This window comes from Aliiroseovarius marinus (assembly GCF_004360145.1).
Classification (GTDB): Bacteria; Pseudomonadota; Alphaproteobacteria; order Rhodobacterales; family Rhodobacteraceae; genus Aliiroseovarius; species Aliiroseovarius marinus.
Genome location: NZ_ML178715.1, coordinates 1 through 53,970 on the forward strand (window position 1 = coordinate 1; position 53,970 = coordinate 53,970).

65 protein-coding genes and 2 pseudogenes (1 of these 67 only partly in view) are annotated in these 53,970 nt (G+C 60.9%); 22 read left to right on the forward strand and 45 right to left on the reverse strand.

What is annotated here, in order from left to right; translation table 11 throughout:
- A pseudogene (locus EOL43_RS06045) lies at positions 1–168 on the forward strand (electron transfer flavoprotein subunit alpha/FixB family protein); the annotation flags it as partial.
- Between the two features lie 54 nt (positions 169–222).
- On the opposite strand, the gene EOL43_RS06050 reads toward EOL43_RS06045, so the two are convergent.
- Positions 223–1,050 carry a DUF6473 family protein gene (locus tag EOL43_RS06050; protein ID WP_133486582.1) on the reverse strand — a complete coding sequence of 276 codons (828 nt, stop codon included), beginning with the start codon at positions 1,048–1,050 and terminating at the stop codon, positions 223–225.
- A gap of 194 nt (positions 1,051–1,244) precedes the next feature.
- Here EOL43_RS06050 and EOL43_RS06055 point away from each other — a divergent pair.
- Together EOL43_RS06055 and EOL43_RS15415 are read left to right on the forward strand one after the other, a co-directional pair.
- Positions 1,245–2,067, forward strand: an 823-nt coding sequence (locus EOL43_RS06055; protein ID WP_205669531.1) for a 3-hydroxybutyryl-CoA dehydrogenase, incomplete at its 3' end; no start/stop codon positions are given.
- Position 2,068: 1 nt separating this feature from the next.
- Positions 2,069–2,240 (forward strand): annotated as a pseudogene (locus tag EOL43_RS15415) (3-hydroxyacyl-CoA dehydrogenase family protein); the annotation flags it as partial.
- 53 nt (positions 2,241–2,293) lie between these two features.
- Here the strand turns inward: EOL43_RS15415 and EOL43_RS06060 are convergent.
- The 7 genes from EOL43_RS06060 to EOL43_RS06085 all read right to left on the reverse strand — a co-directional run bounded on the left by EOL43_RS06060 (position 2,294) and on the right by EOL43_RS06085 (position 7,850).
- Positions 2,294–3,151 (reverse strand): lysophospholipid acyltransferase family protein, encoded by an 858-nt coding sequence (locus tag EOL43_RS06060; RefSeq protein ID WP_133486586.1) that lies wholly within the window; start codon positions 3,149–3,151, stop codon positions 2,294–2,296.
- Between the two features lie 53 nt (positions 3,152–3,204).
- Complete coding sequence (locus EOL43_RS06065; protein WP_133486588.1) at positions 3,205–3,477, reverse strand: HPr family phosphocarrier protein; 273 nt, start codon at positions 3,475–3,477, stop codon at positions 3,205–3,207.
- A gap of 6 nt (positions 3,478–3,483) precedes the next feature.
- Complete coding sequence (locus EOL43_RS06070) at positions 3,484–3,876, reverse strand: PTS sugar transporter subunit IIA (RefSeq protein WP_133486590.1); 393 nt, start codon at positions 3,874–3,876, stop codon at positions 3,484–3,486.
- A gap of 1 nt (position 3,877) precedes the next feature.
- Positions 3,878–4,786, reverse strand: a complete 909-nt coding sequence (gene rapZ / locus EOL43_RS15515) for an RNase adapter RapZ (RefSeq protein WP_240686477.1) — start codon at positions 4,784–4,786, stop codon at positions 3,878–3,880.
- An 81-nt stretch (positions 4,787–4,867) separates the two neighbouring features.
- On the reverse strand, positions 4,868–5,311 hold the full coding sequence (locus tag EOL43_RS15520) for an HPr kinase/phosphorylase (protein ID WP_240686478.1): 444 nt from the start codon (positions 5,309–5,311) through the stop codon (positions 4,868–4,870).
- Positions 5,308–7,140, reverse strand: coding sequence for a sensor N-terminal transmembrane domain-containing protein (locus EOL43_RS06080; protein ID WP_420867502.1), 1,833 nt, complete (start codon positions 7,138–7,140; stop codon positions 5,308–5,310). The genes EOL43_RS15520 and EOL43_RS06080 overlap by 4 nt, the downstream gene beginning before the upstream one ends.
- 5 nt (positions 7,141–7,145) lie before the next feature.
- On the reverse strand, positions 7,146–7,850 hold the full coding sequence (locus EOL43_RS06085; RefSeq protein WP_133486594.1) for a response regulator transcription factor: 705 nt from the start codon (positions 7,848–7,850) through the stop codon (positions 7,146–7,148).
- Positions 7,851–8,222: 372 nt separating this feature from the next.
- On the opposite strand from EOL43_RS06085, the gene EOL43_RS06090 reads away from it, so the two are divergent.
- Both EOL43_RS06090 and EOL43_RS06095 read left to right on the forward strand, forming a co-directional pair.
- Positions 8,223–9,821, forward strand: a complete 1,599-nt coding sequence (locus EOL43_RS06090) for a phosphoenolpyruvate carboxykinase (protein WP_133486596.1) — start codon at positions 8,223–8,225, stop codon at positions 9,819–9,821.
- Between the two features lie 126 nt (positions 9,822–9,947).
- Positions 9,948–10,772: an alpha/beta hydrolase family protein gene (locus tag EOL43_RS06095; protein ID WP_133486598.1), complete on the forward strand. Its 825-nt coding sequence runs from the start codon at positions 9,948–9,950 to the stop codon at positions 10,770–10,772.
- Here EOL43_RS06095 and EOL43_RS06100 read toward each other — a convergent pair.
- Positions 10,769–11,536, reverse strand: coding sequence for a sulfite exporter TauE/SafE family protein (locus tag EOL43_RS06100; protein WP_133486600.1), 768 nt, complete (start codon positions 11,534–11,536; stop codon positions 10,769–10,771). The two genes, EOL43_RS06095 and EOL43_RS06100, sit on opposite strands and share 4 nt — an antisense overlap.
- Before the next feature lie 190 nt (positions 11,537–11,726).
- Between EOL43_RS06100 and EOL43_RS06105 the strand changes: the two genes are divergently transcribed.
- Entirely contained in the window at positions 11,727–13,376 is a 1,650-nt protein-coding gene (locus tag EOL43_RS06105) for an acyl-CoA dehydrogenase family protein (protein ID WP_133486602.1), read from the forward strand.
- Here the strand turns inward: EOL43_RS06105 and EOL43_RS06110 are convergent.
- On the reverse strand, positions 13,373–13,795 hold the full coding sequence (locus tag EOL43_RS06110; protein WP_133486604.1) for a DUF3995 domain-containing protein: 423 nt from the start codon (positions 13,793–13,795) through the stop codon (positions 13,373–13,375). The two genes, EOL43_RS06105 and EOL43_RS06110, sit on opposite strands and share 4 nt — an antisense overlap.
- An 86-nt stretch (positions 13,796–13,881) precedes the next feature.
- Here EOL43_RS06110 and EOL43_RS06115 point away from each other — a divergent pair, with 86 nt between their 5' ends.
- Both EOL43_RS06115 and EOL43_RS06120 read left to right on the forward strand, forming a co-directional pair.
- Positions 13,882–14,442 (forward strand): TetR/AcrR family transcriptional regulator, encoded by a 561-nt coding sequence (locus EOL43_RS06115; RefSeq protein ID WP_133486606.1) that lies wholly within the window; start codon positions 13,882–13,884, stop codon positions 14,440–14,442.
- Positions 14,443–14,480: 38 nt separating this feature from the next.
- A complete protein-coding gene (locus EOL43_RS06120) occupies positions 14,481–14,876 on the forward strand; it encodes an META domain-containing protein (protein ID WP_133486608.1) in 396 nt (131 codons plus the stop codon).
- On the opposite strand, the gene recO is transcribed toward EOL43_RS06120, so the two are convergent.
- The 13 genes from recO to folK form a co-directional block, all read right to left on the reverse strand.
- Positions 14,857–15,597 (reverse strand): DNA repair protein RecO, encoded by a 741-nt coding sequence (gene recO / locus EOL43_RS06125; RefSeq protein ID WP_133486610.1) that lies wholly within the window; start codon positions 15,595–15,597, stop codon positions 14,857–14,859. The genes EOL43_RS06120 and recO overlap by 20 nt on opposite strands.
- A gap of 36 nt (positions 15,598–15,633) precedes the next feature.
- The gene (locus EOL43_RS06130) at positions 15,634–15,963 is read right to left on the reverse strand and encodes a DUF1491 family protein (protein ID WP_133486612.1); all 330 of its coding nucleotides are present in this window, start codon (positions 15,961–15,963) and stop codon (positions 15,634–15,636) included.
- Positions 15,963–16,880: a GTPase Era gene (era, locus tag EOL43_RS06135; protein WP_133486614.1), complete on the reverse strand. Its 918-nt coding sequence runs from the start codon at positions 16,878–16,880 to the stop codon at positions 15,963–15,965. The genes EOL43_RS06130 and era overlap by 1 nt, the downstream gene beginning before the upstream one ends.
- 3 nt (positions 16,881–16,883) lie before the next feature.
- The gene (gene rnc, locus EOL43_RS06140; protein WP_133486616.1) at positions 16,884–17,564 is read right to left on the reverse strand and encodes a ribonuclease III; all 681 of its coding nucleotides are present in this window, start codon (positions 17,562–17,564) and stop codon (positions 16,884–16,886) included.
- Positions 17,561–18,340 carry a signal peptidase I gene (gene lepB / locus EOL43_RS06145; protein WP_133486618.1) on the reverse strand — a complete coding sequence of 260 codons (780 nt, stop codon included), beginning with the start codon at positions 18,338–18,340 and terminating at the stop codon, positions 17,561–17,563. The genes rnc and lepB overlap by 4 nt, the downstream gene beginning before the upstream one ends.
- 144 nt (positions 18,341–18,484) lie before the next feature.
- Entirely contained in the window at positions 18,485–18,937 is a 453-nt protein-coding gene (locus EOL43_RS06150; protein ID WP_133486620.1) for a hypothetical protein, read from the reverse strand.
- A 110-nt stretch (positions 18,938–19,047) separates the two neighbouring features.
- Positions 19,048–19,446: a holo-ACP synthase gene (acpS, locus tag EOL43_RS06155; protein WP_133486622.1), complete on the reverse strand. Its 399-nt coding sequence runs from the start codon at positions 19,444–19,446 to the stop codon at positions 19,048–19,050.
- A complete protein-coding gene (locus EOL43_RS06160) occupies positions 19,443–19,886 on the reverse strand; it encodes an ABZJ_00895 family protein (protein WP_133486624.1) in 444 nt (147 codons plus the stop codon). The genes acpS and EOL43_RS06160 overlap by 4 nt, the downstream gene beginning before the upstream one ends.
- Entirely contained in the window at positions 19,883–20,635 is a 753-nt protein-coding gene (locus EOL43_RS06165) for a pyridoxine 5'-phosphate synthase (RefSeq protein ID WP_133486626.1), read from the reverse strand. Before EOL43_RS06165 ends, EOL43_RS06160 begins: the two co-directional genes overlap by 4 nt.
- A 36-nt stretch (positions 20,636–20,671) precedes the next feature.
- The gene (locus EOL43_RS06170) at positions 20,672–21,319 is read right to left on the reverse strand and encodes a DUF2062 domain-containing protein (RefSeq protein ID WP_133486628.1); all 648 of its coding nucleotides are present in this window, start codon (positions 21,317–21,319) and stop codon (positions 20,672–20,674) included.
- A 35-nt stretch (positions 21,320–21,354) separates the two neighbouring features.
- On the reverse strand, positions 21,355–23,463 hold the full coding sequence (locus EOL43_RS06175) for a RelA/SpoT family protein (protein WP_240686489.1): 2,109 nt from the start codon (positions 23,461–23,463) through the stop codon (positions 21,355–21,357).
- 61 nt (positions 23,464–23,524) lie between these two features.
- Positions 23,525–23,881 (reverse strand): DNA-directed RNA polymerase subunit omega, encoded by a 357-nt coding sequence (gene rpoZ, locus EOL43_RS06180; protein WP_133486630.1) that lies wholly within the window; start codon positions 23,879–23,881, stop codon positions 23,525–23,527.
- 80 nt (positions 23,882–23,961) lie between these two features.
- Complete coding sequence (folK, locus tag EOL43_RS06185; RefSeq protein WP_133486632.1) at positions 23,962–24,558, reverse strand: 2-amino-4-hydroxy-6-hydroxymethyldihydropteridine diphosphokinase; 597 nt, start codon at positions 24,556–24,558, stop codon at positions 23,962–23,964.
- Between the two features lie 102 nt (positions 24,559–24,660).
- Between folK and EOL43_RS06190 the strand changes: the two genes are divergently transcribed.
- From EOL43_RS06190 to rnhA, 4 genes are all read left to right on the forward strand, one after another.
- Positions 24,661–25,218 (forward strand): LabA-like NYN domain-containing protein, encoded by a 558-nt coding sequence (locus EOL43_RS06190; RefSeq protein ID WP_133486634.1) that lies wholly within the window; start codon positions 24,661–24,663, stop codon positions 25,216–25,218.
- Positions 25,219–25,323: 105 nt separating this feature from the next.
- Entirely contained in the window at positions 25,324–26,274 is a 951-nt protein-coding gene (ispH, locus tag EOL43_RS06195; RefSeq protein ID WP_133486636.1) for a 4-hydroxy-3-methylbut-2-enyl diphosphate reductase, read from the forward strand.
- Positions 26,275–26,280: 6 nt separating this feature from the next.
- The gene (locus EOL43_RS06200; RefSeq protein WP_133486638.1) at positions 26,281–26,868 is read left to right on the forward strand and encodes a class I SAM-dependent DNA methyltransferase; all 588 of its coding nucleotides are present in this window, start codon (positions 26,281–26,283) and stop codon (positions 26,866–26,868) included.
- An 18-nt stretch (positions 26,869–26,886) separates the two neighbouring features.
- Positions 26,887–27,339, forward strand: a complete 453-nt coding sequence (gene rnhA, locus EOL43_RS06205; RefSeq protein ID WP_133486640.1) for a ribonuclease HI — start codon at positions 26,887–26,889, stop codon at positions 27,337–27,339.
- Between the two features lie 6 nt (positions 27,340–27,345).
- On the opposite strand, the gene EOL43_RS06210 is transcribed toward rnhA, so the two are convergent.
- From EOL43_RS06210 to def (EOL43_RS06230), 5 genes are read right to left on the reverse strand one after another with little or no spacing between them, the layout of a single operon-like run.
- Positions 27,346–28,008 (reverse strand): hypothetical protein, encoded by a 663-nt coding sequence (locus EOL43_RS06210; protein ID WP_133486642.1) that lies wholly within the window; start codon positions 28,006–28,008, stop codon positions 27,346–27,348.
- A gap of 34 nt (positions 28,009–28,042) precedes the next feature.
- Positions 28,043–28,282 carry a GlsB/YeaQ/YmgE family stress response membrane protein gene (locus tag EOL43_RS06215; protein WP_133486645.1) on the reverse strand — a complete coding sequence of 80 codons (240 nt, stop codon included), beginning with the start codon at positions 28,280–28,282 and terminating at the stop codon, positions 28,043–28,045.
- A gap of 38 nt (positions 28,283–28,320) precedes the next feature.
- Positions 28,321–29,220 (reverse strand): methionyl-tRNA formyltransferase, encoded by a 900-nt coding sequence (gene fmt, locus EOL43_RS06220; protein ID WP_133486647.1) that lies wholly within the window; start codon positions 29,218–29,220, stop codon positions 28,321–28,323.
- A complete protein-coding gene (gene def, locus EOL43_RS06225; protein WP_133486649.1) occupies positions 29,217–29,714 on the reverse strand; it encodes a peptide deformylase in 498 nt (165 codons plus the stop codon). The genes fmt and def (EOL43_RS06225) overlap by 4 nt, the downstream gene beginning before the upstream one ends.
- Complete coding sequence (gene def, locus EOL43_RS06230) at positions 29,711–30,232, reverse strand: peptide deformylase (RefSeq protein WP_133486651.1); 522 nt, start codon at positions 30,230–30,232, stop codon at positions 29,711–29,713. Before def (EOL43_RS06230) ends, def (EOL43_RS06225) begins: the two co-directional genes overlap by 4 nt.
- Before the next feature lie 101 nt (positions 30,233–30,333).
- On the opposite strand from def (EOL43_RS06230), the gene EOL43_RS06235 reads away from it, so the two are divergent.
- Entirely contained in the window at positions 30,334–31,506 is a 1,173-nt protein-coding gene (locus tag EOL43_RS06235; protein ID WP_133486653.1) for a MalY/PatB family protein, read from the forward strand.
- Between the two features lie 57 nt (positions 31,507–31,563).
- Here EOL43_RS06235 and EOL43_RS06240 read toward each other — a convergent pair whose 3' ends face one another.
- From EOL43_RS06240 to EOL43_RS06285, 10 genes are all read right to left on the reverse strand, one after another.
- On the reverse strand, positions 31,564–31,911 hold the full coding sequence (locus EOL43_RS06240) for a hypothetical protein (protein ID WP_240686479.1): 348 nt from the start codon (positions 31,909–31,911) through the stop codon (positions 31,564–31,566).
- 97 nt (positions 31,912–32,008) lie between these two features.
- Complete coding sequence (locus tag EOL43_RS06245) at positions 32,009–33,442, reverse strand: cryptochrome/photolyase family protein (RefSeq protein ID WP_133486657.1); 1,434 nt, start codon at positions 33,440–33,442, stop codon at positions 32,009–32,011.
- Positions 33,443–33,507: 65 nt separating this feature from the next.
- Positions 33,508–34,299, reverse strand: a complete 792-nt coding sequence (cobM, locus tag EOL43_RS06250; protein ID WP_133486659.1) for a precorrin-4 C(11)-methyltransferase — start codon at positions 34,297–34,299, stop codon at positions 33,508–33,510.
- Positions 34,296–36,095: a precorrin-3B C(17)-methyltransferase gene (gene cobJ, locus EOL43_RS06255; protein WP_133486661.1), complete on the reverse strand. Its 1,800-nt coding sequence runs from the start codon at positions 36,093–36,095 to the stop codon at positions 34,296–34,298. Before cobJ ends, cobM begins: the two co-directional genes overlap by 4 nt.
- Positions 36,086–36,787 carry a precorrin-2 C(20)-methyltransferase gene (cobI, locus tag EOL43_RS06260; protein WP_133486663.1) on the reverse strand — a complete coding sequence of 234 codons (702 nt, stop codon included), beginning with the start codon at positions 36,785–36,787 and terminating at the stop codon, positions 36,086–36,088. Before cobI ends, cobJ begins: the two co-directional genes overlap by 10 nt.
- The gene (gene cbiE / locus EOL43_RS06265; protein WP_133486665.1) at positions 36,784–37,983 is read right to left on the reverse strand and encodes a precorrin-6y C5,15-methyltransferase (decarboxylating) subunit CbiE; all 1,200 of its coding nucleotides are present in this window, start codon (positions 37,981–37,983) and stop codon (positions 36,784–36,786) included. The genes cobI and cbiE overlap by 4 nt, the downstream gene beginning before the upstream one ends.
- A complete protein-coding gene (locus tag EOL43_RS06270) occupies positions 37,980–38,636 on the reverse strand; it encodes a precorrin-8X methylmutase (RefSeq protein ID WP_133486667.1) in 657 nt (218 codons plus the stop codon). Before EOL43_RS06270 ends, cbiE begins: the two co-directional genes overlap by 4 nt.
- Complete coding sequence (locus tag EOL43_RS06275) at positions 38,633–39,814, reverse strand: sirohydrochlorin chelatase (protein ID WP_133487054.1); 1,182 nt, start codon at positions 39,812–39,814, stop codon at positions 38,633–38,635. Before EOL43_RS06275 ends, EOL43_RS06270 begins: the two co-directional genes overlap by 4 nt.
- Positions 39,815–39,835: 21 nt before the next feature.
- On the reverse strand, positions 39,836–40,063 hold the full coding sequence (locus EOL43_RS06280; protein ID WP_133486669.1) for a DUF6732 family protein: 228 nt from the start codon (positions 40,061–40,063) through the stop codon (positions 39,836–39,838).
- 225 nt (positions 40,064–40,288) lie between these two features.
- Positions 40,289–41,116, reverse strand: coding sequence for a protein-disulfide reductase DsbD domain-containing protein (locus tag EOL43_RS06285; protein ID WP_133486671.1), 828 nt, complete (start codon positions 41,114–41,116; stop codon positions 40,289–40,291).
- Between the two features lie 103 nt (positions 41,117–41,219).
- Between EOL43_RS06285 and EOL43_RS06290 the strand changes: the two genes are divergently transcribed.
- On the forward strand, positions 41,220–41,798 hold the full coding sequence (locus EOL43_RS06290) for a YqgE/AlgH family protein (protein WP_240686480.1): 579 nt from the start codon (positions 41,220–41,222) through the stop codon (positions 41,796–41,798).
- On the opposite strand, the gene EOL43_RS06295 is transcribed toward EOL43_RS06290, so the two are convergent.
- Entirely contained in the window at positions 41,795–42,751 is a 957-nt protein-coding gene (locus EOL43_RS06295) for an L-threonylcarbamoyladenylate synthase (protein WP_133486673.1), read from the reverse strand. The genes EOL43_RS06290 and EOL43_RS06295 overlap by 4 nt on opposite strands.
- 94 nt (positions 42,752–42,845) lie before the next feature.
- On the opposite strand from EOL43_RS06295, the gene EOL43_RS06300 reads away from it, so the two are divergent.
- Together EOL43_RS06300 and EOL43_RS06305 are read left to right on the forward strand one after the other, a co-directional pair.
- The gene (locus EOL43_RS06300; RefSeq protein ID WP_133486675.1) at positions 42,846–44,567 is read left to right on the forward strand and encodes an acyl-CoA dehydrogenase family protein; all 1,722 of its coding nucleotides are present in this window, start codon (positions 42,846–42,848) and stop codon (positions 44,565–44,567) included.
- Complete coding sequence (locus EOL43_RS06305) at positions 44,564–45,607, forward strand: MBL fold metallo-hydrolase (protein ID WP_420867499.1); 1,044 nt, start codon at positions 44,564–44,566, stop codon at positions 45,605–45,607. The genes EOL43_RS06300 and EOL43_RS06305 overlap by 4 nt, the downstream gene beginning before the upstream one ends.
- Here the strand turns inward: EOL43_RS06305 and EOL43_RS06310 are convergent.
- Complete coding sequence (locus tag EOL43_RS06310; protein WP_133486677.1) at positions 45,604–46,551, reverse strand: NAD(P)-dependent oxidoreductase; 948 nt, start codon at positions 46,549–46,551, stop codon at positions 45,604–45,606. The two genes, EOL43_RS06305 and EOL43_RS06310, sit on opposite strands and share 4 nt — an antisense overlap.
- A gap of 164 nt (positions 46,552–46,715) precedes the next feature.
- Here EOL43_RS06310 and EOL43_RS06315 point away from each other — a divergent pair, with 164 nt between their 5' ends.
- From EOL43_RS06315 to EOL43_RS06325, 3 genes are all read left to right on the forward strand, one after another.
- The gene (locus EOL43_RS06315) at positions 46,716–47,162 is read left to right on the forward strand and encodes a DUF6173 family protein (protein WP_240686481.1); all 447 of its coding nucleotides are present in this window, start codon (positions 46,716–46,718) and stop codon (positions 47,160–47,162) included.
- A gap of 95 nt (positions 47,163–47,257) precedes the next feature.
- Entirely contained in the window at positions 47,258–47,392 is a 135-nt protein-coding gene (locus EOL43_RS06320) for an aa3-type cytochrome c oxidase subunit IV (protein WP_133486679.1), read from the forward strand.
- A 38-nt stretch (positions 47,393–47,430) separates the two neighbouring features.
- Positions 47,431–48,027 (forward strand): hypothetical protein, encoded by a 597-nt coding sequence (locus EOL43_RS06325; protein ID WP_133486681.1) that lies wholly within the window; start codon positions 47,431–47,433, stop codon positions 48,025–48,027.
- A gap of 6 nt (positions 48,028–48,033) precedes the next feature.
- On the opposite strand, the gene EOL43_RS06330 is transcribed toward EOL43_RS06325, so the two are convergent.
- Positions 48,034–48,366, reverse strand: coding sequence for an AzlD domain-containing protein (locus EOL43_RS06330; protein WP_133486683.1), 333 nt, complete (start codon positions 48,364–48,366; stop codon positions 48,034–48,036).
- Complete coding sequence (locus tag EOL43_RS06335) at positions 48,366–49,076, reverse strand: AzlC family ABC transporter permease (protein ID WP_133486685.1); 711 nt, start codon at positions 49,074–49,076, stop codon at positions 48,366–48,368. The genes EOL43_RS06330 and EOL43_RS06335 overlap by 1 nt, the downstream gene beginning before the upstream one ends.
- A gap of 47 nt (positions 49,077–49,123) precedes the next feature.
- Between EOL43_RS06335 and EOL43_RS06340 the strand changes: the two genes are divergently transcribed.
- Genes EOL43_RS06340 through EOL43_RS06350 form a run of 3 tightly spaced genes read left to right on the forward strand, consistent with a single transcriptional unit; the run spans position 49,124 to position 52,388 of the window.
- Positions 49,124–50,014 carry a formate dehydrogenase accessory sulfurtransferase FdhD gene (locus EOL43_RS06340; protein ID WP_133487060.1) on the forward strand — a complete coding sequence of 297 codons (891 nt, stop codon included), beginning with the start codon at positions 49,124–49,126 and terminating at the stop codon, positions 50,012–50,014.
- On the forward strand, positions 50,011–50,631 hold the full coding sequence (gene mobA / locus EOL43_RS06345) for a molybdenum cofactor guanylyltransferase MobA (protein ID WP_133486687.1): 621 nt from the start codon (positions 50,011–50,013) through the stop codon (positions 50,629–50,631). The genes EOL43_RS06340 and mobA overlap by 4 nt, the downstream gene beginning before the upstream one ends.
- A complete protein-coding gene (locus tag EOL43_RS06350) occupies positions 50,628–52,388 on the forward strand; it encodes a bifunctional molybdopterin-guanine dinucleotide biosynthesis adaptor protein MobB/molybdopterin molybdotransferase MoeA (RefSeq protein ID WP_133486689.1) in 1,761 nt (586 codons plus the stop codon). Before mobA ends, EOL43_RS06350 begins: the two co-directional genes overlap by 4 nt.
- A 136-nt stretch (positions 52,389–52,524) precedes the next feature.
- Here EOL43_RS06350 and smpB read toward each other — a convergent pair whose 3' ends face one another.
- The 3 genes in view from smpB to dapA are tightly spaced (at most 41 nt apart) and all read right to left on the reverse strand, a layout consistent with a single transcriptional unit that may run on beyond the window.
- Entirely contained in the window at positions 52,525–53,007 is a 483-nt protein-coding gene (smpB, locus tag EOL43_RS06355; RefSeq protein WP_133486691.1) for an SsrA-binding protein SmpB, read from the reverse strand.
- A gap of 41 nt (positions 53,008–53,048) precedes the next feature.
- On the reverse strand, positions 53,049–53,534 hold the full coding sequence (gene tsaA / locus EOL43_RS06360) for a tRNA (N6-threonylcarbamoyladenosine(37)-N6)-methyltransferase TrmO (RefSeq protein WP_133486693.1): 486 nt from the start codon (positions 53,532–53,534) through the stop codon (positions 53,049–53,051).
- Positions 53,534–53,970: the 3' portion of a 4-hydroxy-tetrahydrodipicolinate synthase gene (dapA, locus tag EOL43_RS06365; RefSeq protein WP_133486695.1), read on the reverse strand. It continues 439 nt past the right edge of the window; the window shows 437 of its 876 coding nt (coding positions 440–876); its start codon lies beyond the right edge, outside the window — the gene reads right to left on this strand; its stop codon occupies positions 53,534–53,536. The genes tsaA and dapA overlap by 1 nt, the downstream gene beginning before the upstream one ends.

The following is a 53,970-nucleotide window of genomic DNA, read 5'->3' on the forward strand; positions in this document are numbered from 1 at the left end:
ATCGCCGTGGGCATCTCGGGCGCCATCCAGCACTTGGCTGGTATGAAAGATTCGAAGATCATCGTTGCGATCAACAAAGACGAAGAGGCGCCGATCTTCCAGGTTGCCGACTTCGGTCTGGTTGCCGACCTGTTCGACGCCGTGCCGGCCCTGACCGACGCCGTCTGATCGGACATCGCAAAAGACACGAAAGGCCCGCCCACCCGGCGGGCCTTTTCCGTTTCAGACCCTGTGAGTCGACAAGCTGGCCAGAAGTTTGTTGGCAAGCCGTTCATGCGCCAGCGTTCCCAGCATCATCTTGGCCGCGGGGGCATCCATCTCGGAATGCACAAGCCCCTGTTGTCCGGCTACGATTTCGTCAGGCGTCGGCACGACCTTGATCAGATCGCGCGCATAGGGGCGGACATCGTCGATCATGTCCTGACTCACAAACAGCGGATCCGTGCCCAATGCGTCAGCGGCAAGGCGCCCAATATGATGATCTGCCATCCAAACCAGTGTCGCGCGCTTATCCAGCCGTGACATCAACCCTTTCAGCCGCCCAACCCAGGCCTGTTGCAGCTCTTTGCGCACCACCTCGAACCGTTGCGCACAAGCCGATTGCAGGGCCCCCAGCAAGTGCCCTGTGAAGTGGTAGTCGGTAAAGTCCAGCTCGGGATAAAGGTACTTCAACATGCTGGACGCACGCAGGAACCGGTCATTCCGGCGTGGGTGGACGGCGTAGAACCGATTGGACAGGTTCTGCGCCCCCGGTAGCTGGGTCACGATGTCCGTGGCGTTGTTGCACAGCTTCAGCAGAACCGGGTCATGCAGAAACACGTCCAACCCGGCATTCGGACAGCCGAAATTCACCACAGCGCGCCCCAGCTGCGCCTCTAACAATTCCGGATAGGGATGCGCCATGAACCGGCCATAGGTTTCCGTTCCGCCCAGAACGGCCACATACGGCCCGCTGAGGTCGCGTTTCGGCCCCCGGAACAGAATTTTCGACGTTTTGTACCGACACGGGAAATAGTCCAGCGCCCCTTTGCCAAGGATATCATAGGCCATGCCACCCACCCTTTCATTTTCACCCAAGACACAGTGTCGGCCGTAACCCTTTTCAAATTGCTAATCTTAAAATGCGCGATGTTTCTTTCAGGCCCGCTTAACCCTTGCGCCAGCAACCACGCGGCGCATAGTCTGTGCATAACCAAACGTAACGCGGGTGCTTGCCCGCGTCGCGTGACCAGAAGGAACGACATATGAGCATCGAGACAGTGGGCGTGATCGGCGCCGGGCAAATGGGCAACGGCATCGCACATGTTCTGGCCCTTGCCGGATACGAAGTGCGCCTGAACGACATTAGCCAAGACAGTCTGGATGCCGCCGTTACTCGCATCACCAAGAACATGGAGCGTCAGGTCTCGCGCGATTTGATTTCGGCGCAAGAGATGGCGGACGCAATGGGGCGGATTAGCACCACGTTGAAGCTGCCCGATCTTGGCCCGACTGATCTGGTGATCGAAGCGGCCACCGAAAACGAAGCGCTTAAAAAGCAGATCTTCGATACGCTTTTGCCGCATCTGGGCGCGGATACGATTCTGACCTCGAACACATCGTCGATCTCGATCACCCGTTTGGCCAGCGGGACCGACCGCCCCGAGCGCTTCATGGGCTTCCACTTCATGAACCCGGTGCCCCTGATGAAACTTGTCGAGCTGATCCGTGGCATCGCGACCGACGAACCCACCTATCAGGCGTGTCTGGCCGTGGTGGAAAAGCTGGGCAAGACCGCCGCCAGCGCCGAGGACTATCCCGCTTTCATCGTAAACCGCATCCTGATCCCGATGATCAACGAAGCCTGCTATGCGCTGTACGAGGGCGTCGGATCGGTCGCGTCAATTGATGCGTCGATGAAGCTGGGCGCGAACCACCCGATGGGCCCGCTGGAGCTGGGCGATTTCATCGGTCTGGACACCTGTCTGGCCATCATGAACGTGCTGCATGACGGGCTGGCTGACACCAAATATCGTCCCTGCCCGTTGTTGGTGAAATATGTGGAAGCAGGCTGGGTCGGGCGCAAAGNCGGTCTGGACACCTGTCTGGCCATCATGAACGTGCTGCATGACGGGCTGGCTGACACCAAATATCGTCCCTGCCCGTTGTTGGTGAAATATGTGGAAGCAGGCTGGGTCGGGCGCAAAGCCGGACGCGGTTTCTATGACTATCGCGGAGAGGTTCCGGTTCCCACGCGCTAAGCCGCAAGCCAGCCCCCAGAAGCACAAAAGGCCCCGCTGGGGCCTTTTTCAATTCACTTGCCAGACAGCGCCAGCGTGTGCGACCGCAGCCACGCCATAAACCCACGCGGGTCCGAGTGCAGCTTCTCCATCTCTTCATCGGTCAGAACCTCGCCAACAACGGGCGCGATCGGCCGGTTGCAGCTTTTGACGATCTCGTGCAGCAAAAGCCCCTGGCGCATCGTGGCCGACAGGCGGTTAGCAATCTGATACCAGCGGGTGTTCGCACCGGGGAAGAAGATTGGCACAACACGTGCGCCCGATCGACGGATCATTTGCGCAGTGAACACGTTCCACTCGCGCTCGATGGCTGGGCCCATCAGCGTATCGGACGAGGCCACGACGCCCGACGGAAACAGCGTGATCAGCCCGCCTTGCTTTAGAAATGCCATCGCTTCAGCGCGCATCTCGACCATCTTTTTCTGCGCCTCGGGGTCGTGCGGAAATGGTACCGGGATCATGTAGGACGAGGCGACCTCGTCCAACCCATCCAGAATCGAGCGTGACAGGATGCGATAGTCTTGACGGCGGCGCCCGATCAGCTCGGCCAGCACCATCCCGTCGGTCAGCCCGTGCGGATGGTTGGCGACGACCACGACGGGCCCCTCGGCGGGAATATTGGCAAGCTGGTCGTCCGGGGTCTGCACTTGCACACCCATCACATCCAGACAGGCACCCCAGAACGCCTGCCCCTTGGGCGCGCCACGGCGCTCTAGTTTACGCACCATGCGCAGGATGGGCAGCTTGCCAGTCATCCACTCCATGGTACGGATAATCAACGCCTGCCCGGGATTGTTGAACGAGTTGGCATAGGTCAGGGTGCGCCGGTCGTACTGCTGCTGGACCGGAGCCGTCGAGTTGGCCTCTGCCATAGGAGTTTCCGCGTCATGCGTCACGTTCGTTCACCTTTGCCCTTTGTCAGAGCTTACATGCCTTCGCCGAACTTGTCGGCGACCAGCGCTTCCAGCGCGTCCATCAGCTCGGCCGCTTGCGGTCCCGAGGTTTCGACCTGAATGCTTGTTCCTTGCGAGGCTGCCAGCATCAACAGTCCCATGATCGAGTCGCCATCCGCGTCCAGTCCATCCTTGGACACACGCGCACAGGCATCATGATTTTCGACCGTATCGACAAACTTTGCCGAGGCCCGCGCATGCAGGCCCTTCACATTGATGATCTCAAGCTCTCGGTTCGTACTCATGGCGTGTCAATCCTCGCTCACGTCAATGCAGTCAATATACTTTCGACCCGCGGCCAACGCTTTCTGCGTCGAGGCCTCGACCGACAGATGGCGGGTTTTTGCCAGTTTCAGCAACATGGGAAGGTTTGCGCCGTACAGGATTTTGCGGTCGGATTTGCAGCAGGCGGGCAGCGACAAATTGGCCGGAGACCCGCCAAACATGTCCACAACAATCACCACACCATCGCCCTGATCCACGGCGTCGGCAGCCACCGCGATCTCGGCCCGTTTGTCGTCGCGATCACATTCGGCGGCTGTCGAAATAGCACGCATACCCGGCTGCTTGCCGACCACGTGTTCGACCGCTGCCAGATATTCGTTTGCAAGCCCGCCATGCGCGACGATCACGATACCGATCACGCTAAATCCTCGATGTTGATGCCGCTGCTGTCCCGGCGCGGCGTTCCATTTCCCGATGTCTAATTGACACCTGCCATCCCTTGGTTGCAAGCGACTTTGCCAAGTTTTCCGCCAAGGCAACCGAACGATGTTGGCCACCGGTGCAACCAAACCCAATCGAAAGGTGCGCTTTGCCCTCTTCCCCGAAGGCCGGGATCAAGAATTTGACAAGGTTTTGCACCTGCTGAAAGAACTGCGCAAAGCGTGGATCTTGGGCGACATAGTCCGCCACTTCGCTGCTGCGCCCATCCAGCGCGCGCAGGGCGGGCTCCCAATGCGGATTGCGCAAAAAGCGGGCGTCGAACACCATGTCCAACCCCTGAGGCACCCCGCGTTTATAGGAAAACGAGTGCACCGACACGGCGAGCTCTTCCGCGCCCGACACCGACAACCAGCGCATGATTTCATCTTTCAGATCGTGGGGCGACAGGTCAGAGGTATCGATCAACACATCCGCACGCCGCCGGATCGGGATCAGAAGTTCGATCTCGCGGGTGATGCCCAGTTCGGGCGTTTCATCGGGGGCCAGCGGGTGGCGACGACGGGTTTCCGAGTAGCGCCGCAGCAGCACCTCCTGCGAGCAATCCATATACAGGACCTCGACCTCGAATCCGTCATCCTCGCGCAGGTCTTCGATCACCTGCAGCAGCATCTCGGTCGAGAAATCACGGTTGCGTACATCCACGCCCAGCGCCAAGGGCTGGGTCAGCGCGGGGCCAGACAAGACGCGGTCGATCAGGGACATCGGAAGGTTGTCGATCACCTCGTACCCGATGTCTTCCAGAACGCGGATCGCGGTGGTGCGCCCAGCCCCGGACGGGCCAGTCACCAGCACAATCTTCTGCCCAGATTTCGTTTTACTATCCGTCATTGCCATTCCCTTAGAACCGGCGTCCCGCAGCGCGTGCGAGGCATATAACGCAATTCAGAAGCGGACCAAAGTCCAGCCACCTTATTCTGCAAAAGCGTGGCGTCCGTGACGCAACATGTTGAAGACTGCTATTGCGAAATAAGGTGCGTCGACGCGAAACAGGCATTCAATCGCGCAACCGTTAACTTCTGTGAACGCGGGTGAAGCCGGCAGGCGCGCCATTTCGATCTGCCCCATATCGACCACCAACTTCAGCTGCGCTTTCGGGCAATACGGCACGTTGATCAGGCCAACGCCGCGCGCTTCAATGACGCCGGGCATTTCGGGTGGGGCAATCACGAAGGGGGTATCGCCTTCCATCACAATCTGGCTAAGGTCGTCGGCTACCAGTTGCGCGCCCAACCCGATCAATTCCAACGCCAAGGCGGATTTTCCCGATCCGGACGGGCCGGTTATCATCACCGCCGCATCCCCAACCGCCACTGTCGTGGCGTGATAGCGGGCGGTGACGTCTGTGTCGCTCATACGGGCAGCCCGACCACGAACCGTGCGCCCAGCGGCTCGGACGTCAGATCCGCATCGGTGGGCCGGATATTCTCGGCCCAGATGACCCCGCCATGCGCCTCGACGATCTGCTTCGAGATCGCCAGACCAAGGCCCGAGTTGTTGCCAAACTGGTTCTGCGGACGTTCGGAGTAGAAACGATCAAAGATCTTGCCCAGCGCCTGATCGGGAATGCCGGGGCCTGTATCCTCGACCACCACCAGCACACGGTTTTCGCGGCGTCGGGTCCAGACGCGGATTGCATCCCCGCTTTCGCAGAAGCTCAGCGCGTTGGTGATGAGGTTCACGAATACCTGCGCCAGACGCGCCTCTAACCCGCTGATCATGATCGGGTTCTTGGGCAGATCGGTGATGAAATCGACGCCCTTGTTCTGCGCCTCGCCCCCCAGATAATCCGACAGGCTGCGCAACATCCGCAGCAGATCGAACTCTTCTTCGTCCTCGCGCACCAGTTCGCTGTCCAGACGCGAGGCGTTCGAGATGTCGCTGACCAGACGATCCAAGCGGCGCGTGTCGTGTTCAATCACATCCAACAGCCGCTCGCGCTGCTCGTCCTTGTTGGCCAGACGCAGTGTACCCACGGCAGACCGCAGACTGGCCAGCGGGTTCTTAATTTCGTGCGCCACATCGGCAGCGAACTGTTCGTTCGCATCAATACGGTCATAGAGCGCGGTGACCATGCCACGCAGCGCCCCAGACAGACGCCCGATTTCATCCGGGCGGCCGGTCATATCAGGAATGCGCACCCGGCGGGTTTTGACATTGCGCGGATCGTTTTCGCCGCTCAATTCTGCCGCGGTCGCAAGATCCGACAACGGGTTCGCGATGGTCGACGCGAGCACAAGGCTTAGGCCGATAGAGACCAGAATGGCGATGACGAACATTTGTAGCAGTTGTTCACGTTCGGCACGGACCAGCAGATCCAACTCGCCCGCCGCGCTGGTGATCGCAACGACCCCTTTCGGCATGCCATCCACCAAGATCGGCGTCGCCACGGAAAAGACCGTGCCGCTGTTCTTATCAACCCCGTTTGCCACCTGCGTGGCCCCCAGCATCGCGCGGAAATACAGGCTGCGCGCCATGCTTTCCGTGTCCAGCGGCTGCTCAAGCCCACGCCCAGTGTCAGCAAAGCCCGAGGTCGCCTCCCAAATCGAGTTCAGGATGTCCGTGATCACCGTCGAGCCGATATCGCGTTGCAACCCATCAACCGGCGTTTTCTCTCCGCGATCTTGCCCTACGGTGGTCGCCACAAGGTTTTCGGCATCGTCAAAAACGAACACTTCCAAACCGACTGGCAAGTGCAGGTTCGACAGGGTCATGGCGAAATCGGACGGCGCGGTCTCGGCCAGATCGGTTTCCAACGTGTCGATCGTTTCCTGCTCGACCTCGACGTCTCCGGTGACGCTGTCCGTGGCTTCCGACAGGGTTTCTTCGACAATGCGCGCGGCTTCCTCGCCCTGCGAAAGCTGCGCCTCAAACACATCCGCGATCAGCTCGGCTTCGACCACCAGACCACGTTCGCGTTGAAACAGAAGGCTGTCACGAAACGGGTTCAGGTACAGAACACCTGCCACAAGGATCACCAGACCCAGCAAGTTGAACGTGATGATCTTGCGTGCCAGCGGCGAGCGGTTGATCGAAATCAGCCGGCGCTCAGTCTTGGCATCTGGAAACAGGTCATCATAGTTGTCCTGAGACGACATCCAGTCTTCGCTCAGGTCTACGTCACCTTCAGGTGGGGTGCTTTGGGCCTTCTCGCGCTTTTGCTTCCGGCTTGATGCAAACAGCATGCGCGTCATTCTTCGTTGTAGCGGTATCCGATGCCGTAAAGCGTTTCGATGGCCGAGAAATCTGCATCCGCCGAGCGCATCTTCTTACGTAGCCGTTTGATATGACTGTCGATGGTCCGGTCATCCACATAGACCTGATCATCATAGGCCACGTCCATCAACTGATCGCGGCTTTTCACGAAGCCGGGGCGTTGGGCCAAGGCTTGCAGCAACAAAAACTCGGTAACGGTCAGGGACACGTCCTGACCTTTCCACGTCACGGCGTGGCGCAGCGGATCCATGCGCAGCTCACCCCGTTCCATCACGCGCCCGTCTTCGACTTCTCCGGCGTCGTCGCTTGCGATCACCTCTTGTCGGCGCAGCAGCGCGCGGATGCGTTCGACCAGAAGGCGCTGACTGAACGGCTTGGTTACATAGTCGTCGGCACCCATGCGCAGGCCAAGTACCTCGTCAATTTCGTCGTCTTTCGAGGTCAGGAAAATCACCGGCAGGGTCGAGGTCTTCTGCCGCACACGTTGCAGCAGATCCATCCCGTCCATCCGCGGCATCTTGATGTCGAAGACCGCAAGGTCCGGCAGGCGTTTCGCAAAAGCGTCAAGCGCGCTTTGACCGTCATTATAGGTCTCTACTTCGAACCCTTCGGCCTCAAGCGTAATAGACACTGAAGTCAGGATGTTTCTGTCGTCGTCGACCAAGGCAATTCTGGACATTGGGCTTCCTCGCACTGCTCGAGCCACGTTCATTCATGAACTCTTCTTAACATATTCTCGCGTTCTCAGTGGCGAATCAACTGAGAATTGCGATTCGGAACTGAGGCGCGCAGCTTTCTTACGTCGCCGCCCGGAATTCAACACGAATGTATCTGCCGTTTATTTCGCATACGAAACTTATTGGTTGCGCAAACACAGTGTTGCTTGCGCTAACGCGACAATGCGCGCTGTTCCATCAGAAAGCAGTCGTGCTATAGGCCGGTCACCGGCCCTCGTTCACATGAGGGTTGGCGTGCGGGTGTTTTGCCTGCGCTCTCATGTGAAACAGATACGCCGGGGAGTTACAGACGGACCGGCGACAGGAGCAAATAAATGACCACTGGACGGGTAAACCCAGCACGCCGCTTGGAAGATCAAGGCATCACCGGGCTGGGCAATGTCTATTACAACCTGATGGAGCCAGCTCTGATCGAAGCCGCACTGGGCCGCGGCGAGGGCAAGCTTGGACAAGGCGGGACCTTCCTGGTCGAGACCGGCAAGCACACGGGCCGTTCTCCCAAGGATAAATTCGTCGTCAAAACCCCCAGCGTCGAGCCGCACATCTGGTGGGAAAACAACCCGCCGATGGATCCGGCCAAGTTCGATGTCCTGTACGAGGACATGCTGGAGCACATGAAAGGTAACGACTACTACGTTCAGGATCTGTATGGCGGCGCCGACCCGGCCCACCGTCTGGATGTGCGCGTGGTTTCGGAACTCGCCTGGCACAACCTGTTCATCCGTCATCTGCTGCGCCGCCCCGACCGCGACGAGCTGGACGAGTTCGAACCCGAATTCACCATCATCAACTGCCCGACCTTCAACGCAGACGCCGAGCGTCACGGCTGTCGTTCGGAAACGGTGATCGCCCTGAACTTCGACCGCAAGCTGATCCTGATCGGCGGCACTGAATACGCTGGTGAGAACAAGAAATCGGTCTTCACCCTGCTGAACTACATGCTGCCCGAAAAAGGCATCATGCCGATGCACTGCTCGGCCAACCACGCCACCGGCAACCCGGTCGACACCGCCGTCTTCTTCGGCCTGTCGGGCACCGGCAAAACCACCCTGTCGGCAGATCCCGAGCGCACGCTGATCGGTGATGACGAGCACGGCTGGTCGGACACCGGCACCTTCAACTTCGAAGGTGGCTGCTACGCCAAGACCATCAACCTGTCGGCCGAAGCCGAGCCGGAAATCTACGCCACGACCCAGAAGTTCGCGACCGTGATCGAGAACATGGTCTATGACGAAGAGACCAAGGAACTGGACTTCGAAGATGACAGCCTGACGGCCAACATGCGTTGCGCCTATCCGCTGCACTATATCTCGAACGCGTCGAAAACCGCGATTGGCGGTCACCCGAAGAACATCATCATGCTGACCTGTGATGCGTTTGGTGTTCTGCCTCCGATCGCGCGTCTGACGCCGGCGCAGGCCATGTATCACTTCCTGTCGGGCTTCACCTCGAAGGTTGCAGGTACCGAAAAAGGTGTGACCGAGCCCGAGCCGACCTTCTCGACCTGCTTTGGTGCGCCCTTCATGCCGCGCCGCCCGGCCGAGTATGGTGCGCTGCTGCGTGACAAGATCGCCAAGCACGGTGCAACTTGCTGGCTGGTGAACACCGGTTGGACCGGTGGTGCTTATGGCACTGGCTCGCGTATGCCGATCCGCGCCACCCGCGCGCTGCTGACCGCTGCTCTGGACGGGTCGCTGGCCGATGCCAAGTTCCGCAAGGACGAAAACTTCGGCTTCGAAGTTCCGGTCAAGGTGGAAGGCGTTGCCGACCTGCTGCTAGATCCGCGCCGCACCTGGCAGGATGCTGCAGCCTATGACGCGCAAGCTGCCAAGCTGGTCAAAATGTTCGCTGACAACTTTGTTCAGTACGAAGGCGACATTGACGACGACGTGAAAGCCGTCGCCATCGGTTAAGCCGCAAAACAGACTAAGACAAACGCCCCGGTTCATCGCCGGGGCGTTTTCTTTTGGGCTGACGCCCCGTGACTTTACGCGCAGTCACGCTTTACGCGAACGTAAGCTTTGCGCTTGCATGCGCCTATGACCCAGACTGTCACCATAGATGGCCCCGCCCCGCTGACCGGCACATTCTTCGAAGCCGCCACCCCGCGCGCCGTCGCGGTGCTGAACGGCGCGACCGGGGTGCCTCACCGCTTCTATCGCCATTTCGCCGCGTGGCTGGCCGAGACGCAGGACGTTTCGTGCCTGATCTATGACTACCGCGATTTCGGAGCCTCGGCCCGCGGGCCGGTTCGCGATGTGACGGCCTCGATGCTGGATTGGGGTTTAAGTGACACTCAGGTCGCAAGAGACTGGCTCGAGGCCCGCGCAAACGGACTGCCCGTTTGGCTTATGGGGCATTCCCTTGGCGGTCTCATGCTGGCACGCCACCAGCGCACCAAGGACGTCGCGCGCGTGATTACCGTGTGCACTGGTCCCGTTCACACCACGGACCATCCGTGGCCATTCCAAGCCACGGTGCGCGCCCTGTGGTTTGTGGTCGGCCCGCTTTCGACGGCAAGTTTTGGCTATGTGCCGAAACAGGTCTCGGGCCTTGGCAGTGACATTCCCGGCCCCGTCTTCAAGCAGTGGAAACGCTGGTGCACGACGCGCGGGTACCCGGCCAAGGACCCATGTATCCCCGCCGCGCCGATTGCAGCCTTTTCATGCCCTGTACGCACCGTATCGCTATCAGATGACACATCCGTTCCGCCAAGCGCCGTGGCCCGCATGACCGAGCTTTATCCCGGAACTGAGACCGAACACCTCGCGCTGACCCCACAAGAGTTTGGCTTGAAGAAAGTCGGACATATCGACGCTTTCCGCCCGGAAAACGCCAAGCTCTGGCCCGCGTTGATCGCTTAACCCATTAGCCCGCGCCGGATCAGGTTCAGCCCCGCCACCGTCAACACGATCAGCGTTGCCCGCTTGAAGGTCTTCTGCGGCATCCGATCATGCAGGCGATAGCCCAGCCCCATCCCCAAAAAGGCTGGGAGCAACATGGCCGCAGATAAGGGCGCCGTATGCTCATTAAAGACACCCGACTGCATATGCGCGCCCACAAGCACCATCGCACCGAACCCATAAACAACGCCCTGCGCCAACATCTGCTCGGTCTTTGATGTATTCGTCGCGGTCAGATAGGCCACGAAGGGCGGCCCCCACACGCCCGAAATCCCTCCGACCAGTCCAGAGATGGCCGAGATGATGCTTTCATCCCGCACACGGTTTTCCGGGCGAAGCGCCGGCACCCAGCCCCTCAGCTGCATCAGACAGAACAGCACAATCGGAACACCAATCAGAATGAAGAACACGCGCGGCGGCAAAAACAGCACCATCTGTGCGCTGATGATCAAGGTCACGAACAGCCCAATCAGGAAGACGCGAAACTTCTTTATAACCTCCCACGCAGCACCGGCCCCTTGGCGCAGCGCCTGCCGGATATTGGTGGTGGCAGTGGGGATAATAAGCGCGGCCAAGGCGACCTCGGCAGGCATAACCGTGGCCAGCCCGGAAATCATGATCAGCGGCAACCCAAAGCCCACCGCGCCTTTCACAAAGCCCGCGAAAAGCGTGATCGCGACGGCAAACGCCAGCGTCGACATACCTAGATCAGCCAGAATTCCCATGCATACCCTCCGCGTCTAGCCCCTTGTAGCGGAATAAATTCTCCGCGGCACGCAAAACGCCGCTGCGTTATATATGTTCGCATTTACGGTTTCTGGCGTATTTTTATTGCGCTGCACCTGCAAAAGGATTATCTCTCTGCAGACGCAAAATGAGCAGCCGAATCCCGGCCGCATGTGACAGGAGTTTCTTATGACCAGCGCCCTGATCGACAACCTTCTTGACCTGACCGGCGCGGCCCTTGCCCCGGTTGAAGCAACCTTTGACGCCGCCAAGGAAAATGTCCGCGCGCTGGTGTCCGAAGGCGACCGCGTGTCGGGCGCGAAATTGGAAGAGCATCAAGCCGCCGCCCACGCCCTGTCGTGGCTGGCCACCTATGCCGAAAGCCTGCGCCAGATGAACGCGTGGGCCGGTCGCCTGTCCGAAAACGGCCAGCTGGGCGAGATGGAGAAGCTGATCTTGCAGATCGCCTTTGGCGAATACCTCGCTCAGATGAAGGGCGGCATGATGATGAGCCAGAACGAAATGGCACGTCTGGCTGACATGGGCGTCGATGGCGCCGCTTTGGACACTGATGCGATCAACACTCTGATCGCCACTGGCAACAGCCAAGCCGCCCGCACCCGTCTGGTCGAGCTGATGCAAGACAATGCAGGCCACGCCACGTTCGGCGCCACCGGTCTGGACGAAGAGCTGGAAATGATCCGCGAGCAGTTCCGCCGCTATGCGGATGAACGCGTGACCCCGAACGCCCATGAATGGCACCTGAAGGATGACTACATCCCGCTGGAAATTCTGGAAGAGCTGGCGGAAATGGGCGTCTTCGGCCTGACCATCCCCGAGGAATACGGCGGGCTGGGCCTGTCGAAAGCGTCGATGGTTGTGGTCTCGGAAGAACTGTCGCGCGGCTATATCGGTGTTGGCTCGTTGGGCACCCGCTCGGAAATCGCAGCCGAACTGGTCGAGGCCGGCGGCACCGAGGAACAAAAGCAACACTGGCTGCCCAAGCTGGCCAGCGCAGAGATCCTGCCGACAGCAGTATTCACCGAACCCAACACCGGCTCGGACCTTGGCTCGCTGCGCACCCGCGCCGTGAAGAATGCCGAAGGCGACTATGAAGTGACCGGCAACAAGACCTGGATCACCCACGCTGCGCGGACCCACGTGATGACGCTGCTGGCACGCACCGACCCGAACAGCACAGACCACCGCGGCCTGTCGATGTTCCTGGCCGAGAAAACCCCCGGCGACGACGAAAACCCGTTCCCGACCGAAGGCATGACCGGCGGCGAGATCGAGGTGCTGGGCTATCGCGGTATGAAGGAATTCGAGCTGGGCTTTGACGGCTTCAAAGTGAAGGGCGAGAACCTGCTGGGTGGCGTAGAAGGTCAGGGCTTTAAACAGCTGATGAAAACCTTCGAGGCAGCCCGCATTCAAACCGCTGCCCGCGCCATCGGTGTGGCGCAGAACGCGCTGGAAATCGGCATGCAATATGCCGAGGACCGCAAACAGTTCGGCAAGTCGCTGATCAACTTCCCCCGCGTGGCCAACAAGCTTGCCATGATGGCGGTCGAGATCATGATCGCGCGACAGTTGACCTATTTCTCGGCTTGGGAAAAGGACCACGGCCATCGCTGTGACCTCGAGGCTGGCATGGCCAAGCTGCTGGGTGCACGAATCGCTTGGGCCTGTGCCGACAATGCGCTGCAGATCCACGGCGGCAACGGCTTCGCGCTGGAATACCAGATCAGCCGCGTGCTGTGCGACGCCCGCATCCTGAACATCTTCGAAGGTGCTGCCGAAATTCAGGCGCAGGTCATCGCGCGCCGCCTGCTGGGCTAAAGCGCCGACCAGAACCCCGCTGCCAAGATCAGGCAGAGCGGGCCATAGAACATCAGGTTGAGCCGTGCGAACGGCTCTTCCATCCTCACGCTGAACAGCGGCAGAACATAGCTGGCAACCCCGCGCAGACCAAACACTGCGACCAAGACCCAGCCTGCCCAGACCAGCAAACGGTCGGGAATGACAGCGATGCCCTGCGTAAGTCCAAACAGCACGATCCCCGAACTGCCCAACGCCGCGGCCACCAGCGCCGAGGCCCAGCCGGGCGGCATCTTGGTGATTCCAGGCGCGCCGACCACTGTGCGCGCCAAGCGTCGTTCGTCCCAAATGGGCCACCAGACACCCAATGCCCACAACACGTGTGCCAATGCTGCCCCCACCAAGATCAGATACGTAAGTCCCAAAATCACTACCTGCATAGCGCCCTCCGTCGCATCAATACGCTTGCGTATGGTTCACGCGGCGGGTAGCTTGTCAATACGCTAGCGTATGGAGCGCTGAAACTATGGCTGAAACCAAAGAGAGACTGAGCACGGAAAGCTGGCTAATGGCAGGGTTTCGCGCCCTTGCACGGTCTGGCCCGCAAGCGCTGAAAGCTGAACCTTTGGCGCGCGAGCTTGGTACGACCAAGGGATCATTCTACTGGCATTTCAAAGACGTAGCGAGCTTCCAGTCCCAGATGCTAGAGCTATGGGAAACCCGCGCCGTCGACGACATCACCCGCTTTCTGGACGAGGAAGCGGATCCCGTGCGCAAGCTGTATATGCTTGGTGACATCTCGACCTCAGCAGACCCGGAACACGGGGGCGATGCCGTGGAACCTGCGATCCGGGCGTGGGCGCAAAGCAACCATACTGCTGCGTATGTTGTCGAACGTGTAGATCAAAAGCGCTTGGACTATCTTCAGGGCATTCTGGCCGAACTTGACCTCAGCAACCCCGATTTCGCCCGCCTGATTTACGGCGCCTATATCGGCATGGGAACGCTGTCGGCCAAGGACGGAACCGATAACAAAGACGCCATGAGCACGCTTTTAGCCGCCCTTCTGGCCCTGCGCGACGCGTAAGGCTGGCAATCCCAGCCCCGCATCCCCATCTTTCTGCTATGAAAGCTTTGTTCCTGATCCCCGCCGCCACCCTTCTTTTGTCCGCCTGCAAGGACGAAACAATCTCGGGCTATGCGGATGCAGGTGCGGTTTGGTCCTTGGTCGAGCTTGATGGCACCGCCTTTCCGGCCAGTGCGACACTCAGTTTTCCCGAAAAGGGCCGGATCGCGGGCCAAGCGCCGTGCAACACCTATTCGGGCACCCAAACCGCGCCTTACCCGTGGTTCGAAACGGGCCCCATCCTGTCGACCAAACGCGCGTGTCCGGACCTGAACGCTGAAACCGCGTTCTTTGCGGCCCTTTCTGAGATGAGCATCGCCGAGGTATCCGGCAGAACCCTGATCCTGTCCAACGAAGCGGGGCGCGAGATGGTGTTTACAAGCGCGCCGCGTTGACCGCATCACGCCGCAGCCGATCCAAAAGCCGCGCCCGCGCTTCTGGCAGGGGCTTGTCGCCAAGCGCATGGGCAATGCCGTGGGTTAGGAAATGCCCGGTGGTCACCAGCCCATCCAGTACATTGGACAAGGATCCATCCCCCACGCCTAGAAGTTCAGGCGGCAGAGGTAACAAACGATCCGCCCATTCCCCCGCCCCTTCAGCAGACACCGCCCGCCCGGTTTTGGGCGAGACATAGGCCAAATCATCCCGCGCGCCTGTCACCGCGCATTCGGTCAGGTCGAGGCCAAAGCCCAGCTCCTCCAACAGCGCCAATTCCCATTTCAGATAGGCGGTCGGCCACGCTTCGTTGACGCCCAGAAGGTCAAGCATGGATTGGGTGCGGTCATAAAGCACCGGATGGGGTTCGCGTTCTGGCAGCGCATAGGCCAGCAGCGCGGTGATCGCGTTCAGCCCCGCCAGCGCAGTGCGATCCGACAGAACCAGCGCGCGACTGCGCAAAGGTTCGACGATGTAACTGCCAATATGCTCTTCCAGCCGTGCGCGCCATGTGACGTCCAGTTGCGCGCCGGGTTGCAGGGTCGGGGCTATCTTGCGGCTGACACCCCCGCGCACGACGCCTGCATGGCGACCATGTTCGGACGTAAAAACATCAATAATGACAGAGGTTTCGCCATGCTTGCGCACGGACAGCAACGCCCCCTGATCTCGCCAATCCATCGCGACCCTCCTGAACGCAGCCTAGCGGGGTCTGTGTCAGTCGGAAAGCCCCGGTTCGTCCAGAAGATGGCGGCCCTGCTTGTCCTCGACTTCGATGATCCAAAGGTCCGGGTCAAAGCCCTTCTGACGGGTCAGGGCGGCGTCTACGTCGGCCTCAACGCCCTCGGACAACACCATCCAGCACCGCTCACCCGTCATCAGATCGAAGCTGCGTTGATAAGCGACGGCTTGCCCGTCCAGCGTGTTCATCTTGACCAGAACAGCCCCTGCGGTCGCATCACCCTTTTGGGTCACGAAGGCCGGAATGTCAGACAGGCGCAGCCGCGTCAGATAGGCCGAGACCCAGACATCCGCCGTCAGGCGCATCACTTGTTCCCGTCGCGGAAATCGAGCCCCATTTCCGAGTAGCGCTCTTTTTCCTCAAGCCAATTCGGGCGGACTTTCACCTGCAAGAACAGGTGAACCTTGCGGCCCATGAACTCTTCCAGCTCGGCGCGGGCGGATTGGCTGACGGCTTTGATCGTCTCGCCGCGTTTGCCCAGAATGATTCCCTTGTGACCATCGCGGGCGACATAGATGATCTGGTCCACGCGGGCAGAGCCATCCTTGCGCTCTTCCCAGTTTTCCGTTTCGACCGTCAGCTGATAGGGCAGTTCCTGATGCAGGCGCAGGGTCAGCTTTTCGCGGGTGATCTCGGCGGCGATCATGCGCATGGGCAGATCGGCGATCTGATCCTCGGGGTACAACCACGGACCTTCCGGCAGACGCTCGGCCAGCCACTTGCGAAGGTCTTTCACACCGTGACCTTTCTCGGCCGAGATCATGAAGGTTTCGGCGAAGTTGTAGCGGTCGTTCAGGTCTTTGGTCAGGGCCAGAAGCACGGGTGCTTCCACCTTGTCGATCTTGTTGATCGCCAGCGCCACGGTGCGGCCCTGCCCGATCTCTTCCAGACCTTCCAGAATGCGTTCGACGCCTTCAGTGACACCGCGATGTGCCTCGACCAGCAGAACGATCACATCCGCGTCCGAGGCGCCGCCCCAAGCCGCGGCAACCATCGCGCGGTCCAGTCGGCGGCGGGGTTGGAACAGGCCGGGCGTGTCCACGAAAACGATCTGTGCGTCGCCTTCGATTGCCACGCCACGAATACGCGCGCGGGTGGTCTGAACCTTATGCGTCACGATCGAGACCTTGGCCCCCACCATACGGTTCGTCAGCGTCGACTTGCCCGCATTGGGTTCGCCAATAAGGGCGACAAAGCCCGCGCGTGTGTTCGCATCCGACATCTTTTATCCTTCAACCTGCGCCAGAAGCGCTTTGGCCGCAGCTTGTTCGGCGGCCCGTTTAGAGTTGGCTTTCGCCTGTGCCGTCCGGCCATCGGGCAATTGCGCCTCAATGGTGAAGACCGGAGCATGATCCGGGCCTTCGCGGCTTGTTTCGACATATTTCGGCACGGCCATCTTACGCGCCTGCGCCCATTCTTGCAGGGCTGTTTTCGCGTCGCGGGCGTCGGCCTCGACCTTGTGGATACGGTCGCCCCACAGACGCAGAATCATGTCCCGCGCCGGGTCCAACCCGCCATCCAGATAGACGGCAGCAATGACGGCTTCCATCGCGTCGCCCAGCAGCGCCAGCTTGCGGCGCCCGCCGGTCTTCATCTCGGACCGCCCCAGTTTCAGGACGGCGCCCACATCAATCTGCTTGGCGACATCTGCGCAAGTTTCCTTGCGCACCAACGCGTTATAGCGCGGGGCCAGCGTGCCTTCGGGCGCGTTGGGATCGTCGGCCAGAAGCTTTTCGGACATGACCAACCCAAGCACCCGGTCGCCCAGAAACTCAAGCCGTTGGTTGTCAGGGCGTGTCGTCGACGAGATCGACCCATGCGTCAGCGCGCGGATCAGCAGGTCGGGTTTCGAAAACTCGTACCCGATGCGCGCCGTGAAGGCTTGGAGGTCGGCGGACAGCTTCACTCGATTTCCTTGAAGAAGCGATCCGACCGCCAGGTCCAGAAATAGAACAGACGCTTGCCCGCCGCCGAGAACATGATGCGGTCGGCGCGACCCAACAGGTATTCGGCGGGCACGAAGCCCACGCCGCCTGCGTTCGGGCTGACACGGCTATCGATCGAGTTGTCACGGTTGTCACCCATGAAGAAGTAATGACCTTCAGGCACGGTAAACACGTTGGTGTTGTCCACGCTACGGTTCGCGAAGTTCAGGATCGAGTGCGACACGCCACCCGGCAGCGTTTCGATGAACTTTTCTTTCAGGCACTCGCCGCCTTCACCAACCGGACGGTTGATACATTGCGGGATGGTGCGGAAACGGCCCTGCGGCAGTTTGGTTTCCGAGAACATGCCAGCAGGCACCTGCTTGGCCTCTTCCCCGTTGATCCACAACACGCTGTTCTTCACTTGGATCTTGTCCCCCGGCAGACCGACCAGACGTTTCACATAGTCGGTGCCAAGGGTCGGGTGGCGGAAGACGACGACGTCACCGCGTTCAGGTTCCGAGCCAAGGATACGGCCCGAAATCGGGCAGCTTGAGAACGGGCAGGAATGACGCGAATAGCCATAGGCCATCTTGTTCACGAACAGGAAATCCCCGATCAGGAGCGTGTCTTTCATCGACCCTGTGGGGATCCAGAAGGGCTGAAAGAACAGGGTGCGGAAGATCCCGGCGATGATCAGCGCCCAGAAGATCGTTTTGATGTTCTCCCACAGGCCATCTTTCTGCTTCTCGGTCATGTAACTGCCTTTTATCTGTCAGGCCGTGACGGCCGAAATCTGTTGTGGGCGATATGGGCGGATGGGGGGGCAGAGTCAAGTTTTGCGCCGGGTTTCGGCGGGTTTGACCGGGGATTTAGACGGGGCGCGCCTTATTCACCGCAGTTACTCCCAGAAAAGAGCCGTGATCTCGCCCGTAGCCTGATTCAGCGTGATCGAAAGAACGTGCCAAATGCTGCCGCCCGTGTCTGGATCGTACTTCCCTGCTGGCAGTGTGAACAGCAGCCCGCGCGCGGGATCATAGCTGGCCTCGATCTTCGACAGATCAATCCCCGAGAACCCTATCGTGTCATTCTTCGAGACAATGCGACACTGGCGATCCCCGATTTCGGAATAGGGCGGTGACAGGATCAGAAGGTGGAAGGCACCGGCGGCAGGTTCGATGGTGTCGATGACGGCAAGACGCACCTTTCCATTGCTGTACGTACGCGTGTTTTCATCCCAAGGCTCGGCAAGATTAGCGGCCGAAACCCGCCAGTCGCATTCCGAGATAGACTGTGCAAACGCAGGCGCGGCAATAAAAAGGGCAGTAAAAAAATACGTGATCAGACGTTTCATGTTTGGGCTTTCTTCATCGGGCAATGCATCATGGCAATACCATCAGGCATACCACGGAAAATTGTTTCATCGACCAGCAATGGCCAATTTGCAGCCCACCCTACCGGTGGCTAGACGGCGCGCGCCTCGATCACCACAAACGCCTGCGCCCAAGGGTGATCATCGGTCAGCGTGACGTGGATCACGGCCTGATGTCCGGCGGGCGTCATTTCGTCCAAACGGTCCTTGGCCCAGCCCGTGACCTCCATCACCGGCTGGCCGGTGCGCAGGTTCGACACGGCCATATCGCGCCAGCTGATGCCCATGGTCAGCCCTGTGCCCAGCGCCTTGGAACATGCCTCTTTCGCAGCCCAGCGTTTGGCCAGCGTCCCGGCCTCATCCTTGCGCCGCGCAGCTTTGGCCAGCTCGCGTTCCGTGAAGACGCGGTTTCGGAAGCGGTCGCCAAACCGATCCAACGTGCCCTGAATACGTTCGATATTCGCAAGGTCCGTGCCGATGCCAAGGATCATTTAGCGGCCTTCTTGTCCAAGGCTTTGCGCTGGTTCTTGTATCCTAGTGTCAGGAAGAACCGATTGACCATAAGCGTAACCCCCATGATCGCGGCAAACACCAACACCAAGGTCATCATCGAGATCGACGAGAACATCTCGCGCATTTGAGGCATCAGGATCAGCAGTCCGGCCAGCACGGCCACGGTGATAACCCCGACGACCATTGTGGCCGACGAAGCGGCAGACCACGCCTCGACGTTTTCAAACTGTGCCAATCCGGCATCGGCGCGTTTCTGACCCTCGATCATCGCGGCCATCATCGGAGGCAGCACAGTGGACAGTCCCGACGGCAGCGAAAAGCCAAACAACCGTTGCAGCAGCAAACCCACGATCATCAGGCCGATCATGCTTAGAATATAAACGCCTGCATAGCGCTTCCAGTTCAGTGTTCCGTTCATCCTCGGGCCTCATCCATTAGGCGACGCATCTCGGCGATGGCGTCGGGCAGACCACGGAAGATCGATTCACCGATCAGGAAGTGGCCAATGTTCAACTCGACCACCTCTGGCATAGCGGCGATGGGGGCGACGGTGTCATAGGTCAGACCATGACCCGCGTGCACCTCAAGCCCCAGCGAATGGGCAAACGCCGCACCCTCGCGCAGGCGTTCCAGTTCAGCATCGCGCTTGTCGAATTCGCCTTCCGCGTGGAAATCGCAATAGGCGCCGGTATGCAGCTCCACCACCGCAGCGCCAATCCGGGCCGAAGCTTTGATCTGCTCGGCATCTGCATCGATGAACATCGACACGCGGCAGCCGGTATCGCGCAAGGGCAGGATGTAATCGCCCAAACGGTTGTCATTACGCGCCACATCCAAGCCACCCTCGGTCGTCAGTTCCTCGCGCTTTTCGGGCACCAAACAGACCGCATGGGGTTTATGGCGCAGGGCAATCGCCTGCATTTCCTCGGTCGCGGCGCATTCGAAGTTCAGGGGCGCGCTCAAAACGGCCATCAGCCCGTCAATGTCCTCATCCCGGATATGGCGGCGATCTTCCCGCAAATGCGCGGTGATGCCATCCGCCCCGGCCTCTTCCGCCAGCTTCGCGGCGCGCACCGGATCAGGATAGGCTGACCCGCGCGCGTTGCGCACGGTCGCCACGTGGTCAATGTTCACGCCAAGCCGAAGCTTGCCTGCGGTCTGGGTCATGTTTGTGCTCCTGCACCGGTTCCGTTTGGGGAAGTGTTACTTGTTTTTGTCAGGGCTGCCACCCTCGGAAAACCGTTCAGCCATCCGTTTTTCATAGCGTGACTTCAGCTTGTTGATCCGGCGGCGCTGATAAGCGTGGATCACCGGGTTCGCCAGCACATAGGCCGTGATGCCCGCAATGATGCCGGGGATCAGACAGCCAACCAGATAGGGCAGGAACACGCGGTCATAGAACCGGTTGATCTTCGACCAATCCGCCACGTCATCGGTGAAGATAGACTTCATATTCGCCCAGATGTCGTTGGTTGCGGCGGCAAAACTGGCAACGATTTCAGGCAGGTGCACCGTCACCTCGTGCCCCAGCATCGCGTGTCCCAGATTGACCGACAGCTCGGCAATCAGGGGGAAGGTCAGCGGGTTTCCCACAAAGGTCGCCAGAAGCGAGGCCAGAACGTTGCCGCGTATCAGCCAGGACAAAATGGCGGCGGTCAGGAAATGCAGACCATAGAATGGCGTGAAGGACGCAAATACGCCCACTGCAATCCCGCGCGAGATCCGATGCGCTGGATCCGGCAGGCGTCGCAAACGATGCCCCACGTATTGCGCCGCACGGTACCAACCGCCGCGCGGATAAAAGAACTCCGCTACGATTCGCAGATACGATCGCGGATTTCGTTTAAACACCTGTACGTCCTTCCGCCTGCCCGGCCGGTGGTGGGTTATGGTTTGCGGCTCAGATCCCGATGCCGATGTACTGCGGCCACGTCGCTGTCGGCTTCAAGCGCCAGCATAATGGTGTGCAGATGTTCGACATCCCGTAGCTGAACATCAACAATCAATCGGTAAAAATCCGGTTTCCGATCCACGAATTTCAGATCCGAGATATTGGCCTTCTGCTCCCCAATCAAGGTGCAGATGCGACCTAATACGCCCGCGTCATTCGCAATCGTCAGTTCAATGCTGACCACGTGGATGGCCGGATGCTTGCCCGAATGCCAGTGCAGATCCACCCAGCGCGAGCTGTCATCGTCCAGTTCTGCCAAGGCGTCACAGTCGATTGTGTGCACCATCACGCCCTTGCCGCGATAGGAAATACCCACGATCCGTTCGCCGGGCACCGGCTGACAACACTGGGCAGGCGCGAAGTCCTGCCCGGCTTCCAGACCAATCACCGAGGCATCAAGATCGACCTCGTCCCCCGCCTGCTCAGCCTCGGGATAGAGGATGCCCACCACGTCACGCGCCTGAAGCTCGGCCGATCCCAGACGCGCCAAAAGCTCGTCCGTGTCCTTCAGCCGCAATTGCTTGGCGGCGGTCGCCAGCGCCTTATCCGTGACCTTGCGCCCGACATGTTCAAAGGCAAGACGGGCCAGTTCACGGCCCAAACGGACATAGCGTTCGCGGTCATCGTTGCGCAGCTTCTTGCGAATGGCGGCCTTGGCGCGACCGGTCACAACGATGTCAATCCAGGTGGCTTGCGGGCTTTGGCCCTCGGCGGTCATGATCTCGACCGACTGGCCATTCTTCACGCGTGTCCACAATGGCACACGGATGCCGTCGACCTTGGCGCCCACGCAGCTGTCGCCGATCCGCGTGTGGATGGCATAGGCGAAATCCAAGGGCGTCGCGCCGCGCGGCAGTTTGACGACCTCGCCCTTCGGGGTGAAGCAGAACACTTGGTCCTGATACATCTCAAGCTTCACATGCTCGAGGAATTCGTCGTGGTCATCAGCCGTTTCGAACCGTTCCGTCAGCGAAGCAATCCACTTGGCAGGGTCCACCGCAAACGGGTTCTCCACTCGAATCCCGTCACGATACGACCAGTGCGCGGCCACGCCGGTTTCTGCCACCTCGTGCATCTCGCGCGAGCGGATCTGAACCTCGACCCGTTTGCCATCGCGGCCCGACACAGTGGTGTGGATCGAGCGATAGCCGTTTGATTTGGGTTGGCTGATGTAATCTTTGAAACGTCCAGGCACAGCACGCCAGCGCCGGTGAATTGCGCCCAGAACGCGATAGCAATCTGTATCGTTCTCGGTGATTACCCGGAAGCCATAGGTGTCAGACAGTCGCGAGAAGCTTTGTTCCTTCTCTTCCATCTTACGCCAGATGGAATAGGGCTTTTTCGCGCGGCCCAGCACGACGGCCTCGATACCCGCTTTATCCAACTCCAACCGGATGTCGCCGGTGATCTTTTCGATCACATCGCCGCTTTCCTTCTGAAGCCGCAGGAACCGCCGCATGATCGAGCTTCGCCCCTCGGGGTTCAGCACGTGGAAAGCCAGATCCTCCAGCTCTTCCCGCATCCACTGCATCCCCATGCGGCCTGCAAGCGGTGCGTAGATATCCATCGTCTCGCGCGATTTCTGGATCTGCTTATCGGGGCGCATCGCCTTGATCGTGCGCATGTTGTGCAGACGGTCGGCGAGCTTCACCAGAATGACGCGCATGTCCTTGGACATGGCCATAAAGAGCTTACGGAAGTTTTCCGCCTGCTTCGTCTCGGACGAAGACAGCTGCAGGTTGGTCAGCTTGGTGACGCCGTCCACCAGCTCGGCAATCTCTTTGCCGAACTTCTCGGACACCTCGCCATAGGTCGACCCGGTGTCTTCGATCGTGTCATGCAGAAACGCGGTGACGATGGTGGCATCGTCCAGCTGCATATCCGCCAGGATCTCGGCCACGGCGAAAGGATGCATGTAATAAGGGTCGCCCGAATGGCGATACTGCCCGAAATGCATTTGGCCGCCATATTCATAGGCGGCCATAAGCAGGTCCGAGTTGGACTTGGGATTGTACGTCGAAATGCGTTCGATCAGACCGTCGATATCGAGATCAACAAGCTCGTCTTTCCAGCTCGTCACTCGTGACGCCTCCGTTCGCTTCCGATCAGCCTTGGCCTTGCGCTTCCATCAGCGCGCGCAGCAGCTTTTCTTCCGACATATCGTCGTCAGCAGGCTTGTCTGCAGCTTCAGCACCCATGAGCAGCGCCATGCTGTCTTCTTCGGGCTCGTCCACCTCGATCTGAGTCTGGTGGTTCTCGATCATGCGCTCGCGCAGTTCGTCCGCCGTCTGGGTTTCGTCCGCAATCTCGCGCAGAGCCACAACGGGGTTCTTGTCGTTGTCGCGATCTACAGTGATCTCGGCGCCTGCCGAAATTTCACGCGCGCGATGCGATGCCAGCATTACCAGATCAAACCGGTTCGGCACTTTATCTACGCAATCTTCAACCGTCACACGGGCCATATCAGTCCATTCCTTGCAAGGGGATGTGAAACGCCTGTCTATGCCTCTGAACGGGCAATGACAAGCTAAAACGCCCTTTATCAGCCCATTTCAAAGGGCGAAACCTCGTTTTTTGCCTCTTCTGGCAAAGCGTCCGCCATCTCTTTGATGGTTTTGCCTAAAATGGGATGGCGCCAGTCCGGTGCGACATCCGCCAGAGGAATCAACGCAAACCCGCGATCCTGTACCCGCGGATGGGGCAAAATAAGTTGATCTGGCGCCTGCTTCATCTGGTCTTCCAGCGGCAGGCTCATCCAGTGCTCGAACGTCTCGCGATCCGGCGCGACGCAATCCCCATAGGCGATCAGGTCAATATCCAGCGTGCGTTGCGCCCAGCGCGAGGGCCGCTCGCGGCCAAATTCGTCTTCCACATCATGCAGTTTCTGCAACAGGATCTCGGCTGGCTCATCCACCTCCAACGCTGCGGCAACATTGATAAAATCCGGTCCAGCACCCGCCGGAAAGCAAGCTGTGCTATAATAGCGACTTAAGGAGGTGATTCTAACTCCACGCTCAGAAAGACATTTTAGCGCATCGCGCACCAGCTTCGCCGAATCTTCGAGCGCAAAAGTAATGTTACTTCCTAACAGTACTAATGCTTTAGTATAGGCATTTTGATGATTTTTAGCTTGCGGCACCGCGTGTGTTCCCTAGATTACGACACATGTTTCTTCGTTAAGTGATTTTGATCCTACCACTCACGGAATTGCTCGGCGAAGTTAATTAGAAAGGAATAATTAATGTTCTATCGCGACGAGCGACTCGCGCTCTTCATTGATGGCTCGAACCTTTACGCAGCGGCTAAGTCGCTGGGGTTTGACATCGATTACAAGCTGCTCAGACAAGAATTCATGCGCCGTGGCAAGCTGCTGCGCGCGTTCTACTACACTGCCCTTCTGGAAAACGACGAATATTCCCCAATTCGTCCGCTGGTGGACTGGCTGCATTATAACGGCTTCTCGATGGTGACGAAGCCGGCCAAGGAATACACCGACTCCATGGGCCGCCGGAAAGTCAAAGGCAACATGGACATCGAACTGACCGTCGATGCGCTTGAGCTGTCCGACCATATCGACCACGCGGTTCTGTTCTCGGGCGACGGCGATTTCCGCCCGCTGGTGGCCGCACTTCAGCGCAAAGGTGTGCGTGTTTCGGTCGTGTCGACCATCCGCAGCCAACCGCCGATGATTGCCGATGAACTGCGCCGTCAGGCCGACAACTTCATCGAGCTGGAAGAACTGAAAGACGTGATCGGCCGCCCGCCACGCGAATTTGACGGTCCCGAAGACCGCGACTGATTGAAACAAACAGGCCGGGGCAGACGCTCCGGCCTGTTTCCTTTTGGGGCGGCTCTGGACGACCCGCGCGAAAACCCTTACCTCTGACCCAGATCGGAGGACGCCATGACCAAACCCGCCCTGACCTTGTATCTTGCAGCCCCCAACGGCTTTTGCGCTGGCGTGGATCGCGCCATCAAAATCGTCGAAATGGCGATCGAGAAATGGGGGGCGCCGATCTATGTCCGCCATGAAATCGTGCATAACAAATTCGTTGTGGACGGGCTGCGGGCCAAGGGTGCCGTGTTTGTCGAGGAACTGGACGAATGCCCCGATGACCGCCCGGTGATCTTTTCGGCGCACGGTGTTGCGAAATCCGTCCCGGCCGAAGCCTCGCGCCGCGAGATGGTCTATGTCGACGCCACCTGCCCGCTGGTATCCAAGGTCCATATCGAGGCCGAACGTCACCACGAAAACGGTCTTCAGATGGTGATGATCGGCCACGAAGGTCACCCGGAAACCGTCGGTACGATGGGCCAACTGCCCGAGGGCGAAGTGCTGCTGGTTGAAACCGCCGAGGATGTCGCCACGCTAACCCCGCGCGACCCCGAACAACTGGCCTATATCACCCAGACCACCCTGTCCGTGGACGACACCGCCGGGATCGTCGCCGCTCTGCGCGAGCGTTTCCCCGCCATCGTCGGCCCGCACAAGGAAGACATCTGCTATGCCACCACCAACCGCCAACACGCGGTCAAAGCGGTGGCGCCGCAATCGGATGCACTTCTGGTGATCGGCGCGCCCAACAGCTCGAATTCGCGCCGCCTGGTCGAGGTCGCCCGCGCCAATGGCTGCGACTATTCCATGCTGGTGCAGCGCGCGTCCGAGATCGACTGGCGGTCGCTTGAAGGGATCCGCACCGTCGGCCTGACCGCAGGCGCATCCGCTCCGCAAGTGCTGGTGGACGAGGTGATCGACGCCTTCCGCGACCGCTACGACGTGACCGTCGAACTGGTCGAAACCGCGCAGGAGAACATCGAATTCAAAGTGCCGCGCGTGCTGCGCGTACCTGCCTGACCCTACATGTCCGAAGATCGCCAGACCCTTGACGTCTATGACGCCCAAGCCGCCGAGTACGAGGCGCGGGTGGCGGTCAAGGATACGCCGGGGCTGGACGATTTCATCGCGGAACTACCTCAGAAAGCGCACGTTCTCGACCTTGGCTGCGGCCCCGGCCTGACCGCCAAGCAGATGATGGATCACGGCCTAACGGTGGATGCGACGGATGGCTCTGACGCGATGGTGAAACGCGCCCGCGATCATGGTGTGCCTGCGCGACAGGCCCTGTTTCACCAGATCGACGGACAGGCGCTCTATGACGGGGTTTTTGCAAATTTCAGCCTGCTCCACCTGCCCCGCGCCCAGATGCCCGAAATGCTGCTCCGACTGCACAAAGCGCTGAAACCGGGGGGTGTTTTGCATATCGGCGTCAAGCTCGGCACGGGCGACGCGCGCGACGATCTGGGGCGGTACTACACCTATTACCAACAGGATGAGCTGGAAGAGCTGTTGACCTCGGCGGGCTTTACACTCATCACCCGCATTCTGGGCAGCGGCACCGGGTTGGATGGCCGTTCGTCCGATTGGATTGTCCTGCACGCGCGCAGCTAAGGCGAAAGGAACACACTCATGGCTGAATTCTTCGCCTATACCGATGGCGCCTGTTCCGGCAATCCCGGCCCTGGCGGCTGGGGCACGCTTTTGCAGGCCAAGGACGGCGATACCGTCGTCAAGGAACGCGAGCTGAAGGGCGGCGAGGCGCTGACCACCAACAACCAGATGGAGCTTATGGCCGCCATTATGGCGCTTGAGACCTTGGGCAAACCCTGTGCGATCACCGTCGTGACCGACAGCACCTATGTGAAGAACGGCGTGACCGGCTGGATCCACGGCTGGAAGCGCAACGGGTGGAAAACCTCGGCCAAGAAACCGGTGAAAAACGCCGAGTTGTGGCAGCGACTGGACGAAGCCCAAGCGCGCCATCACGTGACATGGGAATGGGTGAAGGGCCACGCCGGCCATCCGGAGAACGAACGCGCGGACGAACTGGCGCGGGCAGGCATGGCGCCGTTCAAGGGCTAAGCGCCCTTAGAACTGAAGCCACAGCCCCAGACCGAACTCGCTATCCTCTGCATCAAGAAATCCTTTGGTGAACTGCGCGGTCAGGTGCCGCCCCTCGCGCAGTTGCCACGCGACGGACGGGATCGCCTTCACAAAGGTCTGGTCCGGCGTCATCATCACATCCACGCCCAGCATGGTCATCAGCCGATCATGAGGTTTCAGGCCAATCACGCCGTAGCCACCATATTCAGTCTCGCGGCCTTCCGTGGATAGGCTCGCATAGAGCGCTAGATCTGCCCAACCAGATCCCAAAGGCGTGCTGAAACCACGTCCAAGATGTACCGCAGGCTCGATCCGGGGATCATCAAGCGGGCCAGCCAATGTCAGGCTTAGCGCCTTTCGAAGCGGCTGGTCGTTCTCGGGAAAATGCCAGCGCGCGGTCAGCTCGTATTCCGTCGCCTGCTGTGTCGAGAAATCATAGGTGACCGCGCCGGACACGGTGATGTTGTGGCGCAGCCCATATTCGAAATAGACCCCGGCAAGCGGATCATCCTGTGCACCATTGATGTCCTGCGTCGCAGAGACAGACAGGAAGGCCTCACCCTCTGCACGCGGCCATGATCCGGCAGCGGCCGGGACCGTCGCCCCGATCAGGACCAAACAGCACAGGATGAGCGCACGAACCAACATGGGTTCACTGTGACGTAGGATGGTTAACCGTGTGTTAACTGCGGCCCGAGTATCTCTGCCACAGCCAGATCAGCAGGATGGCCCCCAGCACGGCCCCGATGGCGCCGAAAGCAACGCTGCCGATGGCCAAAAGAGCACGCATCAGAAGTCCGCTGATCAAAGCGCCTCCGACACCGATGGCAATTGTGGTGGGCACGTCGGTGCGCACATCCATGATCCGCGTGGCCAGAAAGCCCGCGGCAGCTCCGATAATGATCAACAGAATAAACGGCATAGGGTCAATATGGGGTCAGCGCGCGTGAATTGAAAGGTTCACGCGACGTGATCAGGCATGTCAAAACCGCGCAGGAAGTCTTCGGCCTCCATCGCGCGTTTACCGGGACGCTGGGCGCGCAGGATCTGCACGGCGCCCTCTCCGCAAGCGATGGTCAGCCCGTCCAGAACCTGTCCGGGTGCGCCGTTTCCATCCGCCAGACGCGAGGCCAGAAGCTTCACCTGCTCGCCAGCCATATCGCATTTCGCGCCGGGGAACGGCGACAGGCCACGGATCAGGCGATCCACTTCGGCGGCCGGTTTGGTCCAATCCACCCGCGCCTCGGCCTTGTCGATCTTGGCGGCATAGGTCACACCGTCCTCGGCCTGCACCTCGGGGGTCAGATCATCCAACCGTGCCAGAGCGTCAACGATCATCCGCGATCCCATGGCAGCCAGACGGTCATGCAGAAGCGCGGTGATTTCCTCGGCCCCGATCGGCGTGGCTTCGCGCAGCAAGACGGGGCCTGTATCCAGACCGGCCTCCATCTGCATGATGCAAATGCCCGTTTCCGCGTCGCCCGCCATGATCGCACGGTGAATGGGCGCAGCTCCGCGCCAACGCGGCAGAAGCGAGGCGTGGATGTTCAGGCAGCCATGCGTCGGCGCATCCAGAATGGCTTGCGGCAGAATCAGACCATAGGCGACAACGACGGCAGCATCTGCGTTCAGATCCGCAAAATCCGCCTGCTCTTCGGCCCCTTTCAAGGACACCGGATGGCGCACCTCCAGCCCCAGCTCCAACGCCCGCGCATGGACTGGACCAGGGCGGTCTTTCTTGCCGCGACCCGCTGGACGGGGCGGCTGGCAGTAAACGGCGGCGATGTCATGCCCTGCCTCGACCAGCGCCTCAAGCACCGGAACCGAGAAGTCAGGCGAGCCCGTGAAGACCAGTCTCATCGCGCCAGTTTCCTTGCCTTCTTCACCAGCATGTCGCGCTTCACCTTCGACAGGTGATCCACGTACATTTTGCCGTTCAGGTGGTCGATCTGGTGCTGCACGGACGTGGCCCAGATGTTCACGAAATCCCGTTCCTCGACCTCGCCTGCCTCGTTCAGGAACCGCACGGTCACGGCGCGCGGGCGGCTGATCACGGCAGAGACGCCGGGCAGGTTCGGGCTGGCCTCTTCATGCTCGCGCGATTGGGTCGAGGTGTGCAGGATTTCCGGGTTCGCCATGCGCACGGCTTGCCCGCGTTCGTCGGATGCATCCACAACCGCCAAGCGCAGCATGATCCCCAGCTGAGGGGCCGCGAGCCCCACACCGGGCATCGAATCCATCGCAAAGATCATCTCGTCCCAGATGGCGCGGATCTCGTCCGTTACGGCCTCGACCGGCTCGGCTGCCGTGCGCAGGCATTTATGCGGGTATTTCACATAGGGGCGGTGGGTCACGACCGGGCCAGCTCGCGCTTCAATTTCTGCATCTTGCGGGTGATCATCTGGCGCTTCAGCGGCTTCAGATAATCAATGAATAGCTTGCCGTTCAGGTGGTCGATCTCGTGCTGCACGCAGGTCGCCCAGAGACCATCAAAGTCGCGCTCTTGCGGGTTGCCATCGCGGTCCAGCCACTGCACGCGAACCTCTTTCGGGCGGGTGACTTCTGCGAACTGATCCGGGATCGACAGGCAGCCCTCTTCATACACGTTCAGCTCGTCCGAGGACTGTATGATCTCGGGGTTGAACATGATCAGTGGGTTGTGCGGTTCGTCTTCGTCCCGCACGCAATCCAGCACGATCAGGCGCTTCAAAACGCCGATCTGCGGGGCGGCGAGCCCAATGCCCGGCGCGTCATACATGGTTTCCAACATGTCATCGGCCAACGTCCGCAAGTCATCGGACAAGTCCGGCACGGCATCGGCCACCTTTTTCAGGCGCGGGTCGGGGTGAATGAGGATCGGTTTGATGGTCATATGCTGCATGTAGGACATGCGCCCCTTTCGTGCAATGGCTGGCTTGCACCCGCCGCCAAAGGCGCTAACGTGCCCCCAAACGCCATGCCGAAGGAGACACCATGAATTTCGACAAGATGACCGAGCGCCGGGGCACGCACTCCTCGAAATGGGACAAGATGGAGCAGCTGTTTGGCGTGTCGCCGGAAGACGGGCTGGCGATGTGGACGGCCGACAGCGACTATGAAACCGCGCCTTGCGTGATCGAAGCGGCCCGTAAAGCAGTTGAACATGGAGTCTTTGGTTATTCCTGGGAATATGACGCCTATAAAGAGGCCGTCGCCTGGTGGATGCGTACCCGTCACAATTGGGACGTGAACCCGGATTGGGTATTGTCCAGCCAAGGGCTTGGCAACGCGATTGCCCTGTGTCTGCAAACGTTTACGCAGCCCGGCGACGGCATCATCATATTCACCCCGGTCTATCACGAGTTCGCCCTGAAAATCGGCAAGAACGGGCGCAAAGTGGTCGAATGCCCGCTGAAGCGCGTTGGTGACCGCTATGAGTTGGATCTGGAAGACGCGCAGTCGCGTCTGACCGGCAGTGAAAAGATGATCCTGTGGTGTTCACCGCAGAACCCCTCGGGTCGGGTCTGGACCGAAGCCGAGTTAAAAGCCGTCGCTGCGTTCGCCGAAAAGAATGACCTGCTGCTGGTGTCGGACGAGATCCATCAGGATCTGGTCTATCCGGGCCATAAATTCGTACCGACCGCCGTCGCGGCACCCGAGGCACTTCCGCGCCTGATCACGCTGACTGCGGCCTCGAAGACCTTCAACATCGCGGGCCAGCGCACGGGCAACATGATCATCCCTGACGATGATCTGCGTAACGATATGCGCGGGAAACTCTATCAGATGGACTATGCGCCCGGCATGTTGGCCGTATCGATGATCACGGCTGCCTATTCACCCGAGGGAGCGGAATGGGTGGACGCCCAGATCGCGCATTTGGACCGCAACCGCAAGATGTTCGACGACGCGATCAATGCCATCCCCGGCGTGCGCTCCATGCCGCTTGAAGCGACCTATCTGGCGTGGGTTGATTTCTCGGGCACGGGCATGACCCATGACGAAGTGATTGCCCGCATTCGCGATGACGCCAAGATCGCAGTCAGCCCCGGCCCGTCTTTTGGTGCCGGAGGCGAGGGGTTCCAGCGCTTCAATCTGGCCACCCAAGGCGCACGGGTCGAGGACGCCATCGAGCGCATGCAACGCGCCTTCGCAGACCTGCAGTAACAAACACAAAGGCCCGCGCAGAACCGATCCGCGCGGGCCTTTTGTTTTCTTTCGCCGTTACTGCCCTTCGATCAGGGCAACCGGCGCATTGTCTTCGCGGGCATAATCCCGCGGCACGGCGTCATGCGCTTCGGCCTTGCGCTTGAATTCGTATTTCATCTGACCCTCTTCCTCTTCCGAGGCGATGATCAGGCATTGGTAAAGATGCCGTGACCCGTCATACAGGTCGACCAGCCCGCGCAAATGCGGGGCGCGTTCGGCGTCCAAGGCAAACCCGGTCTCCCAGAACTTGAGCACCGGGAACACCTCTTCATTCACGCGAATGCGCAAACGGCTCTTTTTCTTGAGGTCTTTCTTGCGCGCGGCCTCCAGTCCCTCACGCACCTCTTTCGGAAGATATTCCACGGTTCGTCCCCTCTGATCGCAGATGACTATCATGGCACAAGATATGTCTCGGTCAAGTAAACGGAGTGTTAATCTTGAGTGACATTCGCACCCCAGACTAGAGCCCGCCGAACGCATCAAGCGCCGCCGTGCGGGCGCTGGCATGGTCCACGATCGGGTGGGGATAGGTCGTCCCCAAGCGTACGCCCGCCCCAAGCAGCACAGCCTCGGGCGCCTGCCACGGGGCACCAAGATAACGGTCTGGAAGGGCTGACAGCTCTGGCACCCACTTGCGGATATACGCGCCGGTCGGGTCAAATTTCGTGGCCTGTGTGATGGGATTGAAGATGCGGAAATAGGGCGCGGCATCTGCCCCGCAACCCGCCACCCACTGCCAACTGGCTGCGTTTGACGCCACATCCGCGTCCAGCAACGTGTCATGGAACCACGACTGCCCCGCGCGCCAGTCAATGCGCAGATGCTTGGTCAGGAACGACGCCACGATCATCCGCACCCGGTTGTGCATCGTTCCGGTCTGCCACAGCTCGCGCATGCCGGCATCCACGATCGGATATCCGGTCTGCCCACGTTGCCACGCGGCCAGATCATCCGGCGCATCCCGCCACGGGAAGGGCACGAATTTCGGCTGAAACTCGACCTCGGGCAGGCTGGGCGTGTGATAGAGCAGATAGGCCGCGAATTCGCGCCAGCCGACCTCGGCCAAAAACTTGGTCGCGTCCCGGTCGCCGACATCTCCGGTCACCTCGGCGCGGTGCAGGCTGGCCAAAATCTGGCGCGGGGTAATTTCACCCATTTGCAGATGCGGGGACAGGTTCGAGACGTGCGCCACGGCCGGGAAGTCCCGCCCCTCGGCATAGCCTTGCGCCCGCGCAGACAGGAATTGGTCCAACCGCGCAAACGCCCCGGCCTCGCCGGGAGTCCAATGGGGGCCAAACCCCGCCGCCCAGTTGGGACGCGTTGGCAGCAATCCCCAATCGGGCAAGTCATCACTCGGCAGGTGGCGATAGAATGTCAGGCCCAAAGGGATCGGCAAGGCAGGCGAGACCTGATCCAATTGCGCCAGACACGCCCGCCAAAACGGGGTGAAGACACGGTAGGGGGTGCCAGATTTGGTGGCGACCTGCCACGGCTCGAACAAATACCGCCCGGCGTGGCTTTCAGCCCGGATGCCATCCGACTTCAGCTGCGTTTTCAGAACAGTGTCGGCGGCAACCGCATTAGGGGTGTAGCGACGCGACCAGTGCACCTCGTCCGCGCCTGTCTCTGCGATTACCTGCGATAGCACCGTCTGCGTCGGACCCGAGCGCAGCACCAATTGCCCGCCCAGCAACTCGATCTGCGCCGACAAGGCGGTTAAGGAATGGTGCAACCACCACTGCTGCGCCGCGCCCATGGGATCGGCGGCGAGGGGATCATTCACATAGAGGCAGATCACGGGGCGACCATCCGCACAGGCGGCGGTCAGGGCTGCATGATCTGACAGGCGAAGATCATTGCGAAACAGAAGGATGGCGGGGCGGGACGTGCTCATGAAAGCCTCATGTGTGGGACATAGAGTATACGTCCCGCCACCATATTTAGATCAACGCATTTAGATCAGGTATTATGATCCTCGACCAGATCGACGCCCACCACAGGGCGCAGAACGTGGGGCTTTTCGGGATCATAGAGCGCGGAATCCTTGAAGTCCCGACCACGATCCAGCGCAGGACCGACCAGAATCAACGCGGTGCGGGTGATCTTTTCGGCGCGGACCTTTTTGCGGATGTCGGCGATGGTGCCACGGATGAACATCTCGTCCGGCCAGCCGACACGATAGGCGACGACCACCGGGCAATCCTCGCCATAATACGGGGTCAGCACACGCTCGATTTCACGCATATTGCGCACGGCCAAGTGGATGGCCAGCGTCGCGCCGGTCTTGGCGAAGTTCTCCAACGTTTCGCCTTCCGGCATCGAGGTCGACTGCATCGACATCCGCGTCAGGACGATGGATTGCGCAATCTCGGGGATGGTCAGCTCCTGCCCTAGAGCAGCCGCAGCAGCGGCATAAGCGGGTACGCCGGGGATGACCTGATAGTCGATACCATCCGCGTTCAGGCGGCGGATCTGTTCCGCGATTGCGCCGTACAGCGACGGGTCGCCGGAATGTACGCGGGCCACGTCTTCACCACGCTCGTGGGCGGCTTTGATCTCGGCATGCGTATCGTCCAGCGTCATGGGCGCGGTGTCCATGACCTTGGCTTCTTCGGGTGCACAGGCAACGACCTGCGGCGGGACCAGAGAGCCTGCGTACAGACACACCGGGCATTCGCCGATGATGCGCTGCGCTTTCAGGGTCAGAAGTTCGGGATCGCCGGGGCCGGCACCAATGAAATAGACGGTCATGACAGGTCTCCATCAATGCGGCGGGCATAGCCGCGCGGGGTAAACATACGCGGGCCTTCACCCAGTTGCGCCAGACGCGAGTTCGACGAACCCACCAGCACCACGGTCAGCATATCGACCTCGTCCACCTGCAATTCGTCCAGACGGCGATAGCGGATGTTTTCGGTCGGGCGGCCCAGATTGGACGCCAGCATCACGGGCGTATCTGCCGGGCGGTGCTTCAGCAGGATGTCGCGGGCTTCGGCCAACAGGGTGCGGCGCTTCATCGAGACGGGGTTGTAGAAAGCGATCACGAAGTCGCCCTCGGCAGCGGCATGCAGACGCTTCACGATATCCTCGCGATGGGTCAGCAAATCCGACAGCGAAATGGCGCAGAAGTCGTGGCCCAACGGTGCGCCTGCACGGGCGGCTGCGCCCTGCAGCGCGGACACGCCGGGGGTGGAGACAACTTCGACCCGACGCGCTGCATCGGTCACGCCTTTTTCCTCGGCGGTACGGTCCAGCAGTTCATAGACCAGCGCGCCCATCGCATAGATGCCCGCATCACCCGAACAGACCAGCGCGACGTTTTTGCCCTTGCCAGCTTGCTCCAGCGCGTAACGGCAGCGATCTTCTTCGCCACCCAGCGGGAAATCCGAGCGGGTTTTGCCAGCGGCCAACGGGCCGATCAGGTCGATGTAAAGGCCATAGCCCACCAGTTCCTCGGCCTCTTGCAGCAGGTGGCTGGCTTCAGGCGTGCGCCATGTGTGCTGTCCCGGCCCGATCGAGACGATGGACAGCTTGCCACGGGTGCGGCCGCGCATCTCGGTGATCGGCTCGGGCGCACGGGCGATGGCGCAGGTGGTGTTGGCGGTTTTGACTTTCTCGACAACCAGTTCGGCGTCCGGACCAGCGGCGGCCAGCGCAGCGCCTTCCGACACGCCGTGACAGCCCACCTCTTCGAACACCACGTCCGAGGGGTTGGCCAGACGCGCGGTCTCGGCTTCCAGCTCTTCGGCGGAGAACACGCGGAACGGCACACCCAGGCGGCGCGCCAGATCGTTCATCGCGCGTTCGTCGGCTTTCAGGTCCAGCGAGGTGACGCAGGCGATTGCCTCGGGTGCGATATTGGCAGCGGCCAGTTGCTCGAACACGTTCTGCCATAGCTCTTCGGGGTCCGCGTTGCGTGCACAACCCACGCCCAGCGCGAAGCGTTGTGGGTGATAGGCCAGACGGGTCGGGCCTGTCTCAACCGGTGCTTCTGACACGACCAGCTCGACCGAACCGCCTGCGTCTTCGATGTCAAAGATGTTCTCGCCCACGATGGACACGCCAGCACCGGACAGCAGCTCTGCCATGGCTTCCTTGGCGTCTTTCTGGTTGGCCAAGCGGTAGCCTAGGGGCGGCTCATCCAGCGCAACGCCCATCGACACATCGCCTGCGGTGGTGACGGCAGCAGTCGCGCCAATGTCGGCGGCAATTTGGCTGGCCAGACGGTTGGCCCCACGGTGACCACCCAGCAACGGCAGCACGGCCGAGCCATCATCTGCCACGGCCACGACGGGCGGTTCCGCCAGTTTGTTGGCAAGGATCGGCGCCACGGCGCGGATCAGGATGCCTGCCGCGCAAACGCCAACAATCGGCGTCCCAGCGGCGAACAACATGCGCACGTGATCCAGCGCGTTGGGGAAGAACGCATCGGCTTTTTCGACGCGGCCTTCGCGGCCATGCACCTGCGCGCCCAGCAGGGCAGCGACCTTATGGGCCAGAGGTTCGCCTGAAGCATTCAAGCAGATAACAACAGGCGTTACAGCCATGGGTCGGTTCCTTTCGCAAGCAGGATCATCGAGAAATATGGGGCCTTTTCAGGCGCTTCGGACAGGGGCAGCACGACCTCTTCCGGCAGGCTGGCGCGTTCCACATAGGTGGCTTTCGCGGTCAGGCCGAGGTCTTCAATTACGCCACGGATTTTGGGCAGGTGGCGGCCGACTTTCATGATCGCCACCGACTCTGCGCCTTCGATCCGCGACCGAAGTTCAGCTTCGTCCAGCGGGCCGGGCAGCACGGTCAGGCGTTCGTTGCGCGCGACCAAGGGCTTCTGCGCCCGTGCAGCTACCGTGGTGATCGAGGTCACGCCGGGGATGATCTCGCAGTCGAACCGGTCGGACAGGCGGGCGAAGAGATACATGAACGAGCCATAGAAGAACGGGTCACCCTCGCACAGCACGACCACATCGTTGCCCGCTTCCAGACGTTCGGCGATCTGGGCCGCACCCGCGTCGTAGGCGGCTTGGGCAGGCGCGCGTTCGACGCTCATCGGGACGGGGATGCGGATCTCATCGGCGTCTTCCGCGATCAGGTCGGCGGCGATGGACCGCGCGAAGCTGTCGCCACGTTCGAGCGCCGGGTAGGCCACAACCTTGGCCGCAGCAATCAGGCGCGCAGCCTTCAGCGTCATCAGCTCGGGGTCTCCCGGGCCAAGGCCGATCCCGTAAAGGGTTCCGTTCATCGTTTAATCAGGCTCCATTGGGTGACGGGGCGCAGAGGTTTCCAGCCAGAGAGCGCCCCCAGCGCTTCTGCGCGTTCCACGGACAGTTTCACCAGCTGTCCACCATGTTTTTTGTGCAGCGCAGTCAGACACATTTCGCTTTCGATGGTGACGGCGTTGGCGACCAGACGACCCAGAGGGCGCAGCGCGGCCCACGCAGCGTCGAAGGTTTCTTCGGTCAGGCCTCCGCCGATGAACACGGCGTCAGGCGCGTCGAGGCCCTCCAGCGCGGCGGGGACTATGCCGTCAACGAGCTCCAGCCGAGGCACACCCAGCGCCAGCGCGTTCGCAGCCGCCATAGCGCGACGTTCAGGCTTGGGTTCAATCCCGATGGCGCGGGCATAGCGTGCCCCGCGCATCCATTCCACAGCGACCGAGCCACAGCCGGTGCCGATGTCCCACAGCAAAGCGCCACGCATCGGCATCAACTTTGCCAAAGTGACCGCACGGACCTCTTGCTTGGTCATGGTGCCGTCGGATTGGAACAGCTCGTCCGCCAGCCCCGGCACGCGGGGCAAAAGCGCGGCATCAGGGGCCGCAACACACTCAACCGCCAGCGTATTGAACTCGGGCACGTCGTGGTTCCAGCTTTCCGCCAGCCCATCAAACCGCGCTTCCTTGTCGCCGCCCATATGTGCCAGCACCGTCATGCGGGATTTGCCAAAGCCGCGTTCGGTCAGGAAGGCGGCGATCTGGCCGGGGGTCTCGGACCCCGTGGTCAGCACCAACAACCGCGCGTCAGGTTGGATGAAGGCGATCATCTGTTCGACCGGGCGGCCATGCACGGTCAGGGTTTCCAGATCCGCCATCGACCAGCCCATGCGAGCCGCAGCCAGTTGGAAGGCACCCACCTGCGGGTGGAAAACGATCTGGGACGGATCGAAATGACGGCCAATCTTGGCCCCGACCGAGAACCACAAAGGATCCCCCGTCGCCAGCACGGCCACGCGCTTGCCGCGTCGCGCTTCCAGTTCGGAAATCAAGCTGTTGAAGGGCGAGGGCCAGGCAAGGCGCTCGGCCTGTGTGTCCAGCATCTCGTGATGGCGCTTGCCGCCCACGATGACCTCGGCCGCATCCAGAACCGCGCGGGTTGCAGGCGCCAGCCCGTCCACACCGTCTTCGCCGATGCCGATGATATGCAGCCAAGGTTGGGTCATGCGTTTTCCTCGGGCAGCCCCGCTGCCAGCGCGTTTACAGCAGCGGATGCAATCGCCGAGCCACCACGTCGTCCACGCAGGGCAACGAATTCGCAGCCACGCGAGTCGTTGGCCAGTTCCGCCTTGCTTTCGGCAGCGCCGACAAAGCCCACGGGGAAGCCAAGGATCACGGCAGGCTTCGGGCCACCTGCGTCGATCAGTTCGAGCAGGTGGAACAAAGCGGTGGGCGCGTTGCCCACGGCGACGACTGCGCCGTCCAGCTTGTCCGCCCACAATTCGACCGCGGCGGCGGAACGGGTATTGCCGATCTCTTTCGCCAGAGGCGGCGTGCGCGGGTCGTTCAGGGTGACGATCACCTCGTTCTCGGCGGGCAGATAACGGCGGATGATCCCCGCGCCCACCATCTCGCAGTCGCAAAAGATAGGCGCGCCGGATTTCAGCGCTTCGTGGCCGACCTCATAGGCGTTTTGAGAGAACGCCAGACGGTCCGCCACCTCGACCATACCGCAGGCGTGGATCACGCGGGTCGCCAAAGCCGCCATGCCGCCCGGGAACCGCTCTAGCCGGGCTTCGCGGCGCAGGGTCGCGAAGCTTTCGGCATAGATCGCCATCGGGTCGCGTTCATAGCGCAGAGGGGGACGGCCCGTGCTCATTTCGAGCGTGCCGATTCTGGGCCATGCGGGTGTTTTGCATGGGGGTATTCGGCGTGCACGTGATCATGATCGTGGTGATGATGGTGGTCATGGCCGTGATCGTGGTGATGATGGTGATGCCCCATATACAGGCGGCATTCGCCTGTGCAGAACGTGTCGCACAACTTACAATCCGCCACGTTCGAGCCGGGTGCGGATGCCCCTTGCCCTTCGACGTGATGGTGGTGGCTTTCCTGAATGGCGCCGACCTCGGCCTCGAAGCCCAGAACTTCCACGCGGTATTTGCACATGACGCAGGTGGGCGGCGGGACGTCAGCAAAAGCGGGGTGCTTTTCGCGCTCTTCGACTGGGATGGTCTTGGCCTCGCCACCGTCCATCGCCAGAACCTGCGTGCGATAGCCACAGGTGCCGCAGTTCGGCGGGCGCACGTCGCCCAGCTGCTCGGTCACACGCTCGGCGAAGGTTTCCAGCACTTTCGGATGATCGTTCAGGTATCCGGCTTTGACGAAATGGATGCCCGGGTTTTCGGCGGCCACCTTGTCGGTGAAACCATAGATCCGGTCGATCAGGATGCCCGAGAACAGGAAATACGGAAACACGATGACGCGCTTGTAGCCCAGCTTGGTCACGTGGTTCAGGCAGGGTTCAACCAGTGGGAAGGTCACGCCGGAATAGCCGACCTCGAGCCAGCCAAAGCCCATGCCTTCCTGCAAAAGACGCGCCACTTTGGCGACGTTGCCGTTGGCGTCGGGGTCCGAGGCACCACGGCCGATGACCACAAGGCAGGTCTCTTCCAGCGGCACCTCGCCTTTTTCGGCATTGGCAGCGTCGACGGCTTCCTGAATACGCGCACCGGCGGCGGCGATCATCTTGGGGTCTACGCCCAGCTCGCGGCCATAGGTCACGTCGATCCCGTGCTTTTCAGCATAGGAGTTCAGAACCGTCGGAATGTCGTTCTTGGTGTGCATCGCGGCAAACAGCATGCCCGGCACGGCCAGAATTCGATCGCAACCCGCTTCCCGCAGGCGGTCCAGACCGTCGCGGATCACCGGGTTGGCAAATTCCAGATAACCGTAGTCGGTCACCCAGTCGTCCGGGAAATAAGCAGGCAGCTTTTCCGCTAGGACTGCGAACTGATCCACAGCGTCCTGGCTACGCGAGCCGTGCCCGCAAATCATCACACCAATTTTCGACACGAGTTATGCCTCCTGCGGCTGTTCGTCAGTCTCGTCTGCTTCGGCATCTTCTGCCTTGGCGTCGTTGTCCTTCTGACCCTTCAGCGCCGCCCACAGGCCAATGGCTGCTGCCAGACCAATCAGGATAATCGCCCCGATGTGGTCATGTCCTGCGACGTCTCCGATATGGCTGGGGTGGGCAATGGCCGGGCCGGCCAGAAGGCCAAGAACAACAAGAGCAAAACGGGTCATGCGGCATCCTTTCACGCATAAAGCGGACGCAAAGAGGCTGCCTCTTTCCTTCAACGACGCTGCGTCTGATCCCCTATCTGGGTCGATCGTCGACAGCCAACCTCTCTGGCCCTATGGGCTTCGTTGGGTTTTCTATAGAAAGCGTGCGGGGTGGGCGCAATGGGAAAGACGGCACAGAAAGGCCGTTTGGCGACATCCGTGGGCGGTTTCAGGCGCTAACAGGTGTTAGCCGCCGGTGCAGCCGCGAATATCCACGCCACGCCCGGCCGCCAGCACCGTCAGGCGCACGTCCGAACGATTCAGCAAGAAGGGCTTGCCGGACAAAGGAACAAGATCGGCCACGGTGGTCAGAACGCGACCGTAACGTTCCGTCGACAGGGTGTTCACCCACAGCGAGGGGTCAGCGGTTTCCACCACGACGACCTCGCCCTTACCAACGCGGGGCATGTCGATCTGCGCGGTCAGGCGTAGACCATCTTTGATCGGTTCAACCTGACAGGTGGCTTTGCGCAACCCGGCCTCGGCAGCTGTGTCAGGCCGCGCGTTCAGCGCACGCTTGATCGGGCGCGCAGCCTTGGTGGCTTCCGCAGGCAGTGTGACCGAGATCTCGGCGTCCATCGGCATGCACACATCTTTGCACACACCAAGGTTGACCTTGCCGGTCAACGTGATGGATTTATCTGCTTGGTTGGGCGTCAGGCTCATCGGCAGGACCAACTCGCGTGAATAGCCAATGGTTTGCATCCCTGAAGTTTCGAACACTTCGGGCACCGGCCAATGAAAAGTCACGCCCGCCAGATTGCCCGATCCGCGCCAATCAAGGCTTGGAGGAATGCCGGCCTCTCCGGGGCTGCGCCAATAGGTTTTCCAGCCATCCGCCAACCGCACCCGCAGCGCGGCCAAATGGTTACCCGACGCGTCGCGCCATCCCGGCAGAACGTCGATCTGCGCCACGTCTTCAAGCGCAGGCGGCCAATCAGATTGCGCCGTAGCCGGAGATCCCAGCGACAGCGCCCCAAGGCAGGCAGCAAGAAAGGCGAGTTTCATCGTCATGCCTAAATACATAGGCAGCAAATCCCACATGTAAAATCACAAAAACTGGATAAGTTGTGACGAGCCCTTGCAAAGCACCCGCCGGACCGCTTTTCTATTAAGTATGAGCGACACCGATAACACCGAAATGAACCTATCCGGCAAGCTGTTGATTGCAATGCCCGGAATGGGGGATCCACGGTTCGAAAAGTCCGTGGTTTTCATGTGCGCCCATTCGCCGGAAGGGGCGATGGGGCTGATCGTCAATAAACCTTCGGCTGAACTGTCCTTGGGCGATGTGCTGGCGCAGCTGGACATCGACGCAAGCTCGATCACTAAGGCGGGTAAAGTGTTTTTCGGTGGCCCCGTGGAAGGCGGGCGTGGGTTTGTTCTGCACTCGGGCGAGTATAACAATGACGATTCGACGCTGCGCGTGGATGACGTGTTTTCGATGACTGCGACGCGCGACATTCTTGAGGCGATGGCGCATGGTGAAGGCCCGCAAGAGGCCTTGGCCGCACTGGGCTATGCCGGATGGTCGCCGGGGCAGATTGAAGACGAAATCCAGCAAAACGCGTGGCTGACCTGTGATGCCGAGAAGGCGATTGTCTTTGCCTCGGATGACGATACCAAATGGACCGCCGCGCTGGCCAAGCTGGGGATTGATCCGTTACTTCTGTCCGCCGAGGGCGGGCACGCTTAATCTTTCGGCGCAGCCGCTCGGCGCAAGCGATCGTTGATCGCACGGCCCAGCCCGTGATCGGGAATCGGGGATACGGCAATCTGCGCATCGCCCTCTGCATCCAGCTTGTGCAGATAGCCAAACAGGTTCGCGGCAGCCTCGACCAAATCACCCGAGGGCGACAGGTTCAGTTCTGCATCTACATGACCAAATCCCAACAGACGTTCACCCGGCGCGACAGTGTCCGCGTTCAACCGCATCCGCGCATTCGGCGCATAGTGCGATTGAAGCTGACCCGGCGCGTTGATGGCCTCATCCTGCCCCCGCGTCGCAAGCGGGCCACCCAGCGCAGCCTCCAGCGCTTCGACCGGCAGTCCGCCGGGGCGTAGCAATGTGGGTTCCGGGTCCAGCCCGACAATGGTGCTTTCCAGCCCGACGCCACAGGGGCCTCCGTCCAACACGGCCTCGATCCGGCCCGATAACCCGTCCAGCACATGCTGCGCAGTCGAGGGGCTGATCCGCCCTGACGGATTGGCCGAGGGCGCGGCGACGGGAACACCCGCGGCCACCAGAAGCTGTTGCGCCAGCGGATGCTCAGGCACGCGGATTGCCACGGTCGGCAACCCGGCGGACACCAAGGCCGACAGAGGCCCATCGGGCTTCAACGGCAGCACAAGCGTCAAAGGCCCCGGCCAGAATGCCATCGCAAGATCATGGGCAACGCCCGACAGTTCGGCATAGTCCGACACCGCCTCGACCGATGGCAAATGCACGATCAGCGGATTGAAATGCGGGCGGCCCTTGGCTTCGAAAATCCGCGCCACCGCCCGGTCGTCCGCCGCATTCGCCCCAAGGCCATAGACCGTCTCGGTCGGGAAGGACACCAAACCGCCTGCGCGCAACAGTTCAGCCGCGCGGGCAACCCCGCCCGCGTCGTCCTGCAAATGCTCGGTTTTCAACTCGCGCTCGGCCATGACGCTGCGTTTTCCTTTGCCCTTCAAATGACCTTCGGTAAGGGATCATCAACGCCCTGTTAAGGGCCAATGTCCACGAAGCCAAGGATCGAACATGACTTATCGCGCCACAACTGATGACTTTCAATTCCTGTTCGACCACATCATTGGCTATGACGATATCGCCGCGACCGAGCTTTTCGCCGAAGCCCCCGGCGACATGGCGACCGCCGTTCTGACCGAAGCGGGCAAGATGTGCGAAGACAAGCTGGCACCGTCGCATCGGGACGGAGACCTGACCCCGGCTGTGTTGGAAAACGGCGTTGTGCGCACCTCGCCCGGTTTCGCAGATGCCTATGCCGCGATTGCCGAAGGCGGCTGGGTCGGTATGGCTGCGGATCCCGAATATGGCGGCATGGGATTGCCCCTGACCCTGCAGACCGCCGTGAATGACATGATGTCGGCGGCAAACCTGTCGCTGCAACTCTGCCCGCTGATGACCCAAGGCCAGATCGAGGCGCTTGAACACCATGCCTCGGACGAGCTTAAGGCGCTCTATCTGCCGAAACTCATTTCCGGCGAATGGGCCGGCACCATGAACCTGACCGAGGCACAGGCGGGCTCGGACGTGGGCGCGCTGACCTCGAAGGCTGTGGACAATGGCGACGGCACCTATGCGGTGTCGGGTCAGAAGATCTTCATCAGCTGGGGTGACAACGACATCACCGAAAACGTCTGTCACCTTGTTCTGGCGCGTCTACCTGATGGTGCTGCGGGCACCAAGGGCATTTCGCTGTTCCTTGTACCGAAATTCATCCCCGATGCCGACGGCAATCCCGGCGAGAAGAACGACCTGCGCGTCGTCAGCCTTGAGCACAAGATGGGTCTGCACGGCAGCCCGACGGCCGTGATGTCGTTTGAAGGCGCGAAGGGCTGGATGATCGGCGAGCCGCACAAGGGCATGGCCGCGATGTTCACCATGATGAACAACGCCCGTCTGGGTGTGGGCGTGCAGGGTCTGGGCGCTGGCGAAGGTGCGTATCAGAAGGCACTGGCCTACGCGCAGGAGCGCAAGCAGGGCCGCACGCCTCTGGGCGAGAACGGCACCGGCATGATCATTGATTTCGCCGATGTGCGTCGGATGCTGACGCAGATGCGCTGCGAGCTCTTCGCCGCCCGCGCCATGGCGCTGTCGCTATCCAAAGCCATCGACATGGCCACCGCAACGGGTGACGAAAGCTGGAAGGCGCGCGCCGCCCTGCTGACCCCGATTGTCAAAGCCTACGGGACCGAGACCGGCATTCTGGCCAGCCATCTGGGCGTACAGGTCCACGGCGGCATGGGCTTCATCGAAGAAACCGGCGCCGCGCAGTATTGCCGCGACGTCCGTGTGACCGCGATCTACGAAGGCACCAACGGCATTCAGGCGATGGACCTTGTGGGCCGCAAGATGATGGACGGGGGCGAAGCCGCCTTCCGCCTGCTGGATGAAATCGAGGCTCAGGCCGAAGGCGCCCGCGCCCAGTTCCCCAACATGTCCGAAGCCGTCTGGTCCGCCGCAGAAGACCTGCGCGAATCCGTTGAGTGGATGGTTGAACAGGGCGATATGCAGGACCGCTTCGCCGGTGCTGTGCCCTTCCTGATGGGCTTTGCCCGTGTCTTGGGCGCGCATATGCACCTGAAGGCCGCGATTGCGGAAGGCGGCAAAGGCGCGCGCACGGAACTCGCCCGTTTCCACATCAACCGCCTGCTGCCGGAGCATGTGGCCCAGTTCGCCCAAGCCCGTGCAGGTGCTGCTGGTCTTTATGCACTCAGCCCGGAAGATCTGGCCTCGTGAGCGACCTGACGACCGGAAAGCTGGACTTTCCTTTCCCCGACGCGCCCGGTGAGGGCGAGGTGATCGAGGTGGCCAAAGGCGTGCTCTGGGCCCGCCTGCCGCTGCCGATGGCCTTGGACCATGTGAACGTCTTCGCATTCGAGGATCCCGAGGGCTGGACCATCGTCGACACCGGTTTTGACACCGGCAAGACCCGCCGCATCTGGGAGAAGTTGCTGGCAGGCCCCTTGGGCGGCAAGCCTGTCGTGCGCGTGATTGTCACCCATCACCACCCCGACCACGTGGGGCTGGCGGGCTGGTTCCAGCGCGACCACGGCGCGGAACTGGTCACCACGCGCACCGCGTGGCTTTTTGCCCGCATGTTGCTGCTGGACGAACAAATGGAACCGGTGGACGAAACGCTGGCCTATTGGCGCGCGGCGGGGATGGACCGCGAGGTTTACGAGAAACGCCTGACCGAACGCCCCTTCAACTATGCCGACATCGTCGCCGACATGCCCCTTGGCTTCAAACGCATCAAGGAAGGCAGTCGCATTCATTTTGGCGGGCGTGATTGGGATGTGCGCATCGGTAATGGTCACGCGCCGGAGCACGCGACGCTTTGGTCGACGGATGGGGAATTGGTGATCGGCGGGGATCAACTGCTAGCCACGATCAGCCCGAACCTAGGCGTCTATGCGACCGAACCAGATGCGGACCCGGTCGGCGACTGGCTTGAGGCCAATGAGCGTCTGAAGCAGTACGCCACGCCAAACCAACTGGTCCTGCCCGGCCACAAGCTGCCCTTCACAGGCCTGCCCACGCGGATGCGCCAGCTGATCGACAACCATCACAGCGCCCTTCGGCGGTTGGAAGAGTTCCTGGCGGAGCCGCACACCGCTGGCGAGTGCTTCCCACCGCTCTTCAAACGCGAGATCAAGGGCGGGGAATACGGGCTGGCACTGGTCGAGGCCGTGGGCCACCTGAACCACCTTCTCCACGAAGGCCGCGCCACCCGCACCAAGCGGGAAGATGGCGCGTGGCTCTGGCGCGCGGTCTAACCGCGCGCAGGCACCACCTCGTATCCCGGTTCTTCGGGTTCGTCATCCACCATCTCGGCCGGGAAACCGGGTGCGGTGATGTCCAACCCGGTGGCTTCTTCCAAACGGCGAATAATGTCGTCTGACTGTGCCCGCTCGCCGTAACGCGTGATCCCATCCTTGAAGATCTCGATCATCAGGGGCGAGATTTCCAAGGGTACGCCGGTCCGATCGGCAATCTCCTGAAACAGGCCAATGTCCTTTTTCACAAGGTCCATGGTGAAAGAGATGTCGCGCGAGCCGTTCAGAATCACTTGGCTTTCAGTCTCGTGTACGAAGGACGTGCCCGACGAAATCTTGATCGCCTCATAGGTGGTCGCCAAATCCAACCCGGCCGCTTTCATCGTCACCAGCGCCTCACAGCAAGTCAGCAGGTTCGCCGTCGCCAGATAGTTGGTCATCACCTTCAGGACCGAAGCCGAGCCGAGCTCTCCGGTATGCAGCACACGCCGCCCCAGCACGGTCAGGATCGGCAACACCCGCTCGAACGTCGCGCGGTCACAGCCCGCGAAGATCGAGATATTGCCCGTATCCGCCCGGTGGCACCCGCCCGAAACCGGGCAATCCACAGCCGCGCCACCACGTGCAATGACCTCGGCGCCCAGCCGTTTCACCTCGGCCTCGTCGGTGGTGGACATCTCAAGCCAGATCTTGCCGTCGCATACCTCGTCCAACATCTCGCTGACCACCGCGTTGCAGGCAGCGGGCGACGGAAGGCAGGTGATCACCACGTCGCAATCGCGCATCAACGCGGCTGGGCTATCTGCCGCCTTGGCCCCGCGCGACACAAAGCCGTCGACAAGCTCGGGGTTCAAATCCAGAACCGTCAGATCCTTGCCATTGCGCAACAAGCTGCCCGCCAGCTTACCGCCAACATTCCCTAGCCCTACAAATCCGATTTTCATGCAAAACCTCCCTGCGTTCCGGTCAGGTTTTCAGCGACATCCATACGTTTCTGTCCTGTTTCCGACATGAGGCCGGTTTTGTGCCGCTCATCATTTCGTGACGTGACGCCGAGCGTTCGCTGTGCAATCTTCGCACTGTGTTATTTTCGAAGAATGGTGCCTGAATGTCCGACGAGACCCCCAAAGCCAAATCCCGCCAACCGCGTGCGCATACTGCTGATTGCAGCGAATCTGGGCCGGTCGTGGTCGAGGATCAACCGCTGCCCGCCAAGGTCGCAGACACCCCGGTCGAGCAGAAAAGCCCCGCACAATGGGCCTATGAGCGCTTGATTCTCTATATCAAGAACTTCGAAGAGCAGCTGGACAACGAGCACGAGATCGCGATGGGCTTTGCTGGTGGCGACGCGGGCGTTCTGCGGATCGAGGGGATCGGCTATTTCGATCCGGACATCATCACCTATTACGGGTCCGACGGCGAAGGCACAAAAACCCAACTGGTACAGCATGTCAGCCAGTTGTCGGTGATGCTGCGCGCCCTACCCAAACAGGTCGACCACGCCGAACCGAACCGCATCGGGTTCCGCTTGGCGGCCCAGTTGGAAGAAGAATAGACGCAAACTGTAGACCGATGGGAATCCGGGCCGTGACAGAGGCTCGGAAATCCGTTATTCGGTGCAAAACGCAAACTGAGAACAGGATTTGAACAATGGCTGAACACGTGCACGGCACCATGGATACCAGCGCCCAGGAAAAAACTTACGCGGGCTTCATCAACGTAACCAAATGGTCGGTCATCGTTATTCTGGCCGTTCTGGTGTTCATGGCTCTGGTTGGCGCCTAAGACCACCACACCCATCACAGTTCAGGTTCGAGGGTTTCATGGTACGCTTATTTGCGGTGCTTTCGTTGATCGTCGCGCTTGCCGGTTGCGGGGGCGCAGATAACATCTGGGCCAGCGATCAAACCGTCGCGGATGCCGTGTACCGGCATGATGGCCCTCCGACCATCACCTTGTTTACTGTGGTATCCACGACTTCAGGTGCCGGGGCGCACTCGGCGCTTTTGGTCAACGGATCGCAGCGCGTGATCTTTGACCCGGCCGGCACTTTCAACCACCCCAACCTGCCCGAGCGCCATGACGTGATTTACGGCATGACTGAGCGAGCAGTGGATTTCTATATCGATTACCATGCCCGCGTGACCTATGACGTGGTGCGGCAGGACATCGTCGTCTCGCCGCAGGTCGCTGAAATGGCCAAACGCGCAGCCGAGCAATATGGCGCGGTCCCCAAGGCGCATTGTGGTCAGTCCGTAAGCGCCATCCTGCGCAGCCTGCCAGGCTTTGAATCTGTTCCGCAGAGCTATTATCCGAAAAAGATCATGGACGCGTTTGAAGAACTTCCCGGCGTGCGCACCAAGACCTTCAGCGACAACGACCCGCATAAGGGTGGCAAGATCGTCACGCAGGGCATCTAAGCCGCGTTATCCCAGTAAATACAACAGCCCGTACAGCGTCGCGGCCCCTGACAGGATCGCGGCCAGAACGTTTTTGCTGAAATACCCCACAGCCAACGTTACAAGAGCAGCCCCCAAACGTGCCGGATCGGGGTTCCCCCCTGTGGCGTCAGGCCAAAGGACCAGCGGTGCCACCAAGCCGGGCAACACGGCGACGGGGGTGTAGCGCAGATGGCGCAGCACCCATTCGGGCATCGGGCGGTCCCCGATCAGACCCAAGAAGCTGAAACGGATCAGGAAGCTGCCAATCGCCATCGCGAAGATGACAAACCAAACGGTTGTGTGGTTCAGTTCTTCCATCACGCGGCCCTCCGTTCCATGTAGAGTTCGACCTGAGCACCCACAATCATGGCCCCGATCGCCGCCACCAATAGGCCCGAGCCATAGGGCATCCACGCCATCAACAGCGCCAACACGACCGAGGTCATGGCAGACGCCACATGCGCCATCGTACGCAACGCGGGCGCGATCATCGCGAGGAATGTAATCGGCAGGGCGAAATCCAGAGCAAACTCAGGCGGCACCTGCGCGCCTGCAACCGCACCGACATAGCTTGCCGCGTACCAAAAGGGGGCCAAGGGCGCGACGGTTCCAACGTAATAGGCAAACCGCTCGGTCACGGTCAGCTCGCGCTCCATCTCGAACTTGATTTGCGACAGAGCATAGGCCTGATCCACCATCAGATAAGCGACCAATCCGCGCTGCCAGATCGGCGCGCTGCCCAGATACGGCGTCAGTGACGCACTATACATCGCCATGCGCATGTTCACGGCCAACGAGGTCAGGATCACGATCACGGTCGGCGCGTTCTCGGTCATCAGTTGAACGGCGGTGAACTGCGCGGCCCCGGCAATGACCAGAACGGAAAAGCCCATAACCTCGGCCACATTCAGTCCAGCTTCGGTCGCCACCACGCCGAACAGAGCGGCGAAGGGGATGATCACCAGAAGAAACGGAAGCGCATCACGCGTTCCGCGCAGGAAATGTCGTTTCGGGTTGGACGCGGTCATCGGGAATTCCTAAGTTACCCCTAACGCTTACGGCGTCCGTGCAGGAGTTGCAATTGGCCACTGAACTAGATCTATCCGAATACCTTATCGCGCCCGACCCCGGCGCGGCGCGTCTGACCCGCGCCGTTGCGGGCCATGATGAGACCGGCGCGCCCGTGACCATCAATGTGGTGGAAGAACGCCCCCTGACCATCTTCCTGAACCGGCGCGAGATCGTGACCGCCATGACCATCGGCGACTATCCCGAGTATCTGGCGCTTGGGTTCCTCCGCAATCAGGGGATGCTGTCGACCGAGGATCAGATCACCGGCGTCGATTATGATGACGACATCGACACGGTTGTCGTGCGCACCGCAACAGAAACCGATTACGAAGACAAGCTGGCCCGCAAGACCCGCACTTCGGGCTGCGCGGTGGGCACGGTGTTTGGCGATATGATGGAGGGGCTTGAGGGGCTGACGCTGCCCGCAACCCCGGTGAAAACCTCGTGGCTGTATGCGCTGTCGCAGAAGATCAACCGCACGCCCTCGTTGTATCTTGAGGCTGGCGCGATCCACGGCACGGTCCTGTGCGAAGGGGATCGCCCGCTGGTCTATATGGAGGATGTGGGCCGTCACAACGCCGTCGACAAGGTGGCAGGTTGGATGCTGGATCAGAGTGTCTCGGGCGCAGATAAGATCCTTTACACCACCGGGCGGCTGACCTCTGAAATGGTGATCAAGACCGCGCAGATGGGCATTCCCGCGCTGGTCTCACGCTCGGGCTTCACCGCGTGGGGCGTTGAGATCGCGAACGAAGTCGGGTTGACCCTGATCGGTCGAATGCGTGGGCAACGCTTCACCTGCCTCGCGGGGGAAGAGCGTCTGGTCCGCGATGTCGATCCGGCCCACGTCACCCACGAAGACCGCAAACACCGCCGCAAAGGAGCAGGCGCATGACCCGCCCTCTTGGCATCATTCTGGCAGGCGGTCTGGCCACCCGCATGGGCGGCGGAGATAAGGGGCGTCTGCCGCTTGGCGATGGCACATTGCTGTCCCACGTGATCGACCGGCTGGCGCCTCAGGTCGAGGGCATGGCTCTGAATGCGAACGGAGATCCCGCACGCTTTGCCGACACCGGCCTGCCCGTTCTGCCCGACAGCATCGACGGCTATGCGGGGCCACTAGCAGGTGTACTTGCCGGTCTAGACTGGGCCGCTGAACAAGGTGCAACCCATGTCGTGTCTGCCGCCGCCGACACGCCTTTCTTCCCGCGAGACCTTGTGGATCGCCTGCTGATCGCCGCGCAGCGCGACGGCACCGAGATTGCTTTGGCCGCCACGCTGGACCCACAGCGCGGTGCAATGCGTCAGCCAACCTTCGGCCTCTGGCCTGTGGCGTTGCGTGACGACCTGCGGGCCGCACTGGAAGACGGCTTGCGCAAAGTCGTCCTGTGGACGGATCAACACGGCGCGGCGACCGCCAGTTTCCTGCCCGCCCCGTTTGACCCCTTCTTCAACGTGAACACCCCAGACGACCTTTCCCAGGCCGAACAGCTTTTGGAGACCGCCCCATGAAGATCTTCGGCGTCACCGGGTGGAAAAACTCGGGCAAAACCGGGTTGATGGAGCGTCTGATCGCCCATTTCACCGCGCAGGGCCTGCGTGTATCGACCCTAAAACATACGCATCACGGCGTTGACCTGGAAAAGCCCGGGACCGATACACACCGCCACCGCGTGGCGGGCGCGCAAGAGGTCGTGTTGGCGTCCTCTGCCCGCATCACTACCCTGTATGAACTCCGCGACACCCCCGAACCCCGTCTGGCACAGCTGATCGCGGGCCTGACCCCCTGCGACCTTGTGCTGGTGGAAGGGTTCAAAGGCGCACCGCATCCGAAGATCGAGGCGCACCGCGTGGAAACCGGCGAAGACCTGTTGGCCCCGGAAAACGACACGATCCGCGCCGTGGCCAGCAATGAAGCCCTCCCTGACCTTGACCTGCCAGTCTTCGATCTGGATGACACCGCCGCGATTGCCGCGTTCATCGCAGATGTCACCGGCCTCGCCCCACGCAAACCAAAGGGGTTGAAGAACGACTGCTTCGCCCTGCCCCCCGGCGTCCACTGGACCCCCGTCGATGAAGCGCTGGACACACTCCGCGACCGCCTGTCACCCGTGGTCGATACCGAAACCGTGCCCACCGCAACCGCCCGCGGCCGCATCCTCTCCGCCGACCATATGGCCGCGCGCTCCAACCCTCCGGGCGCAAACTCTGCCGTCGACGGATACGCCTTCGCCTATGCAGGCCTGACCGAGGGCGACGTGATCGAGATGCCTCTGATGTCCGAGCGCGCCGCCGCCGGCGATCCCTTCACCGGCACCGTCCCGATGGGCCACGCCATCCGCATCCTGACCGGCGCCCTTCTGCCCGACGGCGTCGACACGGTGGTTTTGCAGGAAGACGTCCAAATCGACGGCCAGACCCTACGCTTCCCCGCAGGTGTAAAACCCGGCGCCAACGCCCGCGCGGCAGGCGAAGACGTCGAGGCCGGCAAGCTGGCACTTCCCATGGGCCATAAAATGCGCGCGCCAGATGTTGCGCTCTTGTCCGCACTGGGCCTGCCCAACGTCAAAACGTACAAACCGCTGCGCGTCGGCGTTCTGTCTACCGGCGATGAACTGGCCGAGCCCGGCACCACCATGGACACCGCCCGCACCTATGACGCCAACCGCCCGATGCTTCTGTCGCTGGCCGAGAGCTGGGGCTATACCCCCGTCGATCTGGGCCATGTGGCAGACGACCGCGACGCCCTGCGCGCAGCCTTCGACACAGCCGCAACCCAAGCCGACGTCATCCTGACCTCAGGCGGCGCATCTGCTGGCGACGAGGATCACGTCTCGGCACTTTTGAAAGAAACCGGATCGCTGCACCTCTGGCGCATCGCGATCAAACCGGGCCGCCCTCTGGCACTGGCACAGTGGAACGGCACGCCCGTTTTCGGACTGCCTGGAAATCCTGTCGCAGCCCTTGTCACCACGCTGATCTTCGCACGCCCGGCTTTCTCACGCCTTGCAGGCGGCCCGTGGCTGACCGCGCCCGGCACCCTGCTCCCTGCCGCCTTCACCAAATCAAAAAAAGCAGGCCGCCGCGAATACCTGCGCGCACGCCTGAACGAAAACGGCGAGGTGGAAGCGTTCAAATCCGAAGGATCGGGCCGCATCTCGGGTCTCAGCTGGGCCACTGGACTGGTCGAACTGCCGGACGAGGCAATGGACATCACCTCCGGCACCCCCGTCCGCTTCATCAGCTACGACAGCCTCGGGATCACCTGATCCCCATCCTATTGCCTGAAATACCTTGGGGTGTTCGGAGGCAGCTTAGAAACAGTCCGGGGGACTGTTTCGCCGACGAACGCGCGCAGCGCAGAGGGGCAAAGCCCCTCAGGCTCACAACGTGAGCCGCCGAACCTCAGTCCCCGTGCCGCAGCAGCCGTTGCTTCTGACGGCCCCAATCCCGCTTGGCCTCGGTCGCGCGCTTGTCATGGGCCTTCTTGCCCTTGGCAATGCCCACCTTCACCTTCACCAGACCTTTGTGATTGAAATACATGACCAGCGGCACAAGGGTCATGCCCTTCCGGCTGGTTGCATTCCACATCTTGGAAATCTCACGCTTCGAGGCCAATAGCTTGCGCTTACGACGCTCAAGATGACCCCAGGTGATGGCCTGCTTATAGGGCGCGATATAGGCGTTGGTCAGATAAAGCTCGCCATCCTCAACCGCCACATAGCTTTCAGCAATATTTGACCCACCCTGACGCAGCGATTTCACCTCGGACCCCATCAACACGATACCGCATTCGATGTCTTCCTCGATCGCATAGTCATAGCGTGCGCGCCGATTATCGGCGATCACCTTATAGTTTGCGTCTTCTTTGGTTTTTGCTTTAGCCATGTGCCGGATGTAGGGCTTGCACCGCGAACTGTCCAGCCCGCCTAACTCGCTGGCGCGTCAATCGTGGCAATCCATGGCTTCAAATCCACCACCGGCGTCCCATCAAAGCAGTCCAGCGCATCAATACCGATGACTCCGGCCTCGACATCCAGCGATACGATCTGGACCGTGCTCATCGCAATCGGGTTCGGGCGGTTGGGCGAGCGCAGGGAAAACACACCCCGCGGGGCATCCGCATGACGAGGCGACTGCACGATCAAGTCACGGCGCGCCTGATCCATCCAGTAAAGCACAATGATGTGCTGACCGACCGTGAAGTCCTTGATACCGGGTTGATAGCCATCGGCCAGTTCAATCCGAAACGCACCACCCTCGTCAGCCACACGTTTGCGCGCGCCGGCCACATTGCCCGGCGCATCGCCCGGTTGCCACGGGGTGCGGACATGCCCGATGAAGGCCATACGCGGCCCGTCACTGTCGGCAGGATCGAAGGCGAGTTGAACCTCGCCTTCGCGCCTGTCACTCATCAGTTGACCAGCCCAGCGTGACGCATGGCGGCATCAATCGCGGCCTTGGTCTCGTCGGTCAGGCCGACCAGCGGCGAGCGGACTTCTTCGGTGCAGCGGCCCAGCTTGGACAGCGCGTATTTCGCGCCACAGGTGCCCGGCTCCATGAAGATCGCCTGATGCAGCGGCATCAGCTTGTCTGCGATTTCCAGCGCTTTGGCGAAGTCACCTTCCAGCGTTGCCGCCTGCATATCCGCGCACAGACGCGGGGCCACGTTCGCGGTGACCGAGATACAGCCCACGCCACCCTGTGCGTTGAACCCATGCGCCGTGGCGTCTTCGCCCGACAGCTGGATGAAATCCGCGCCACAGGTCATGCGCTGAAAGCTGACGCGCGCCAGATCGCCGGTCGCGTCTTTCACACCCACGATGTTCTTGTGCTTGGCCAGTTCGCCCA

Bases quoted from the DNA above. Each gene is read 5' to 3' on its own strand.
- EOL43_RS06050 (WP_133486582.1), bottom strand. From the start codon at position 1,050: ATGGCCTATGATATCCTTGGCAAAGGGGCGCTGGACTATTTCCCGTGT.
- EOL43_RS06060 (WP_133486586.1), bottom strand. From the start codon at position 3,151: ATGGCAGAGGCCAACTCGACGGCTCCGGTCCAGCAGCAGTACGACCGG.
- EOL43_RS06065 (WP_133486588.1), bottom strand. From the start codon at position 3,477: ATGAGTACGAACCGAGAGCTTGAGATCATCAATGTGAAGGGCCTGCAT.
- rapZ (WP_240686477.1), bottom strand. From the start codon at position 4,786: ATGACGGATAGTAAAACGAAATCTGGGCAGAAGATTGTGCTGGTGACT.
- EOL43_RS15520 (WP_240686478.1), bottom strand. From the start codon at position 5,311: ATGAGCGACACAGACGTCACCGCCCGCTATCACGCCACGACAGTGGCG.
- EOL43_RS06080 (WP_420867502.1), bottom strand. From the start codon at position 7,140: ATGCTGTTTGCATCAAGCCGGAAGCAAAAGCGCGAGAAGGCCCAAAGC.
- EOL43_RS06085 (WP_133486594.1), bottom strand. From the start codon at position 7,850: ATGTCCAGAATTGCCTTGGTCGACGACGACAGAAACATCCTGACTTCA.
- EOL43_RS06090 (WP_133486596.1), top strand. From the start codon at position 8,223: ATGACCACTGGACGGGTAAACCCAGCACGCCGCTTGGAAGATCAAGGC.
- EOL43_RS06095 (WP_133486598.1), top strand. From the start codon at position 9,948: ATGACCCAGACTGTCACCATAGATGGCCCCGCCCCGCTGACCGGCACA.
- EOL43_RS06100 (WP_133486600.1), bottom strand. From the start codon at position 11,536: ATGGGAATTCTGGCTGATCTAGGTATGTCGACGCTGGCGTTTGCCGTC.
- EOL43_RS06105 (WP_133486602.1), top strand. From the start codon at position 11,727: ATGACCAGCGCCCTGATCGACAACCTTCTTGACCTGACCGGCGCGGCC.
- EOL43_RS06110 (WP_133486604.1), bottom strand. From the start codon at position 13,795: ATGCAGGTAGTGATTTTGGGACTTACGTATCTGATCTTGGTGGGGGCA.
- EOL43_RS06115 (WP_133486606.1), top strand. From the start codon at position 13,882: ATGGCTGAAACCAAAGAGAGACTGAGCACGGAAAGCTGGCTAATGGCA.
- EOL43_RS06120 (WP_133486608.1), top strand. From the start codon at position 14,481: ATGAAAGCTTTGTTCCTGATCCCCGCCGCCACCCTTCTTTTGTCCGCC.
- recO (WP_133486610.1), bottom strand. From the start codon at position 15,597: ATGGATTGGCGAGATCAGGGGGCGTTGCTGTCCGTGCGCAAGCATGGC.
- EOL43_RS06130 (WP_133486612.1), bottom strand. From the start codon at position 15,963: ATGCGCCTGACGGCGGATGTCTGGGTCTCGGCCTATCTGACGCGGCTG.
- era (WP_133486614.1), bottom strand. From the start codon at position 16,880: ATGTCGGATGCGAACACACGCGCGGGCTTTGTCGCCCTTATTGGCGAA.
- lepB (WP_133486618.1), bottom strand. From the start codon at position 18,340: ATGACCGAGAAGCAGAAAGATGGCCTGTGGGAGAACATCAAAACGATC.
- EOL43_RS06150 (WP_133486620.1), bottom strand. From the start codon at position 18,937: ATGAAACGTCTGATCACGTATTTTTTTACTGCCCTTTTTATTGCCGCG.
- acpS (WP_133486622.1), bottom strand. From the start codon at position 19,446: ATGATCCTTGGCATCGGCACGGACCTTGCGAATATCGAACGTATTCAG.
- EOL43_RS06160 (WP_133486624.1), bottom strand. From the start codon at position 19,886: ATGAACGGAACACTGAACTGGAAGCGCTATGCAGGCGTTTATATTCTA.
- EOL43_RS06165 (WP_133486626.1), bottom strand. From the start codon at position 20,635: ATGACCCAGACCGCAGGCAAGCTTCGGCTTGGCGTGAACATTGACCAC.
- rpoZ (WP_133486630.1), bottom strand. From the start codon at position 23,881: ATGGCCCGTGTGACGGTTGAAGATTGCGTAGATAAAGTGCCGAACCGG.
- EOL43_RS06190 (WP_133486634.1), top strand. From the start codon at position 24,661: ATGTTCTATCGCGACGAGCGACTCGCGCTCTTCATTGATGGCTCGAAC.
- ispH (WP_133486636.1), top strand. From the start codon at position 25,324: ATGACCAAACCCGCCCTGACCTTGTATCTTGCAGCCCCCAACGGCTTT.
- EOL43_RS06200 (WP_133486638.1), top strand. From the start codon at position 26,281: ATGTCCGAAGATCGCCAGACCCTTGACGTCTATGACGCCCAAGCCGCC.
- rnhA (WP_133486640.1), top strand. From the start codon at position 26,887: ATGGCTGAATTCTTCGCCTATACCGATGGCGCCTGTTCCGGCAATCCC.
- EOL43_RS06210 (WP_133486642.1), bottom strand. From the start codon at position 28,008: ATGTTGGTTCGTGCGCTCATCCTGTGCTGTTTGGTCCTGATCGGGGCG.
- EOL43_RS06215 (WP_133486645.1), bottom strand. From the start codon at position 28,282: ATGCCGTTTATTCTGTTGATCATTATCGGAGCTGCCGCGGGCTTTCTG.
- fmt (WP_133486647.1), bottom strand. From the start codon at position 29,220: ATGAGACTGGTCTTCACGGGCTCGCCTGACTTCTCGGTTCCGGTGCTT.
- def (WP_133486651.1), bottom strand. From the start codon at position 30,232: ATGACCATCAAACCGATCCTCATTCACCCCGACCCGCGCCTGAAAAAG.
- EOL43_RS06235 (WP_133486653.1), top strand. From the start codon at position 30,334: ATGAATTTCGACAAGATGACCGAGCGCCGGGGCACGCACTCCTCGAAA.
- EOL43_RS06245 (WP_133486657.1), bottom strand. From the start codon at position 33,442: ATGAGCACGTCCCGCCCCGCCATCCTTCTGTTTCGCAATGATCTTCGC.
- cobM (WP_133486659.1), bottom strand. From the start codon at position 34,299: ATGACCGTCTATTTCATTGGTGCCGGCCCCGGCGATCCCGAACTTCTG.
- cobJ (WP_133486661.1), bottom strand. From the start codon at position 36,095: ATGGCTGTAACGCCTGTTGTTATCTGCTTGAATGCTTCAGGCGAACCT.
- cobI (WP_133486663.1), bottom strand. From the start codon at position 36,787: ATGAACGGAACCCTTTACGGGATCGGCCTTGGCCCGGGAGACCCCGAG.
- cbiE (WP_133486665.1), bottom strand. From the start codon at position 37,983: ATGACCCAACCTTGGCTGCATATCATCGGCATCGGCGAAGACGGTGTG.
- EOL43_RS06270 (WP_133486667.1), bottom strand. From the start codon at position 38,636: ATGAGCACGGGCCGTCCCCCTCTGCGCTATGAACGCGACCCGATGGCG.
- EOL43_RS06275 (WP_133487054.1), bottom strand. From the start codon at position 39,814: ATGATTTGCGGGCACGGCTCGCGTAGCCAGGACGCTGTGGATCAGTTC.
- EOL43_RS06280 (WP_133486669.1), bottom strand. From the start codon at position 40,063: ATGACCCGTTTTGCTCTTGTTGTTCTTGGCCTTCTGGCCGGCCCGGCC.
- EOL43_RS06285 (WP_133486671.1), bottom strand. From the start codon at position 41,116: ATGACGATGAAACTCGCCTTTCTTGCTGCCTGCCTTGGGGCGCTGTCG.
- EOL43_RS06290 (WP_240686480.1), top strand. From the start codon at position 41,220: ATGAGCGACACCGATAACACCGAAATGAACCTATCCGGCAAGCTGTTG.
- EOL43_RS06295 (WP_133486673.1), bottom strand. From the start codon at position 42,751: ATGGCCGAGCGCGAGTTGAAAACCGAGCATTTGCAGGACGACGCGGGC.
- EOL43_RS06300 (WP_133486675.1), top strand. From the start codon at position 42,846: ATGACTTATCGCGCCACAACTGATGACTTTCAATTCCTGTTCGACCAC.
- EOL43_RS06310 (WP_133486677.1), bottom strand. From the start codon at position 46,551: ATGAAAATCGGATTTGTAGGGCTAGGGAATGTTGGCGGTAAGCTGGCG.
- EOL43_RS06315 (WP_240686481.1), top strand. From the start codon at position 46,716: ATGTCCGACGAGACCCCCAAAGCCAAATCCCGCCAACCGCGTGCGCAT.
- EOL43_RS06320 (WP_133486679.1), top strand. From the start codon at position 47,258: ATGGCTGAACACGTGCACGGCACCATGGATACCAGCGCCCAGGAAAAA.
- EOL43_RS06325 (WP_133486681.1), top strand. From the start codon at position 47,431: ATGGTACGCTTATTTGCGGTGCTTTCGTTGATCGTCGCGCTTGCCGGT.
- EOL43_RS06330 (WP_133486683.1), bottom strand. From the start codon at position 48,366: ATGGAAGAACTGAACCACACAACCGTTTGGTTTGTCATCTTCGCGATG.
- EOL43_RS06335 (WP_133486685.1), bottom strand. From the start codon at position 49,076: ATGACCGCGTCCAACCCGAAACGACATTTCCTGCGCGGAACGCGTGAT.
- mobA (WP_133486687.1), top strand. From the start codon at position 50,011: ATGACCCGCCCTCTTGGCATCATTCTGGCAGGCGGTCTGGCCACCCGC.
- EOL43_RS06350 (WP_133486689.1), top strand. From the start codon at position 50,628: ATGAAGATCTTCGGCGTCACCGGGTGGAAAAACTCGGGCAAAACCGGG.
- smpB (WP_133486691.1), bottom strand. From the start codon at position 53,007: ATGGCTAAAGCAAAAACCAAAGAAGACGCAAACTATAAGGTGATCGCC.
- tsaA (WP_133486693.1), bottom strand. From the start codon at position 53,534: ATGAGTGACAGGCGCGAAGGCGAGGTTCAACTCGCCTTCGATCCTGCC.